The organism is Polyangium jinanense (assembly GCF_028435265.1).
GTDB classification, from domain to species: Bacteria; Myxococcota_A; Polyangia; order Polyangiales; family Polyangiaceae; genus Polyangium; species Polyangium jinanense.
On record NZ_JAGTJK010000020.1, the window covers coordinates 173,014 to 214,800 of the forward strand.

The 41,787-nt window shown below is 68.6% G+C and carries 35 protein-coding genes (1 of these 35 only partly in view); 21 read left to right on the forward strand and 14 right to left on the reverse strand.

All coding sequences use genetic code 11. The annotated features are described in order from the left end of the window. The 5 genes from KEG38_RS30335 to KEG38_RS30355 form a co-directional block, all read left to right on the forward strand. On the forward strand, window positions 1-501 hold the 3' portion of the coding sequence (locus tag KEG38_RS30335) for an MEDS domain-containing protein (RefSeq protein WP_272423405.1). The gene continues 141 nt to the left of window position 1, outside the view; 501 of the gene's 642 nt are visible here — the last part of the coding sequence; its start codon lies beyond the left edge, outside the window; the stop codon is at window positions 499-501. 10 nt (window positions 502-511) lie between these two features. Next, entirely contained in the window at window positions 512-2,104 is a 1,593-nt protein-coding gene (locus KEG38_RS30340; protein WP_272423406.1) for a hybrid sensor histidine kinase/response regulator, read from the forward strand. A gap of 39 nt (window positions 2,105-2,143) precedes the next feature. Beyond that, complete coding sequence (sfnG, locus tag KEG38_RS30345; RefSeq protein ID WP_272423407.1) at window positions 2,144-3,265, forward strand: dimethylsulfone monooxygenase SfnG; 1,122 nt, start codon at window positions 2,144-2,146, stop codon at window positions 3,263-3,265. 100 nt (window positions 3,266-3,365) lie between these two features. After that, entirely contained in the window at window positions 3,366-4,010 is a 645-nt protein-coding gene (locus KEG38_RS30350; protein ID WP_272423408.1) for an MEDS domain-containing protein, read from the forward strand. Window positions 4,011-4,068: 58 nt separating this feature from the next. Next, the gene (locus tag KEG38_RS30355) at window positions 4,069-6,252 is read left to right on the forward strand and encodes an ATP-binding protein (RefSeq protein WP_272423409.1); all 2,184 of its coding nucleotides are present in this window, start codon (window positions 4,069-4,071) and stop codon (window positions 6,250-6,252) included. On the opposite strand, the gene ptsP is transcribed toward KEG38_RS30355, so the two are convergent. The 3 genes from ptsP to dhaK are packed head-to-tail and all read right to left on the reverse strand — an operon-like array spanning window position 6,197 to window position 10,240. After that, window positions 6,197-8,605 (reverse strand): phosphoenolpyruvate--protein phosphotransferase, encoded by a 2,409-nt coding sequence (gene ptsP / locus KEG38_RS30360; protein WP_272423410.1) that lies wholly within the window; start codon window positions 8,603-8,605, stop codon window positions 6,197-6,199. The genes KEG38_RS30355 and ptsP overlap by 56 nt on opposite strands. Then, window positions 8,602-9,237, reverse strand: a complete 636-nt coding sequence (gene dhaL, locus KEG38_RS30365) for a dihydroxyacetone kinase subunit DhaL (protein WP_272423411.1) — start codon at window positions 9,235-9,237, stop codon at window positions 8,602-8,604. The genes ptsP and dhaL overlap by 4 nt, the downstream gene beginning before the upstream one ends. A 1-nt stretch (window position 9,238) precedes the next feature. After that, window positions 9,239-10,240: a dihydroxyacetone kinase subunit DhaK gene (dhaK, locus tag KEG38_RS30370; RefSeq protein ID WP_272423412.1), complete on the reverse strand. Its 1,002-nt coding sequence runs from the start codon at window positions 10,238-10,240 to the stop codon at window positions 9,239-9,241. A gap of 168 nt (window positions 10,241-10,408) precedes the next feature. Between dhaK and KEG38_RS30375 the strand changes: the two genes are divergently transcribed. The 3 genes from KEG38_RS30375 to KEG38_RS30385 are packed head-to-tail and all read left to right on the forward strand — an operon-like array spanning window position 10,409 to window position 12,491. Continuing rightward, complete coding sequence (locus tag KEG38_RS30375) at window positions 10,409-10,918, forward strand: hypothetical protein (RefSeq protein WP_272423413.1); 510 nt, start codon at window positions 10,409-10,411, stop codon at window positions 10,916-10,918. Between the two features lie 60 nt (window positions 10,919-10,978). Beyond that, the gene (locus KEG38_RS30380; protein ID WP_272423414.1) at window positions 10,979-11,512 is read left to right on the forward strand and encodes a hypothetical protein; all 534 of its coding nucleotides are present in this window, start codon (window positions 10,979-10,981) and stop codon (window positions 11,510-11,512) included. Continuing rightward, window positions 11,490-12,491, forward strand: a complete 1,002-nt coding sequence (locus KEG38_RS30385) for an HTTM domain-containing protein (protein WP_272423415.1) — start codon at window positions 11,490-11,492, stop codon at window positions 12,489-12,491. The genes KEG38_RS30380 and KEG38_RS30385 overlap by 23 nt, the downstream gene beginning before the upstream one ends. Here KEG38_RS30385 and KEG38_RS30390 read toward each other — a convergent pair. Further along, window positions 12,407-13,636: a zinc-dependent alcohol dehydrogenase gene (locus KEG38_RS30390; RefSeq protein ID WP_272423416.1), complete on the reverse strand. Its 1,230-nt coding sequence runs from the start codon at window positions 13,634-13,636 to the stop codon at window positions 12,407-12,409. The genes KEG38_RS30385 and KEG38_RS30390 overlap by 85 nt on opposite strands. A gap of 118 nt (window positions 13,637-13,754) precedes the next feature. Between KEG38_RS30390 and KEG38_RS30395 the strand changes: the two genes are divergently transcribed. After that, window positions 13,755-14,624, forward strand: a complete 870-nt coding sequence (locus KEG38_RS30395) for a hypothetical protein (protein WP_272423417.1) — start codon at window positions 13,755-13,757, stop codon at window positions 14,622-14,624. A gap of 71 nt (window positions 14,625-14,695) precedes the next feature. Further along, on the forward strand, window positions 14,696-15,415 hold the full coding sequence (locus KEG38_RS30400; RefSeq protein ID WP_272423418.1) for a hypothetical protein: 720 nt from the start codon (window positions 14,696-14,698) through the stop codon (window positions 15,413-15,415). Window positions 15,416-15,430: 15 nt separating this feature from the next. On the opposite strand, the gene KEG38_RS30405 is transcribed toward KEG38_RS30400, so the two are convergent. Continuing rightward, complete coding sequence (locus KEG38_RS30405) at window positions 15,431-17,881, reverse strand: DsbA family protein (protein WP_272423419.1); 2,451 nt, start codon at window positions 17,879-17,881, stop codon at window positions 15,431-15,433. Between the two features lie 64 nt (window positions 17,882-17,945). Then, on the reverse strand, window positions 17,946-18,596 hold the full coding sequence (locus KEG38_RS30410; RefSeq protein WP_272423420.1) for a nuclear transport factor 2 family protein: 651 nt from the start codon (window positions 18,594-18,596) through the stop codon (window positions 17,946-17,948). A 59-nt stretch (window positions 18,597-18,655) separates the two neighbouring features. Here KEG38_RS30410 and KEG38_RS30415 point away from each other — a divergent pair, with 59 nt between their 5' ends. Genes KEG38_RS30415 through KEG38_RS30425 form a run of 3 tightly spaced genes read left to right on the forward strand, consistent with a single transcriptional unit; the run spans window position 18,656 to window position 20,933 of the window. After that, window positions 18,656-19,279 carry a hypothetical protein gene (locus KEG38_RS30415; RefSeq protein ID WP_272423421.1) on the forward strand — a complete coding sequence of 208 codons (624 nt, stop codon included), beginning with the start codon at window positions 18,656-18,658 and terminating at the stop codon, window positions 19,277-19,279. Between the two features lie 47 nt (window positions 19,280-19,326). Next, window positions 19,327-20,226 (forward strand): multinuclear nonheme iron-dependent oxidase, encoded by a 900-nt coding sequence (locus tag KEG38_RS30420; RefSeq protein ID WP_272423422.1) that lies wholly within the window; start codon window positions 19,327-19,329, stop codon window positions 20,224-20,226. Continuing rightward, window positions 20,223-20,933, forward strand: coding sequence for a hypothetical protein (locus KEG38_RS30425; protein WP_272423423.1), 711 nt, complete (start codon window positions 20,223-20,225; stop codon window positions 20,931-20,933). The genes KEG38_RS30420 and KEG38_RS30425 overlap by 4 nt, the downstream gene beginning before the upstream one ends. An 8-nt stretch (window positions 20,934-20,941) precedes the next feature. Here KEG38_RS30425 and KEG38_RS30430 read toward each other — a convergent pair whose 3' ends face one another. After that, window positions 20,942-23,683, reverse strand: coding sequence for a PAS domain-containing hybrid sensor histidine kinase/response regulator (locus KEG38_RS30430; protein ID WP_272423424.1), 2,742 nt, complete (start codon window positions 23,681-23,683; stop codon window positions 20,942-20,944). Window positions 23,684-23,839: 156 nt separating this feature from the next. On the opposite strand from KEG38_RS30430, the gene KEG38_RS30435 reads away from it, so the two are divergent. Then, window positions 23,840-25,132, forward strand: coding sequence for a hypothetical protein (locus tag KEG38_RS30435; protein WP_272423425.1), 1,293 nt, complete (start codon window positions 23,840-23,842; stop codon window positions 25,130-25,132). 119 nt (window positions 25,133-25,251) lie between these two features. Next, the gene (locus tag KEG38_RS30440) at window positions 25,252-28,167 is read left to right on the forward strand and encodes a DUF7003 family protein (protein WP_272423426.1); all 2,916 of its coding nucleotides are present in this window, start codon (window positions 25,252-25,254) and stop codon (window positions 28,165-28,167) included. Window positions 28,168-28,506: 339 nt separating this feature from the next. Here the strand turns inward: KEG38_RS30440 and KEG38_RS30445 are convergent, their stop codons facing one another. Then, on the reverse strand, window positions 28,507-29,064 hold the full coding sequence (locus tag KEG38_RS30445) for a GNAT family N-acetyltransferase (protein ID WP_272423427.1): 558 nt from the start codon (window positions 29,062-29,064) through the stop codon (window positions 28,507-28,509). A gap of 328 nt (window positions 29,065-29,392) precedes the next feature. Between KEG38_RS30445 and KEG38_RS30450 the strand changes: the two genes are divergently transcribed. After that, complete coding sequence (locus KEG38_RS30450) at window positions 29,393-30,385, forward strand: DUF4846 domain-containing protein (RefSeq protein ID WP_272423428.1); 993 nt, start codon at window positions 29,393-29,395, stop codon at window positions 30,383-30,385. Here KEG38_RS30450 and KEG38_RS30455 read toward each other — a convergent pair. Next, window positions 30,327-31,328, reverse strand: a complete 1,002-nt coding sequence (locus tag KEG38_RS30455) for an alpha/beta hydrolase family protein (protein ID WP_272423429.1) — start codon at window positions 31,326-31,328, stop codon at window positions 30,327-30,329. The two genes, KEG38_RS30450 and KEG38_RS30455, sit on opposite strands and share 59 nt — an antisense overlap. A 22-nt stretch (window positions 31,329-31,350) precedes the next feature. After that, window positions 31,351-31,746, reverse strand: a complete 396-nt coding sequence (locus KEG38_RS30460; RefSeq protein WP_272423430.1) for a c-type cytochrome — start codon at window positions 31,744-31,746, stop codon at window positions 31,351-31,353. 185 nt (window positions 31,747-31,931) lie between these two features. Between KEG38_RS30460 and KEG38_RS30465 the strand changes: the two genes are divergently transcribed. Continuing rightward, window positions 31,932-33,191: an MFS transporter gene (locus tag KEG38_RS30465; protein WP_272423431.1), complete on the forward strand. Its 1,260-nt coding sequence runs from the start codon at window positions 31,932-31,934 to the stop codon at window positions 33,189-33,191. On the opposite strand, the gene KEG38_RS30470 is transcribed toward KEG38_RS30465, so the two are convergent. After that, a complete protein-coding gene (locus KEG38_RS30470) occupies window positions 33,188-33,574 on the reverse strand; it encodes a hypothetical protein (RefSeq protein ID WP_272423432.1) in 387 nt (128 codons plus the stop codon). The two genes, KEG38_RS30465 and KEG38_RS30470, sit on opposite strands and share 4 nt — an antisense overlap. 461 nt (window positions 33,575-34,035) lie before the next feature. On the opposite strand from KEG38_RS30470, the gene KEG38_RS30475 reads away from it, so the two are divergent. Both KEG38_RS30475 and KEG38_RS30480 read left to right on the forward strand, forming a co-directional pair. Then, window positions 34,036-35,613, forward strand: coding sequence for a serine/threonine-protein kinase (locus tag KEG38_RS30475; protein ID WP_272423433.1), 1,578 nt, complete (start codon window positions 34,036-34,038; stop codon window positions 35,611-35,613). Next, the gene (locus KEG38_RS30480; protein WP_272423434.1) at window positions 35,565-35,906 is read left to right on the forward strand and encodes a DUF3634 family protein; all 342 of its coding nucleotides are present in this window, start codon (window positions 35,565-35,567) and stop codon (window positions 35,904-35,906) included. The genes KEG38_RS30475 and KEG38_RS30480 overlap by 49 nt, the downstream gene beginning before the upstream one ends. Window positions 35,907-36,214: 308 nt before the next feature. Here the strand turns inward: KEG38_RS30480 and KEG38_RS30485 are convergent, their stop codons facing one another. Continuing rightward, entirely contained in the window at window positions 36,215-36,481 is a 267-nt protein-coding gene (locus KEG38_RS30485) for a hypothetical protein (protein ID WP_272423435.1), read from the reverse strand. Between the two features lie 130 nt (window positions 36,482-36,611). Then, the gene (locus KEG38_RS30490; RefSeq protein ID WP_272423436.1) at window positions 36,612-37,742 is read right to left on the reverse strand and encodes a hypothetical protein; all 1,131 of its coding nucleotides are present in this window, start codon (window positions 37,740-37,742) and stop codon (window positions 36,612-36,614) included. Between the two features lie 165 nt (window positions 37,743-37,907). Between KEG38_RS30490 and adh the strand changes: the two genes are divergently transcribed. Continuing rightward, window positions 37,908-39,428 carry an aldehyde dehydrogenase gene (gene adh / locus KEG38_RS30495; protein WP_272423437.1) on the forward strand — a complete coding sequence of 507 codons (1,521 nt, stop codon included), beginning with the start codon at window positions 37,908-37,910 and terminating at the stop codon, window positions 39,426-39,428. After that, window positions 39,428-39,823, forward strand: a complete 396-nt coding sequence (locus KEG38_RS30500; protein ID WP_272423438.1) for a DUF779 domain-containing protein — start codon at window positions 39,428-39,430, stop codon at window positions 39,821-39,823. Before adh ends, KEG38_RS30500 begins: the two co-directional genes overlap by 1 nt. On the opposite strand, the gene KEG38_RS30505 is transcribed toward KEG38_RS30500, so the two are convergent. Continuing rightward, window positions 39,801-41,630 carry a DNA methyltransferase gene (locus KEG38_RS30505; RefSeq protein WP_272423439.1) on the reverse strand — a complete coding sequence of 610 codons (1,830 nt, stop codon included), beginning with the start codon at window positions 41,628-41,630 and terminating at the stop codon, window positions 39,801-39,803. The two genes, KEG38_RS30500 and KEG38_RS30505, sit on opposite strands and share 23 nt — an antisense overlap. Window positions 41,631-41,787 lie beyond the last annotated feature (157 nt).

Consider the following 41,787-nt stretch of genomic DNA (forward strand, 5'->3'; position numbering starts at 1 on the left):
TTGTGTGACGCGGCGTTCCGCCACGAGCACCTCGCTCGGCTCGCCCAGCTCGGTATCGACGTCGAGGGGTGCCACGACCGCGGGCAGCTCCTGGTGCAGAGCTGGGATGACTGCTATCTGGCGCACGGCCGCTTCGATCCGGACCGTATGCTCCAGTTCTTCGATGACGCGAGCAGCGCGGCGTCGGCCGAGGGGTATTCGCGCCTGCGCGGCATGGGCAACATGGACTGGGCGCTCTCCAATCCTCCGGGGGCCGACCAGCTTATCGAGTACGAGATCCGCCTCAACGAGGTCGTCGGGCGCCACAAGTGCCTGGTGATCTGCGTCTACGATCTCACCCGCCTGCCCGGCGCGACGGTGATGGATATCCTGCGGTGCCACCCGCTCGTACTGATCGACCGGACGGTCAACGAAAACCCGTTCTACACGCCGCCCGGTGCGTTCCTCGAGGAAATACGAGCTCGTAGATATCGCGACCCGGACCCGGCGCACGGCCGCTGACGGCTGACGCATGTCCGAGCCAGATTCACCCCGATCACTTCACAGCACACTACGGGACCTGCTCGGCCTCCTCGCGCTGCCGCCTCTGTGGAGCGGGCAGGACGCCGCCGGCATCCTCGCGACGACGTGCGAGGTCCTCGAGGCGCTGCTCCCGATCGACGTCGCCTACGCGATCACCCGCTGGACCGTGGGCGAATCGGCGGTCGAGGTATTACGGGTCGGGCAGCAGGATGCGACTGCACGGCTCGAGGAGCTGCGGCCGGTGCTCGCCGCCTCCTGCGGCAGGGGGATCGGCGCCGTTGGGGTCGCCATTTGTCCGCCGTTTGGCACGGTACGGACCCTCCACATGCCAGTGGGGCTCTACGCCGAGCGTGGCAACCTGCTCGTCGGCTCCTGCGACCCCATGTTCCCGGACGTGACCGCGAACGTGCTCCTGCGCGTGGCGACGAGCCTCGTGGCCACCGGCCTCGAGACCGCGCGCGCCATTCAGGAGCGCGAGCAGGCCAACCGCGCGAAGGACGAATTCCTCGCAATGCTCAGTCACGAGCTGCGCAACCCGCTGGCCCCGATCGTGACCGCGCTCCGGCTCATGCGCGTGCGCAGCGAGGGCCCGGTGAGCCGCGAGCACGCCGTCATCGAGCGGCAGGTCGAGCACGTACGCCGGCTCGTCGACGACCTCCTCGACGTCTCGCGGGTCACACGGGGGAAAGTGGAGCTGCGCCTCGAAGCGGTCGAGATCCCGCACGTGATCAGCCAGGCCGTCGAGATGGCGACCCCGATGTTCGAGCAGCGGCGCCACGACCTGCACATGGAGGTCCCGGTGGGCGGCCTCGTGGTGCAAGGGGACCGATCGCGGCTCGCCCAGGTGGTCACGAATCTCCTGACCAACGCCGCTCGGTATACACCGCCCGCCGGCCGCATCGTCGTCCGGGCCGCCCGCGTCGACCACGAGGTCGTGATCATCGTCGTCGACAACGGGGTCGGTATCTCAGAGGAGCTCTTGCCCCGGATTTTCGACCCGTTCGTCCAGGGGAAGACGTCGATCCACCGCACCGAGAATGGTCTCGGCATCGGGCTCGCGCTGGTCAAGAACCTGGTTACCCTCCACGGCGGCACGGTCGAGGTGGCCAGCGAAGGGATGGGCAAAGGGAGCGCGTTCACCGTGCGATTGCCAGCGACCACCGCCGTCGCCGAGGCGGAGGAGGCTCTCGCTCCGTCATGCCTCTCGGAGGTGCGCGAGCGTGTCCTGCTCGTCGACGACAACATCGACGCCGGTGAGCTCCTGGCGGAGCTGCTGCGCGCCTCGGGGCACGAGGTCGCGCTCGCGCACGACGGCGCCGGGGCGCTCGAGATGCTGGACAGCTTCCGCCCAACCGTAGCGTTGCTCGACCTCGGGCTGCCGGACATGGACGGCTATGAGCTGGCCGCGGAGATGGGTCGCCGGCTGGGCACCGCAGGTCCTCGGCTGATCGCGCTGACCGGCCGCGGTCAGGCGCAGGATCGCGCTCGCAGCGCGGCGGCCGGCTTCGTCGAGCACCTCGTCAAGCCGATCAGCGTCGAGCGGCTCCTCGACGCGATCGCGGGCCGCACACCTGGTCGGTAGCTTTGGAGCCTCCAAGCATCGAAACCTCAGGATTCATCCATGACGACCTATCACGACAAGACCGAGGCCACGAGCGACGACGCAATCAAGTTCGCCTATTGGGTCCCCAACGTCTCCGGCGGCCTCGTCATCAGCAACATCGAGCAGCGCACAGGCTGGGACATCGACTACAACCGCAAGCTCGCGCAGATCGCCGAGGCGAGCGGCTTCGATTATGCATTGACCCAGGTCCGCTTCACGGCCGGCTACGGCGCGGAGTTCCAGCACGAATCGGTCTCGTTCAGCCACGCACTTCTGGCCGCCACCGAGAAGCTCGAGGTGATCGCGGCGATCCTGCCCGGCCCGTGGAACCCGGCGCTCGCCGCCAAGCAGATCGCCACGATCCATCACCTCACCCATGGTCGCATCGCCGTGAACATCGTCAGCGGCTGGTTCCGCGGCGAATTCGCCGCCATCGGAGAGTCGTGGCTCGACCACGACGAGCGTTATCGCCGGTCGGAGGAATTCATCCGCGCGCTCAAGGGTATCTGGACCGAGGACCGCTTCACCTTCCGGGGCGATTTCTATCAATTCGATAACTACTCGCTGAAGCCGAAGCCGCTCGATCCGCATCCCGAGATCTTCCAGGGCGGCTCCTCGCGCGCGGCCCGCGACATGGCCTCCCGCGTCTCCGATTGGTACCTCACCAACGGCAATACGCCGGAAGAGATCGCGAAGCAGGTCGACGACATCCGCGCCAAGGCGGCCCGGAACGACCACGAGGTGAAGATCGGCGTGAACGCTTTTGCGATCGCCCGCGAGACGGAACACGAGGCCAGGGCGGTGCTCGCCGAGATCATCGCGAAGGCGAATCCCGAGGCCGTCAACGCCTTCGGCCATGAGGTGAAGAATGCAGGCAAGGCCTCACCTGAAGGCCAGGGCAACTGGGCCAAGTCCACCTTCGAGGATCTCGTCCAATACAATGACGGCTTCCGCTCGAACCTGATCGGTACGCCACACCAGATCGCCGAACGCATCCTTGATCTCAAGCGCGCGGGCGCCGACCTCATCCTCCTCGGCTTCCTGCACTTCCAGGAGGAGGTCGAATACTTCGGCAAACACGTGATACCGCTCGTCCGCGAGCTGGAAGCGGCCGAGCCCCTGCCGATCGCGGCGGAATAGCGCCGGGCGGAGGCGGAGGGCGTGGTTGACGACAATGGTGAGGTGGTTCATAGTGATGGCCGCGATGGCCGTAGGAGACGGCCACGACGGGGGGATAGCAATGAGGAATGCCACGCTGGCAGGCAGGAAGCTCGATCGGCACTATCACGTTTGCGCATTCTTTCGCTCGCGCGACGAGGAGTATCGGGTGCTCGGCTCCTTTTATAAAGAGGGGCTGGAGTGGGGCGAGAAGGTCGTCCACGTCTGCAACCCTGCGCTGCGCCACGAGCACCTTGCTCGGTACGCACGGCTCGGGGTCGACGTCGAGGGGTGCCAGGCGCGTGGGCAGTTCCAGGTACTGAGCTGGGAAGAGGCCTACCTGAAACACGGCTGCTTCGATCAGGACCGTATGCTCCAATCGTGGGCTGACTTTGAAAGCACGGCGCGCGCCGAGGGGTATCCGCGTATGCGCGGCATGGACAACATGGGCTGGATGCTGGACAATGCTCCGGATTTCGACGAGCTCATCGAGCTCGAGATACGCTTCAGCAAGCTCACCTCCCCCCAATGCATCGCGGTCTGCGTCTACGACGCCAACAGCATGCCCGGCGCGACGATGATGGATCTCCTGCGCTGCCACCCGCTCGTGCTGATCAACGGGACGATGTGCGAAAACCAGTTCTACACGCCGCCGGCCGAGTTCCTCGAGGAAATACGCGCTCGTAAGTATCGCGCCGAGGGCCGACGCGCGGCCGCGCACGGCTGACCCGTAGGATCGCGCTCGCACTCGATGGCGGTTCAGCCGGAAACACGAGGTGCAGGCGATGGGCACGACAGGGGTCGAGATCCCTCGGGAAATCACCGACAAGTGGCAAGAAATCGTCGATCTCCTCGCCGAGATCCTGCAGATCCCCGCGGCGTTGATCGTGAAGATCGAGCCGCCCGAGATGGTCGTCGTCGCCTCCAGCGAATCGAGGGGCAACCCTTACCCGGTCGACGAACGGGCGTGCACCAACGCCGGGTACTATTGCGAGGCGGTGATGAGCACCCGGCGGCCGCTGCTGATCGCCGATGCGTTGTCCGACGAAAAATGGCGATCGAGTCCGGACGCCAGTCTGGGGCTGATCTCCTATCTAGGCTTTCCGATCCTCTGGCCCGGCGGAGACGTCTTCGGGACCATCTGCGTGCTGGACTGTAAAAAGAACGCGTACAGCGACGTATCGCAGAGGTTGCTCGTGCAGTTCCGCCAGGTCATCGAAGCCGACCTGCGATCGCTTCTAGCCATCGATGCTCGCCTGAGGGAAGAGGCCCAGGCCAAGGAGCGCCTGGAAGCGCAGGTGGCAGAGCGCACGGCCGAGCTCACCAGAATCAATGCACAGCTCGCGCGCGACATCGCCGAGCGAAGGCGTGCTGAAAAGGCGTTGCGCGCGAACCAGCAGCTTTTGCAGGCCATCATCGATAACTCGACCGCGGTGATCTACGTGAAGGATCGGGAAGGGCGTTATCTGTTCGTCAATCGCCACTTCGAGGAGCTGTTCCGGGTCACTCGGGAGGGCATCATCGGCATGGTTGACTATGATGTGTTCCCTGCCGAATGCGCAGATGCCTTTCGCGCGATCGACGAGCGGGTGTTCGCCACCGGAAGTGCGGTGGAAACGGAGGCCGTGGCGCCGCACGACGACGGCCTCCACACGTACATCACCCTCAAGTTTCCCCTCCGCGACAACGCCGGCGCCCCGTACGCGGTCTGCGGCATCTCGACCGACATTACGGAGCGGAAGAGGATCGAGGAGGAGCGTATCCGGCTCCTCGCGCAAGAGCAGCAGGCCCGCGCAGCCGCCGAGGAGGCGGAGCGTCGCGCGGCCTTCCTGGCCGAGGCTGGGGCGCTCCTCGCAGAGTCGCTCGATTACAATGAGACGCTCGCGCGCCTCGGGAAACTGTGCGTGCAATCGCTCTCCGATTGGTGCGTGATTGACGTCGTGGAAGGCAGAGAGATCCGACGCATCTCCGGCGCACACAAGGACCCCGCGAAGGAGCCGTTGCTCGACGAGCTACGACGCCGGTATCCTCCTCGCTGGGATTCCCCCCACCCGGCGGCCAGGGTCTTGCGGACAGGTCAGCCAATTCTGCTCTTGCCCGCAGATCTCACCGACGAAGCCGTGCGGCAATTCGCCGTGGATGACGGGCACGTGAGGCTCAGCCGCGCGCTCGGGACAGGGAGCTCCATGATCGTGCCGCTCGTGGCGCGCGGGCAAACGCTCGGGGTGCTGAGCATCGTCTCGTCCGCGCCGGGTCGCAGCTATGATGGCGCCGACCTCGAGCTGGTCACGGATGTGACGCGCCGGGCCGCGATCGCCATCGACAATGCGCGCCTCTACCGCGAGGCGCAGGAGACGGCCCGCATCCGCGAGGACCTCGTCTCCATCGCGTCGCCTGAGGTCTGCACGCCGCTCACGCCGCTCAAGCTGCAGCTCCAGCTCGTCGACAGCGTGCTCGACGTGTCGCGTATCGCCCAGGGACAGTTCGCTCTGGAGCTCGAGGAGGTCGACCTGCCCGCGCTGGTGCGTGGCACGGTGGACCGGTTCCAGGAGCTTTTGGCCAAGGCGGGCTCGCGGAGCGAGCTCCGGGCGGAGCTGGGCGTGACCGGCCGGTGGGATCGCCTGCGCATCGAGCAGGTCGTCGTCAACCTGCTCAGCAATGCAATCAAGTTCGGCCTCGGTCGACCGATCGAAATCCGCGTCATGGCGTACGGGGGGTTGGCGATCCTCTCCGTGCAAGATCACGGGCTCGGCATCGTGCCGGAGGACCACGAGCGCATTTTCGGGCGCTTCGAGCGGTGCTCAGGGAAGTCGCTCGGGGGGCTCGGGCTGGGATTGTACGTCGCGCGGGAAATCGTTGCAGCGCACGGGGGCGCGATACGGCTGACGAGCGAGCCAGGCGTGGGCTCGTGCTTCAGCGTCGAGCTGCCGCGGGACCCGTCTCTTTCGGGGTTTCGGGCGGCCGGGTAGCCTCTTCCGCGAGCGCGGCGCGCACGCGTGCAATCGCCGCCGGCCCCATGCTGAGACGCGTGATCCCGAGCCCGACGAACGTCGCCGCGAGTTTCGGATCTGCCGCAGCCTCGCCGCATACGGACACGGCGCGCCCCGCCGCCTGGCCCGCTTTCACCACCCGACCCACGAGATCCAATACCGCCGGATGCCCCGCATCCGCGAGCGCGGCGAGCCTCGGATGGCCGCGCTCCGCCGCGAGCGTGTATTGCGTGAGATCGTTCGTCCCGATGCTGAAGAAATCGACATGCGGCGTGAGCCGTTCCGCGAGGAGCGCCGCCGCCGGCACCTCGACCATGATGCCGAGCGGGACGGGCCAAAGATGGGGTTTTCCCGCGGCGTCGAGCGCGTTCGCGGCGCGCGCGAGGATGGCCTTCGTGGCCTCGATCTCGGATGCCGTCGAGACCATCGGGATCATGATCCGCACGTCCCGGCCTCGCCCGGCGCGGAGAATCGCGCGGAGCTGCGTCTCCAGCAGATCGGGCCGATCGAGGGAGAGGCGAATGCCACGCAGGCCGAGGTAGGGGTTTTCCTCGGGAGGAACGTGCAGCCACGGTAAGCGCTTGTCGCCGCCCGCGTCGAGGGTGCGAATCACGATGGGCGCGCCGGGGAAGGCGGCGAGGACCTCGGCGTACAGGTCCGCTTGTTCGTCCTCGCCGGGCGCGTCGCTGCGGTCGAGGAAAAACATTTCCGTACGCAAAAGGCCGATCCCGAAGGCCCCCGCTTCCTTGGCGGCGCGTGCTTCGAGCGGGCTCGCCGCATTGGCCCAGAGCTCGACCGTGGGGCCGGAGGGAATGGTGACCTTGCCGTGAAACGTCGCCGCGGAAAGCCGCGCCGCCCGTTCTTCGGCGCGACGGCGTTCGAGTGCGGCCGTGATCGCCGGGGCCGGATCGATCCACACCTCGCCGGTCCCGCCGTCGAGGCCAAGACGGGCAGGGGATTCGGGCAGATCCTGCAAGAGAGCCGCGGCGCCGAAGACGGCGGGAATCCCCGCGCCTCGCAGGAGGATCGCGGCGTGGGAGGTCGGGCCGCCGCGCAGGTCGACGACGCCGAGCACGCGGGCCGGATCGAGGCGCGCGGCTTCGCTCGGCAAGAGCTCGTCAGCGAGGAGAATGGCCGGCGGGCCTTCGGGCAAGGCCACCGCGGGCGCGGCGCCGAGCGCGCGCAGGACGGCGAGCTCGATGTCGCGCAAATCGGCGACGCGGGCGCGCATGTACGGGTCGTCCGCGCTCGCGAGGGCCTCGGCCGCACGATTGACGCCGGAATGATAAGCGATGGCGGCATTGTGGCGAGATTCCGTGACGAGCTCGCGAGCGGTCCGCAGGATGACGGGATCTCGGAGCAGCGCGCCGTGCATGGTCGCCATGTCGTCGCGACCAAAGGCGGAGCGGATTTCCCGCTCGACCCGGTCGAGCGCGGCCGTGAGCTTTTCGAGCTCGGCGGCCGGATCGTCGACGGAATGGTCAGACAAACGGAGGGTGGCCCTTTGCAGGCGAACACAAGGACCCACGGCGACCCCGGCTGCAATGGGAATCCCGCGGCCCTTTGTGGCCTCCGCCGTCGCCTGCGGCGGGGGAGCATCCTTCGTCCCGGCCTCGCGCACGAGGGCCGCGAGGGCGCGGACGGCGGCCTCCGCCTCGCGCCCCGTCGCGGCGATTCGCAAGACGTGGCCGCACCGCGCACCGAGCCCCGCGAGGGCAATCACGCTGTCCGTCGTCCGCGGCCCCTTGCCGTTCGTTCGATTTTCGACCGTGATCTTCGCGTCGAACTGGGACGCACGCGAAACGATCCGCGCCGCGGGCCGCGCATGCAGGCCGTGCGGGTCCACGATTTCGGCATCCTCCCAGGTCTCGTTTTCAGCGGTCTTTTCGACCGGCACTGGTGCGGGCGCGGCTTCCCCGAGCTGCTCCTCCTTGGCCACGAGCCCCCGCCGCGCCTCGGCCGCGACCTCGTCGAGGCTCCCGCCGCCCGCCGCGCGCACCGCCGCGGCGACCGCGCCCTCGACGAACGGCCCCGACGAGAGCCGCGTCTTCGCAGCGATCGACGCATCCACGAGTTCGAGCGCGGTCTCGGCGCTCAAGAGCGCGCTGCCGAGATCCATCAAGACGACCGCGCCTTGCGCACCGGCCGCGCGTTCGAGTGCCGCGACGATGGCCATGGCATCGGTGCCGAGCTCCTCGCCCGCCTCCCCGACGCCCGCCGCGCATTCGATGATCACCGCGTCGCCCGTCATTTGCGTCGCGAGCTTGCGCGTCGCCTCCGCGAGGGCGCGGCTATGGGAGACGAGGACGAGCCCGACCGTCGTTTTGCTCATTCCGCTGCTGCCTCGGCGAGGCTCCGGACGAGAAGCCACATCGACGTGGCGCCCGGATCCTGATGGCCCGCGCTCCGCTCCCCGAGATAACTCGCCCGTCCTTTGCGCGCCACGAGCGGAATCGTGGCCTCCGCGCCCTGCCGCGCCGCCTCGGCCGCCCGCGCGAGCGCCTCGGCGAGCGTTACCCCCGCGGCGCCCTCGAATGCCTGGATCGCCGGTCCCAGCGCGTCGACCATCGTCTTGTCGAGCGGCTCGGCCTTGCCCCGCTTCTGGATGCCCGCGAGCCCGGCCGCAAGCGATTGCTGGATCGCCGTCCGATCAAGCTCGGCTTTTCCAGCCGCGATCTTCGCCGCTTCCAGGAACAAGGTCCCATAAAGCGGACCGCTCGCGCCCCCGACGGTCGAGAGCAACGTCATGCCCACGGTCTTCAGGATCGCGCCGACATCCTCCCGCGGTTGCCCCGCGAGCTTGCCGCGCACGGCCGAAAAACCGCGCGCCATGTTCGCCCCGTGATCACTGTCGCCGATGGCCGCATCGAGCTCGGTCAGGTATTTTTCATTTTCCACGATCACCGCGGCCGCACGCTCGATCCAGACGACCACGGCATCTCCGTTCAACACCTCGCGTCCCACGTCAAACCCCCCAGCGCAGCGCCGCCGTGTGCACGGGCGCATCCCAGTACCGGACCATCTCCTCGTCGACCTCGAGCAGCGTGATGGACACGCCCGCCATTTCAAGGGACGTGATGTAAGGACCGACGAGGCTCCGCACGACCCGAAGGCCCCGCGCCGCCGCGAGCTCGTGCGCCTTGCGGAACACCACGTAAAGCTCGAGCAGCGGCGTGCCGCCGAGGCCATTGACGAAAAGGAGCACGTCCTTCCCGGCCCGGAACGGGAGATCGTCGAGGATCGGATCCATCAACATTTCCGTGAGCCGATCGGCCGGTTCGAGCTTCGCGCGCCGCCGCCCGGGCTCGCCGTGAATGCCGATGCCGACCTCGATTTCGTCCGGCCCGAGCTCGAACGAGGGTTTTCCCGCGTGCGGTACGGTGCACGGCGTGAGCGCGAGCCCCATGCTGCGCCCGTGATCGTTCACGCGCCGGCCTAGCGCCGCGACGTCCGCGAGACCGCGCCCCGCCTCGGCCGCGGCGCCGCAGATCTTCTCGACGAGCACCGTGGTGCCGACGCCGCGACGTCCCGCCGTGTAAAGGCTGTTCTCCACGGCCACGTCGTCATTCACGAGCACGGTCTCCGTGGCGATTCCCATGTCGCGCGCGAGCTCGGCGGCCATCTCGAAATTCATGACGTCGCCCGTGTAGTTCTTGACGACGTGGACGACGCCCGCGCCGCCGTCGACGGCGCGCGTGGCTTCGAGGATCTGATCGGGCGTGGGGCTCGTGAACACCGCGCCGGGACACGCGGCATCGAGCATCCCGCGCCCGACGAACCCGCCATGCAACGGCTCGTGCCCGCTGCCGCCGCCGGAGAGGACGGCGACCTTGCCACGCACGGGCGCATCGGCGCGCACGAGGAACGCCGGGTCGAGCTGGACGCGGAGGAGATCCGGGTGAGCGACGGCCATGCCCGCGAGGGCCTCCTTCACGAGATCGGAAGGCGCGTTGAGGAGCTTCTTCATCGGGGCGGAGGATACCGAAAGACGGGAGCGGCCCGCGAGAGGAATCGGCAGGAGGCGGGAGCGGAGGGGGCGGAGAATGGAGAGGGAAAAGCTTCCAGGCGAGCGATCCGCCTGGGGCGACTTGCCGTTCTGCGCTGCGACTGCAGGTTGCGGAGAGGAGGGGGATTGATGGTCAAAAATCGCATTCAATGTTTGTTCGTGGTAGGCATCCTCGGTGCGGGGCTCGCCGTGGTCGCGGCGCCGCTCGCGGCGCGGGCCGATATCCCGGCACCGGCACCGGAGCTCGTCGAGGAAACCGTGGACGCGCTCGTCGACGGGTCCGTGGACGAGGACGTCGACGAGAACGTGGACGAAGGGAGCTCCGCGCTGGAGACGCAGCGGCGTCGCGGGGGCTGGGACGGCGGCCATCGTCGCGGGGGCTGGGACGGCGGCCATCGTCGCGGGGGCTGGGACGGCGGCCATCGTCGCGGGGGCTGGGACGGCGGCCATCGTCGCGGGGGCTGGGACGGCGGCCATCGTCGCGGGGGCTGGGACGGCGGCCATCGTCGCGGGGGCTGGGACGGCGGCCATCGTCGCGGGGGCTGGGACGGCGGCCATCGTCGCGGGGGCTGGGACGGCGGCCATCGTCGCGGGGGCTGGGATCACGGCGGCTGGGATCACGGCGGCTGGGACCACTGAGGTATTCCGAGGAGCGTCGCCCGCAGGGAGGGCCTGCGGGCGGCGCTGGGAGGAACCACCATGCGATCGACACCGCGCCGATGGTTGCTCGTCCTGGCCGCCGCCCATTTGCTCCTCGTGACGCTCGGGGCGGCCGGCGTGGAGCTCCGCGAGGTCGGGCCCATCGGGCGGCTCCTCGACCATTACGGACTCGCCTCCGGCGCCGGATGTGAATACGACTTTTTCACGTCCAGGGATCATGGCCAGTTCGTGCTCCACGTGGACGTGATCGACGCCGAGGGCCGGCGGACCACGCACTCCCTCGGCACGGGCGCGAGCCACGAGGCCGAGCTCCGCGTCGCGCACATCGCGGGCGAGTTCGAGACCGCCGAACCCGCGCTCCGGCGCGAGCTGGCCAAGTCACTCGCCGCGAAGATGTTCGAAAGGCACCCCGAGGCGCGCGAGGTCGTCGTGCGCGTCGAGTATTTCGTGGTGGTCTTGATGGACGAGCACCGGAGCGGCCGCGAGCCACGAGTCAGCCGATTCTACGATGCGAGGTTCCGAAAGCCGCGCCCGCGGCTCGAGGCACGTCATGGAAGCGCCCATTCTGGATGATTCATCCCCGAGGGCCGGCGCGTGCCGGGCCCTCGACGTGTTCCTGTTCGCGCCGGCCACGGCAAGGCCCCTCGCGGCCTTGCGGATCGGCCTCGCCTCGGTGCTCCTCGTGCAGGCGGCCGTCGTCCACGCGGAGTTTTTCGATTGGTTCTCGCGCGACGGCCTCTTCCAGGGGGATCTGAACCGCGCTTTCGGCCCCACGTTCGGGCCGCGGACGGGTGATCTGCTCGCCTGGTTGTCCCCGCTCGGCGTCGGAGAGGCGGCGGCCCTTCGTGCGATCGGCGCCGCCTACGTCGTGGCCCTCGTCATGCTCGGCCTCGGCCTCTTCACGCGCGCGGCCGCCGCGCTCGCGTGGTTTCTCCACTGGACGCTGATGAACAGCGCAGCCCCGCTGATGTACGGGGTGGATCAGTATGCGCACATCTTTCTATTTTACGCGATCTGGGTCCCGGTCGGTCGCGCGGCTTCGCTCGACGCCTTGATCTCGGGCGCCTCGCGCGCGCCCACGGCGGGGGCGCGGGTCGGGCTACGGATCATGCAAATACACCTGTGCATCTCGTATTTCGCGAGCGGCGTGGAGAAGGCGACGCTCCTCGACTGGTGGAACGGCGAACTCATCTTCCGGGCCCTCTCGCTCCCGGATTATCGCAGGTTCGACATGTCCTGGCTCGCCCAGTACCCCGCGCTCGCACAGCTCGCTTGCCTTGCCACGCTCGTCGTCGAGATCGGCTATTGCGTCTTCATCTGGCCGCGTCGCACGCGGAGGCTCTGGCTCACGGCGGTCCTGGGTCTCCACCTCGGAATCGCCGTCTTCCTCGGCCTCCACTTCTTCGGCATCATCATGTGCGTGCTGAACTTCGCGCTCTTCGGGATCTCTCCCGAGCCGCGCCCCGATCAGGCCGCCTTTTTTGCCGGGACGGCACCCGGCGAGAGCTCGACCTTGACCCAGCCGGGCATGCGCCGATCGAAAGCTTTGTAGGCGTCGATCACGGAGACGAGCGGCTCCCGGTTCGTCAGGATCTTCGTGGGATCCACGACGCCGCTCGCGACGTGCTCGAGCAGCTTCGGGATGTACCGGCGGTGCGGGCAATTGCCCATGTTCACCGTGAGGTTGCGCATCATGGCCATCCCGATCGGGAACCATTTCATCTGCGGCGGGTAGACGCCGACGATGGACAACGTCCCAGCCTTCGCGAGCGCCTCCACGGCCCAGGTGAGGGCCTGTGACGGGGCATCTCCCGGGTGCCAGTTGTCGCCGACCTCGTGCGTCTTCGGCGCCACCTGCTCGACCATTCGCTCGGCTTCCTTTTTTTCCTCGCGGCTGACCTTCGCCGGCCCTGCGTGCGGCCGGTTCGCGTCGACGCCCACGGCGTCGATGGCACGGTCCACGCCGATCCCGTCCGTGAGGCGCAGGATCGTCTCGATCGGATCCTCCTCGTTGTAATCGATCACCTCCGCGCCGAGCGCGCGCGCCATTTCGAGGCGCGAGAGGACCGTGTCGACCGCGAGGATCCGATCCGCGCCGAGCATCTGCGCGCTCACGATGGCGAAGAGCCCGACGGGGCCGCAGCCGAACACGGCCACGGTGTCGCCCGGCGTGATCTCGGCGAGCTCGGCGCCGAAATACCCCGTGGGGAAGATGTCCGAGAGCAGGATCGCCTGATCGTCGCTCACGCCGTCGGGCAGCTTGACGAGGCCCACGTTCGCGAAGGGGACGCGGGCAAACTCGGCCTGGAGGCCGTCGAACGGGCCGCTCTGGATGGGCCCGCCGAAAAAGGCCGTCCCCGCCTGCTTGCCATTCGGATTCTTGTCGCACTGCGATTGATATCCGGCCCGGCAGTACGAGCAGGTGCCGCAGGCAATGGTCGAGGCGATGACGACGCGGTCGCCCTTTCGCAGGTTTCGCACGTCCTTGCCGAGCTCCTCGACGATCCCGACCCCCTCGTGCCCGAGGATCGTGCCCGGCTTCATCCCGGACATCGTCCCGCGGACGAAGTGCAGATCCGTCCCGCAGATGGCGCTCGCCGTCAGGCGCACGATGGCGTCTGTCGGCTCTTTGATCTTCGGCTCCCGCACGTCATCGAGCCGGATGTCCCCGACCCCGTGAAACACGACGGCTTTCATGCGACCTCCCCCTTGCCAGGGCCCTAACGCCAAGGGCCCGCCTTGCCCAGGGAGGAATATGCCTCGGAGCGCTCGGTGGGCTCTTCACGCACGCGCTCGTTTGCTCTATGACGTATGCATGAGCTTCGTTGCACGGTGCGTGGGCGTGGTGGCGCTCGTGGGGTGCTCGTTCGCGGGTGTGGCGCGGGCGGACGAGGGCGCGGCCGAGGTCAAGACCGAGGCTGCCGAGATTCAGCTCAAGAATGGCGGCACGATGCGCGGCACGATCGTGACCGTCGAGCCGGGGCAACGCGTCATCGTCATCATCGCGGGCGAGCAGAGCGTCATCCCGTGGGCCGAGATCGCGAAGATCGTCGGCGGCACGCAGGGCTCCGCCGCGCCCGCGCCGACGCCCGCGCCTGCGCCGCTCGCGCCGGCGGAGGGCGTGCCGCTTGTCCACATCGAATCGAACTGGCCCGACCTGGAGCTCGCGCGGATCGACGGCGACGTGGGGGGCGGGCACCACCAGCCAGAGTACGTTGGACCCAATACGATCACGAAATTCATGTGTCGCGCGCCGTGCGACAAGCTCGTGGACGGACGGGACGGCCATCGATTTTTCATCAGCGGCCCCGGCATGGTGCCAACCGAGTCTTTCCGTCTCGAGGGCCTGGAGGGCCACGTGACCGCGCGCGTCAAAGGCGTCAGCATGGCCCGGTTCACGGGGGGCTTCCTGGGGACCGTGCTGGGAGGCTTTTTCGTGCTCAGCGGCGTCGCGATCGCCGGTATGAGTTACACGATCGACACGACCCCGACGCCCGAAGTCCCGGATCCGGCGAGGCAGATCAACACGGTCCGCACGATCGGCCTCGTCACGCTCGGCATCGGCGCAGCGGGGTTCATCGGGGGGATCATGCTGCTGTCGGAGGGCCGCACGCGGGTCGAGCTCGTCAAGGCGCAAAAGGGGAACACGGGCGTCGTCGTGGAGAACGGGATTTTGCGATTTTGACGGAGACAGCCTCGAGAGCAGGCGCTTGCCACCCAGGCGGACCGGTTTAGGTACGCCTGGAGGGCATAACCATGAAGAAGAACCTGTTTCCGATTCTCGCGCTTGGTCTCGGTCTCGTGACGGGGTACGCGGCGGAGGCCTCGGCCCGGGAGCCGATCATCATCCAGCATCCTCCGCCCCGCGTGCCCGCGGTCAACGTGGCGCCGTTCCTCGACGCCGGCTGCGTCCGCAGTGACGACACGCTGGATTGCTCGGCATCCTCGACGATTCAGCCATTCGGGTGTTTCGGAAATACCCTCCGTATCGACGAGGCGCTCGGCGGCCTCGCGTCGCGCGTGGCCATCGCGGAGTGCAACGCGGACGCGCGCGAGGGGTCGCCGGTGGGGATCGTCAACCTCGGCTGCATGCTGCCGCAGAAGCGGCGATACCTCCTTGCGACGGGCGGCGGGAACTTCGAGCTCATCGACACGGCGGCGAAGTTCATCGATCGCTTTGCCCCGGTGACCTCGAAGGCGGAGGCGCTCGGTTTCGCGGTCGCGCTGACGACGGCCGATCCGGAGTACTCGATCGACATCGACGACGGGCGTGATTTCCTCGTGGATCGAATCGAGACGACGAACATCCGGCGCGTCCGCGGAGGATTCCGGGTGCGGCTGTTCGACATGGAGCTCTGCGGATGCGGGCTGCACCCGACGTCGGCGGTGGATTACTTCGTGCCGAACAGCGGGCGGGTGAGGGTCGCGGACCGGGAGCAGGTCTACCGGTTCACGGGGGTCGTCTGCATCGATTGACGGCCGAAGGCGCTGCTACTGCGTCCGCAGGATAAGGTGGAATCCGAACGGCGTCTCCACGACGCCGCTCGTTTGTCCCACCGACAGTTTTTCCACGGCCTCTTCGAATTCGCGGATCATCGCGCCCCGCGGGAACGTGCCGAGGTCGCCCCCGCGTTGCGCGGCGCCCGGCTCGTCGCTGTACTGCGCGACGATGTCCTCGAAGCTCGCCCCTGCGGCCAATCGCTTGCGCGCCTCCTCCGTGCGCGCGAGTGCTTCGGCCCGCGTGCGCGTGACGTGCGCGGGGGCGCGCTTCGCGCCCGCATACATGACGATGAGGTGCTTCGCTCCCATGCGCCCCGCGGCGGTCGCCACCGAGGCCGTGGACGCGGGCGCAGGCGGCGTCGGGGACGGCGGCGGGCTCAGGGGCGGCGGGGTTGTCGCCACGAGCGGCGCGGGCTTGCGGGCGTCGGCCTTCAAGGTGTCGGGGGCGATGGGCTCGCGCTTCAGAGCTTTGGTGACGTACCGCTTTTGGGTGCGGAGGGGCTGCGCGCCGCTCATGAAGTAATCGTTGATCACGAAGGCCGGCGTGCCAAAGATCTTCAGGCGCTCGGCGAGCTCCCGATCGGCCTGGACCACCTTCCAATGCGTGCGCGCGTCGAGCGCCGCCGAGAGCTTCGCCACGTCGAGCCCCGCCTCGGCGGCTTTGCGCTCGATCGAGGGGCGGCTCAAGCCCTGCTCGGATTGATCCTCCCAGAGGCGCGCTGCGAACGCCCAGAAGCCGGCCTCGCCTTTTTGCCGGAAGGCCTCGACGGAGGCTTCGGCGGCGAGCTGCGCCTGCCTGTGGAAGGGGAGCGGCAAATGCCGCCATACGACACGGACCTTGCCCGGATAGGCGGCGAGGAGCTGCTCGACATCCGCCTGCACGCGTTTGCTGAAGGGGCACTGGAAATCGGCGAACATTTGAATGGTCACCGCTGCGCCCGCCGGCGCGCCTTTGCCCGGATTGTCCTTCGTGGGCGCGGGGGCGAGGAGCCTCTCCATGGGGGCGGGGGCCTTCGCGTCCTTCTGGAGGGCATCGTAGATCTGCGCGGCCGGCGTCCCGCCGGCGACGAGTTTTCCCGCCTTCGTGATCTCTTCGTCGATGATGGCCTCGAACTGCTCGCGGGGCTGGGCTCCGATGAGCCGCCGGCCATTGACGAAGAAATGAGGCGTGCCCGACGCCTTGAGGTCCTCGGCCAGATCTTGATCTCCCTCGATACGCGTGGCATGCGCGTGTGATGCGATCGCCTTCTTCACGCGCTTGACGTCGAGGCCGAGCGCGATCGCGAGGTTTTCGAGATCGGCATCCGCGAGGCGCTCCTGGGTATCGAAGAGCGCCTGGAACGCCTTCCAGAACGCAGCCTCTCCTTTTTGCGCGCCGGCCTCGATCGCGAACTCCGCGGCCGGCTCGGCGCGCGTATGGAAGGGCAGGGGGTTGTGCTTGAAGACCAGGCGCAGTTTGTCGCCGTATTTGGCCTCGAGCTCGGCGATCGTCGTGAGGGAGCGCTTGGTGAAGGGGCACTGAAAATCGCCGAACATCACGATCGTCACGAGCGCGGATGATTTGCCGCGCGCCGGGGAGCCGGCGAGGGGCACCTTCCAGACCGTGGTCGTGTCCGGCGGCGGGGAGGATGGCGGGGGCGACGGCGTTTTCTCACGGTTCCGCTCCGAGAGCTCGGCATATACGTGCTCGGGGTCGATGCCCGAGCGCCGGAGCGCGGCGGCCTCTTTGAGCTCGGCGTCGATGAGCTCCTGGAACCTCGTGATGGGCTGGGCGCCGGAGAGGAAAATGCCATTGACGAACGTAGCCGGGGTCCCGGTGACGCCGACCTTCTTGCCGAAGGCCATGTCGGCGTCCACGTTCGCGGCAAAACGTTGTTGATCGAAGGCGGCCTGGAAGGCCGAAGGATCCACGCCGCTCTCCGCAGCCCACGCGGTGAACGACTGCGGTTCGAGGTAGCGTTGGTTTTGGAAGGCGAGAGTGTGAAACTTCCAGAATGCGCCCGCGCCCCCGAGCCGCAGCACGGTCTCGGCCGCGAGGTGCGCGGGGCGGGCATTTTTATGGAAGGGGAGCGGGTTGTGTCGCCAGACGACGCGCAGCTTGTCCGGCCCGTATTGCTCCTGCAGGAGGGCGAGCGTGGCCATGAGCCGGGACGTGAAGGGGCATTCGAAGTCGCCCCAGATGACCATCGTGACCGGGGCGAGCGCGTTTCCCCAGATGGGATCCTTGGGCCCGACGGGGATGAAGGTCCCGGGGTCGGGGAACGCCGCCGCACCTTCGGCCGCGCCCTCGCCCTCGTCGGCCATCTCGGGGGCGGGCACGGTGACGGGTTTGTCCTGGTTCGCCGTCGTAGGCTGCACGGAAGGCGGTGGCGCGCAAGCGGCGAGCAAAACCAGGACGGTCGAGACGAGCGCCGCGCGGCGCCGTCCACGTGCGTGGCTCATCGGAAATCCTCCATCGGGGTGCGGGAGACTACCCGATGACAGTCGGGCGGGGAAGGCCATGGGATCACATCCCGCTCTGAATCAGGAAGCCGTCTCCGGCGAGGACCAGCACCATCCGGTTGTCGTCGGAGAGGGTCTTCGGCTGGGCCCCGGCGAAGCGATACGTCGCGGTATAGAAGTAATCGACGAGGATGACGTCGTTCTCGCGCACGATGCGGCGGTAGTGAATCTCGTACCGGATCTCCTGGGCATTTCCGAACGATGTTCGCAAATAACTTTCGAGCGCCTGGGCGTCGACGTCGTCTGCCGGGTCGACGTTCCCGCCATCCTCGTAGTAATCGGGCGCGGCCATGGAGACGAGGAGATCGACGTTTTTCTCCTCGACGGCCGTGCGGTAGCGCTCGCAAAAGGCGATCACGGCGGCGTTCTCCGGCGTGTTGGGCACGTCGGACTTCAGGATGTAACGCGCGGAGGAGGGCGGCGCCGGCTGTCGCGGCGAATCCTCGACCTCCGGGGCGGCTTGCGCGGGCCGCGAGGCCAGGACAACCACGTCGACGGGAGCGCGCGTCGGCGGAGGCGCGGCGCAACTCGACAGCAGCAGCGCAAAAAGCGAGAGCAGGCGGAGCGTGGAGCGGCGCATGTCTATGGGCCAAGGATAGCGGATGTGGAGCGGAAACGGCAGGCGGATGTGCGCGAGCAACGTGACTTCGACCACGAGCCCCTCTATGCTGAGATTTCAGGACGGCGCGTCGCGCCCCTTCGCAAGGAGCTTCCGTGGAGTTGAGAGTTGCCCTCGTCGCCGGAGCGGTCGGCGCGCTGGCCGGTTGTGCCGGTGCCGCGGCCGGGTCGCCTCCCAGCCAGGCGGACACCGAAGCAGAGCCCGACCCGGAGGCGGCCAAAGCCGCCTTCCTGGCCTCGAATGAGAACTTCGCCCGGCTGCCTCCCAGCCAGGCGGACACCGAAGCAGAGCCCGACTTGGAGGCGGCCAAAGCCGCCTTCCTGGCCTCGAATGAGAACTTCGCCCGGCTGCGCGCGCTCGAGGTGGTCGACGTGCGTTCCCTCGCCCAGGATATGCCTGGGCATACGCCCAGTTGTTATTCGAGCTGCAAGCACGAACGGATCGCCATGATACGCCTGGGCAAACTGGTCGACGTCGCCGAAGCCGCGGTGAAGTCTCCCGTACCGAACGCCTGCGACGACGCGACCATCGACAAGAACGTCGCCGCGCTGAATGCGCTCCATATCGTGCAAGTCGGGGGGCTGATCAAGGAAGAGCCCAAGAACAACGCGAGCTGTTACAATCGGCCCTGCGAGGCCGATCTCCAGGCCGCCAAGGCCGTCACGTGCGAGCGCGCCGGGAAGCTCGCGAGCATCGTGAACGCGACCAAGGACCTGTGAGGGCCCGTTTTCCCGAGGTGAAAGGACGCCTCGGGCTGGGGGTCGGAATGGATCTCCCCTGGGGCGCCCCCGTCGGGTTCGCCCATGAGCCCGGGCGTGGGGATCACGCGACGGATCCGGTCGTGCGATTTCTATCGTCCCACGCTGGGGCCTTTCGGTACCTGTTCACGTCGTTCCAGCCCCGGAGCAGAAATCGCCTCGATCCACGCGATTACTTCGACGCCTACGACGATCTGTTCGCCCGCATTCCGGCGTTTTCCGTGCGCGCCCTCCACCAGACGACCTTCAACCTGGGCGCGCTCGAAGCCTACGATCGAAGCCGGATCCTCGATTTCACGAACGCGCTCGTCGACCGGTACCAGTTTGCGTGGGTGAACGAGGATCTCGGGCTCTGGTCGATCCATGGCAGGCCCTTGCCCTATCCACTCCCGCCGTACCTCACGCCCGCGGGTCTCGACGCCGCCATCCGGAACACGGCCGAGGTGCAAGAGAAGCTATCCGCGCCGCTTTTCGTGGAGTTTCCCGGATTCTCCGACGGAACGAGTTTTTGCATCGGCCAGATGCACGCCTATGACTTTTTCCGGGCCGTCGTGGAGGAGACGAGGTCGCCGGCCACGCTCGACGTGGGGCATCTCCTTTCGTATCAATGGCTGCTCGGCAAGCGGGGCGAAGCGCTGTTTGGCGATCTGGAACGGCTCCCGCTCGATCATTGCTTCGAGATTCACCTCTCGGGATGCGAGATCGAAGAGGATTCGTTCATGGATTGCCATCACGGCGTGCTGCTCGACGAGCAACTGGAGCTCCTCCGCCGTCTCCTTCCCCTTTGTCCGCACCTGTCCGCCATCACCTACGAAGATCCGAGGCTCGACGCGGAAGGGCAGCTCGCCCCCGAGACCGTCGCGAGCTTCGAGCGGCTCCGGGACGCCGTGCGCCCCTGGTCGTCATGATCTCGCTCGATCGCGCGCTCGACCGGCTCTTGCATCATCGCTCGTACCTCGCGGCCTTCCTCGCGGGGCGCGTGGACGAGCTCGACGTGTCGGCTGACGATTTGCAGTCGCTTCTTTCGATCGATCCGGCGCAGCTCCAAAAGGCAGCCGAGCGGGTGCGCGCGGAGCTCGTTCAGCGCACGTACCGGGGGAGCGGCGGGCTTCTGTCGACGTATGCGCGCACCGTGGACGCGTGGAGGGAAAGCCATCCCGAGGATCACGAGCTCGGGGAATTGCTGTCGTCGTTCCTGGAGTCGCCGGCGTTCGATACGTATCGCGAGCATTCCCACGCAGGTCCCGGGGTTTGCCTCGAAGAGGCCTTCTTTCGGTTCTGTGAGGCGCGCGGGATCGGCGACGGCGCGATTCTGGAGGCAGAGTTTCTGACGGCGATGATGAAGGCGCTCGTCATGAGCCCGCACCCGGATTTCACCGTGCCGGCGGAGATCCGTACCATTCCGGAAGGGTTCGTCGCGGTGAGCCGGCGGGCCGGGCCCACGCTGTACGCCGCGGCGCGCGGAAGGCTCATCCACGGGCCCATCACGCCCTTTCTCGCGGATCTGCTCGTCTCGGCCGAGAGCCCGGTCGAGATCGCGCGCAAGCATCATATCGCCGCTGTCGTGCTGCAAGCGTCGCTCGAGCACCTCGCGGGGCTCGGGCTCGGCCGCTGACGGAGCGCCTATCCCGTCCCCGCCGCCTCCTCGAGTTTCGCGCGCCCGACCTCGGAGAGCATCTTCTCCAGCGCCGTCAAGCTCGGCGGCTTCGCCATGTGCCGGTCGAAGCCCGCTTGCCTCGATCGCTCCACGTCCTCCTGCAACGCATAACCGCTGAGCGCCACCAGGTAGACCGACCGCAATTTTGGATCGGCGCGCATCGTCCGCGCCACGCCATATCCGTCCATGCCCGGCAAGCCGATGTCGCAGAGCACCACGTCCGGCTCGAAGCGCCGCGCCTTCTCGATTCCCTCGGGCCCCGCGAACGCCACCTCCACCACGTGGTCGCCCATCCCGAGCGCATCGCGGAGCGTCTCCGCCGCGTCCACGTTGTCCTCGATGACGAGCACCCGCTGCGCCGGCTCCCGCGGCGCCGCCGTCGGCACCGCCGCGAGGCTCCGCGCGATCGTCGGCACGAGCGGCAGCCGCACCGTGAACACCGCGCCTCGCCCGAGCCCCGCGCTCTCGGCCGTCACCGTCCCGCCGTGCATCTCGCAGAGCCCCTTCACCAAAGACAGCCCGAGCCCGAGCCCCCCGCGGCTCCGATCGAGCGTGCGATCTGCCTGTACGAAGGGCTCGAACACGTGCCGCAGCGTCTCCGGCGCGATGCCCGCGCCGTCGTCCCGCACGCGCACGACGGCCTGGTTGCCCTCGCGCCTCACCGACAGGAACGCGTGCCCCCCGCGCTGCGTGAACTTCACCGCGTTCGTCAGCAGGTTGCCCACGACCTGCGCAAGCCGCGTGGGATCGCCGTCGACGTAGAGGGAGGCCGGCTCCACCTCGACCGCGAGCTCCACGCCCGCTTGCTCGAACGTCGGCCCGAGATCCTCGGCGATGCGATGCACGAGTTCGCCGAGCTCGACCCGCTCGCGCTGGAGCTGGATCTTGCCGCGCGAGATCCGCGTCACGTCGAGCAGGTCGTCGATGAGCCGCGTCATGTGCGTGACCTGCCGCTCGATCGCCGCGTGCGCCCGAAGCGCCTGCGGCCCTCCCGGCGCGGCGTGCTCCAGGATGTAGAGGCCGTTGCGGATCGGCGCGAGCGGGTTCCTGAGCTCGTGCGAGAGCATCGCCAAAAACTCGTCCTTGTGCCGATCCGCGGAGCGCAGCGCGGCCTCGCTCTCGCGCAGCGCTTGCTCGGCCTCCTTTCGTTGCGTGATGTCCTCCAGGATGCCCACGCTCCGGATCGGCTTGCCCGCGGCGTCGCGGATCATCCGCGCCGCGACGTGCACCCAGATGATCCGGCCATCCTTGCGGATGTACCGCTTCTCCGCGCAGTACTCGTCGACCTCGCCGCGGACCATGCGGCTGTACCTCTCCCAGTCGTCGTGGCGATCGTCGGGGTGCGTCAAGTCGCGCACCGAGCCCGAGAGCAGCTCCTCGCGGCTGTAGCCGGTGATGTCGCAGTACCGATCGTTCACGCACAGGATCCGGCCCGTCGCGGGATCCAGCTGGCCCATGCCGACGATCGCCATCTCGAAGAACGCGCGGTACTGCGCCTCGCTCTGCCGGAGCGCCTCCTCGGCGCGCTTGAACTCGGTGACGTCACGCGTGACCACGAGCCCGAGGATCTGCTTGCCCTCCTCGTCCCGCACGGGCTCGCCGCTGAAGCTGAGGAACCACTCCCGCCCCATGTCGAGACGCCGCGCGTGGAGCTGCCAGCCTGCGAAGGACTCGCCGCGCAGCACGCGCGAGACCGGCCATGCGTCGACGGGGAGCACGCGGCCGTCGAGATCGGTGAGCTGGAAGTGCGCGGCGAAGTACTCGAGGCGCGGCTGCTCGGCGCGCGTGAGGTCGTGCAGCGCCGCCTCCGCGCTGTTCACGAGGATCACCTGGCCCTTCATGTCGAAGACGACGATGCCGTCCGGGATCGCCTCGAAGGCGGCTTCGAGCTGCGCGCGGCTGTGGTTGGCGCGGGCCGCGGTCTCGCGCAGCGCTACGACGAGCCGCCCGCGCTCTTCCTCGGCGCGCTTGCGCGCCGTGACGTCGTGGAAGAAGACGGCGATGCCGCCCTCCTTCGTCGGGTACACGTTCACGTGCGTCCAGAGATCGAGCGGCGCGTAGTACGCGTCGAACTCGACGGGCACGCGCTCGCGCATGACCCGGTGGTACTCGCGAAAATAGCGTGAATGCGGGCCCGCGACCGAAGGAAAGGCCTCCCAGACGGTCCGCCCGAGCGTCTCGCTCCGCCTCGTCTGGCTTAGGCGCTCCTGGCTCGGGTTCACGAAGACGTAGCGGAACTCGTGATCGAGGACGAAGCAGGGCTCGCCACGATCGAGCACGTCGAAGGCGCGCGCGAGATCCGCGGCGTCGTGGCGCGCGTGCTCGTGCTGCTCGTGGACGTCGACGGCGATGCCGGACCACGCGAGGACGGCGCCGTGATCGTCGCGGCTCGGCGCGCTGCGGAGCGAAAACCAGCGGTAGACGCCGTCGTGCCGGCGGAGGCGGGCCTCGATCTCGAAGCATCCGGCCGAGGCGAGCGCCGAGGCCCACGCCCGAGCGGCGCGCGCCTGGTCGTCGGGGTGCAGCACGCGTTGCCAGCCGAGGCCGTGGTGCTCCGGCGCGGGGAGGCCCGTGTACGCGACCCACGAGGCGTTGGCGAAGTCGCACGCGCCGTCCGCCCGGCACGCCCAGACGAGCCCGGGCAGGCTGTCGAGGATGCGTCGACATCGGTCCTCCGCGGGGGCAGCACCTGCACGAGGCTCGGCCATGGATCCATCGACACGTGGGGCGCCGTGCCCATGATCGCAAGCAGGCGCGGCGACGGGCCGCGCGCCCGCGAAGACGTAAGGCTTGCCCCTTCACGTTCGCCCCGCGCCGGGGCAAACTGCGCGGCCGCTGTGGAGCCGAGGAAGGATCGGTTGGTCGTGAGCGAGGCACCCGGGATCTGGTTCGTGTATCGATCGCACTACGAAGGGCCGCTTTCGCGTCGGGTGCGGCGCCTCGACGCGCCGTCGATCCTCGCGTGGTTTTCCGGGAAGATGATCGAGGCCAAGAAGGCCGAGGAGCCGAGCTGCCTCTACGAGGACGAGCTCGGCGGCTACGTGTACGGGTTCGGGACGGTGTTCGAGGCGGTGAACGAGCACGGGCTCATGGCGCCGAAGTCGACGGCCGAGCTCGAGAAGATCCTGCGCAAGCACCTCTACGTCGAGGGAGGTCCGGGCAATGTGCGCATCGACGAGCACTCGCTCCGCGTGCTGACGGACGACGACGAGGTCATGCTTGCGTACTTCTTCTTCGACGACGAGGTCGCGCGCAAGCAGCCGGAGCGGGTGTCATGGCTGCTGCACGAGGAGCCGAAGCTGCCGGAGGGCGACGCGGACGGCCCGTTCACGCCGCCCTTCGAACCGGAGCTGGTCCTGCCGCGCGGCGAAGGCGAGGGGACGACGTACGCCTGTCTGCTCACGTCCTACGATGGCGAATCGATCCCGGGCCAAGCCGTGGCGATCCCCGGCGTGCGGTTGCCCGATCTCGCGTCGCACCTGCGCACTGTGGTGCCGACGAAGAAGCCGGAGTCGTGGTCGAAGGAGTGGCTCGACACGTGGCCGGTGGAGCTCCGGCTCCTGCGAGCGATGATCGAGCCGGGCCAGATCTCGATCGCACCGGCGCTCGCGAAATGCGCGGCGTATCCGCTGCGTGAGGTCGTCGTCCAGACGAACCACACCCTGCTCGGCGTGGGCGCGCATCAGCACGCGGAGGGTGAGTTTTACAAGGTGGGTACGGCGTTCAAGCTGGACGGCGATCCCACGAAGGCGATCGTGCAGGTGGGCAAGCACGCGGCACTGTTTTGCCCGCACACGTCGAGCGCGTTCGGCCACGAGCAGTGGATCCTGTTCGACGATCGCTGGGCGGCGGCGCATCCGGCGCTCGCCGCGTCGATGTTGCGGTACGCGCACGGCTGGGATCCGCTCCGCGACCCCGCGCCGCCGAAGCCCGTGGAGAGCGAGGCCGAGCGGAACGAGCGCGCCTGGAAAGAGGCGCTCGCCGGGCGCATGGAGGAGGCGGCGACGCCGTATCGTACGACCGCGAGGTTTGCCCCGGGCGACCTCGTGGAGCACATGAAGTTCGGACGTGGCCTCGTGCGCCGTGTGGATGGCGGAAAGATCGAGGTCCTTTTCAAGGACGGCGCCAGGCTCTTGGCGCACGCAATGCCAGGGTGAGGCGTAGCGCCGAGACCACCGGCGCTCCCGCTTCTGTTACCGCTCTCGCCTCCGCTCGTTTGGCGAGGGTAGCCAGACGCTTGGGCGCTCGCTAGCATCGGCCCGCGCAGAGCAAGTTGATGAAGAAGGAACACGTCACGAAGACCGCGCCCCGGTGGTTCGATCCATCCTCGCCGGTGAGCATCGCCATGCGGGACGCGCGTGTGTCCCGCCGCGACGGGCGTGGGCTCATGTCGCTCAGCGAGGCGCGCCGCCTCGTCGAGCCGGCCGAGGTCTTCCGCAAGGGTGAAGGCCGTTCGGCCGGAGGAACGATGGTGTTCGAGAGCGACCGCGTGTGGGCGGCGCTCTTGTCGCTCGAGGACGCGGCCGAGTTCGTGAAGCACGGGCGGCGCATCCGCTGGGAGTTCCAGGTGCGCGGCCGCGACAACACCGCGCTGCACGATCGGTACGGAGACGGGATCCTGCCCTGGATCGAGAGCCGCATCGAAGGCGACGGCGCGCTCGTGAACGTGCCGTGGTGCGTGGTGCCGTGCCTGCTCGCGATCGGGACGCGCGAGGCGCTCGAGGTCGCGCTGCGCGTGCAATCGATCGTGGAGCTCGCGAGCACGGGGAGCGAGATCGAGGCGGAAGAGAGCGATCTCGCGGAGGACGCGTCCACGTCGGACGACGACGGAGACGAGAGCGACGACGAGGACGAGGACGAGGACGACGAGGAAGACGCGGACGATCCGGGCGCGGACGAGGACGAGGACGACGAGCGCGCGCGCGCCGACGCAGCCACGAAGGACGACGGTCTCGACGTGGCGCGGCGCTGGATGACGCGTCACCCGAATGCATACGGTGCGCTCGCGACGCTCGCGGACGAGGGGAACCCGCGCGCGGCGGAGCTCTTGCGGGATCGCGCCGCGGCGCTCGGCGGCGTGGTGCGCGAGGCGATCGAGGCGTCGCTCGGCGAGGAGGCGGCCAAGCGGATCGCCGAGCAGTTCAACCTGCCGCGGACGCGTTTGCCCGAGGAGGTGGAGCGGCTGCTCGCCGAGTCCGAGGCGATCGACGAACCGCGCGGTCCGCTCTGGAGCATCGCGGAGCTCGACGAGGCGGCGCGCAAGTTCGATCTGCCCAGCTGGGACAACGCGAACTACACGACGGCCGCGATGCGGATCACGGGGTACGCGTCGCAGAAGGGCGACGTGCTCGTCATCGAGCAGATCCTGCATCACCCGGGATCGGGCGTGCTCGCGTGCTGGGAGCTCGCGGCGTATGGGCCCGGCGCGGGCAAACGTTCGGGGCGCGACGACGAGCTCATCGACACCGTCCGCGACGAGCTCCAGAGCGTGGAGATCGACGCGGACGACTACGTCGACGGCATCACGAACCAGATCGTCCTGCTCGGCGAGCGCGACGAGAGGGGCCGGCCCACGGCGGGCTCCGACGGTCCGCGCATCGTGCCGCTGCCGCTCCCGTCGGACGACATGATCGTGCACGTCAAGCGCGCGGCCGTGCGGCAAAACGGCGATCCGCTGCGCGCGAGTTACCGCCTGCCGCGCGCGTTCGCGGCGCTGCCCGAGGCCTCGCGCGGAACCCTCAGGCTCGTGACGCCGGCCGAGGCACTCGTCGTGGATCTGTGCCGCCGGCATCGCGACATGATCTTCGCGGCCGATCGTGATCTGCGCGTGGCCGCGGCAATCCCGCAGGGCGCGACGCGGCTCTTCTCGTTCGACGACTTCGAGTACGTCGCCGCGGGCGAGCCGGCCTCGCGATCGATGGACCTCGTGGCGATGGTCGAGGCGCTGCGCGCGCGTCGGAAGATCACGCGTCTCCCGGGCCGGGCGAACGCGCGTCCCGAGTGCTGGATCCCTGGTGCGGCGGAGCTGCGCAGCTACGCGGGCGGCGACGCCTGGGCCGAGGGCGACGATCCGATCGAGCCGGAGACGCCGGCCGCGGGGGTCGGCGTGACGCCGTACTGGAGCCTCACGATCGCGCGCGGTTTTCCGCACGGGGTGTGGCTCCTGCATGGCGCGGCGCAGAACAAGAAGGGGCAGGCGGAGCAGGCGATCCTGCACCTCACGAACGCGTCGTCGCCCGTCGTGCGCCAGTTCTGGCCGCGCAGGACGGCATGCATGTGGGCGCGCGTCGCGGGCCTGGCCGAGCGCAAGTGGGTGACCGGGGATCGCGGCGTGCTCGCGGCCTCGAAGAACGATCGCATGCTGTACGCGGCCGAGGCGCGCAAGCTCGTGGAGAACTTCGTCCTCCGGCCGTGGACCGTGCCTGCACACGTGGGCACGGAGTTCGTGCTCTTGCTGGAGGCGCTCGTCGGCGGGCGCGAGACGATCGAGGCGTTCGTCGCGGCCCTTGGAAAACTCTCGCCGGAGGCGTGGGCGTCGGACAGGGCGGCGCTCGCGAGCGCGATCTTCGAGCTCGGCTTCGTCCTGCGTCGCGTGGAGGGAACGCGGGGCCCGCTGCGCGAGCGGCTCGCGGCGTCATGGCGGCCCGGACAAACGGGCGAGGCGCCGCGCATGCTCGACCTCGTGCTGCACGGCCGCGCCGGGGCCGAGCGGAGCGCGCGGTGCGAGCTCGATCTCGCCCACGTCGGGAATGATCCGACGTGGGTCCGCGACAAACTGCTCGATCGCAGGACGCCTCCGTCCGCGCCCGACGTGCTGCTCGTGTCGCTCGCGGGCGAGGAGATGCTCGGCAAGTACGAGGCGCGGATCCCGAAGGTCGCGGACGCGGCGTGGGTGGGCAGCCAGCTCGCGCGGCTCGCCTCGGCGCGGGTGGTCGGGATGGCGCTCGCGCTCTACGCCGATCGCCCCGAGGCGCGCGCGGCGATCTCGCAGGCCCTCTTCGAGCGGCCGGAGATCCGCGCCGAGATCGAGGCGAACCAGCGTGGCCCCCAAGCCAAGATCGCGCGGGCGCTGCTCACCGCGCTCGACGAGCGGGACGAGCGCGCCTACGCGCGGCGGCAAGGCGCCCAGGACGATGAGCTCGACGACGAGGATGAAGACGAGGACGACGAGGAGGACGAGGACGAGGCGTAGGACTCCCTTACTCGGCCGCCGCGCCGGGGCGCCGCCCCGGACCCTGCGGGGGCTGTTCGCCCCTCGACCCGAACCAGGGCAAGCCCTGGACCTCAGGGGGAAGAACTGCGCGATGCGCAGTTCTTCCCACAGGCCGGTGGCAAGACCAGAGACGGCGTTGCCCATCGAAATGGCAGCGCGGCGGTCTTGATGGGCAGGGTCGCTCGCCAGTCTTGAATCGGCCTGTTCGATGAACTGCGCGATGCGCAGTTCATCGACCCCGAGTCCAGCGCTTGCGCTGGTCCGGGTCCCGGGGCGGATAGCCCCGGGTGGGGCCTGGGGCAACGCCCCAGCGAAGCGTCACTCGACGAGGAACTCCTGCTCCAGCAGGCCGTAGATGGCCGAGTCCGTGAACTTGCCGTTGTGGAACCAGTTCTCGCGCATGAGCGCGTCGCGCTTGAAGCCGAGTTTTTCCAGGACGCGCTGCGAGGCGTGGTTGTCCGGGTCGATGGTCGCCTCGACCCGGTGCAGATCCATCTGCGTGAAGCCGTAGCGGAGGATGGGCCGGAGCGCCTCGACCATGAGGCCCTTGCCCCAGAACGCGGCTGCGAGCTCGTAGCCGATCTCCGCGTGGCGGTGGTTCTTGTCCCAGCGCCAGAACCCGCACGTCCCGGCGAGCTCGCCGCTGTCCTTGAGCGACAGGCCCCAGCGGATGCCCGTGACGTCGCGTTGCGCGTCGAACACGATCCCGAACAGTTTCTCGGTCTCGGCGAGGCTCGCGTGCGCGGGACGGCCGAAGTACTTGACCACCTCGGGGTCGGACTGCATGCGGAAGATCGTCTCCACGTCGGCTGGGACGAGCTCACGCAGGACGAGGCGGGGCGTTTCGAGGGTAGGGAACGGGGTGAAGGAAACCATGAGGGTCGCGGAGCCTCTCACCGTTTCGTGACATCAGCAACGATGCCTCGACGCGTTGCACGATCGCGACGCGCAGTGTTGCACGATTGAAAGTCGGCCCGGAAGAACCCTTCGCCAAATATCCGGATCCACGCTGGAAACGTGTTGGCCCGGTGCGTGCAATATCTACGGGCAGAGCGCCTGCTCCGGCCGCCCCCCCCGCCGTAGAGTAGGCGCTCGTTTTTTTGTTGCCTCGCCACCGGGCGCGCGAGCCCTGCGAAGCGAGATCGGGTCACACTTTCGGGCGCCCCTTCGATCACGTGGAGGATCGGATCGGAAGGAGATGACCATGCGGTGGACCCTCGCGCTTCTCGGCTCGCTTTCGGCATGCACGGCGCTCGGGCCGACGGAAGCGGATCCCCGGCGCGATGCAGGCGAGACCACCGTGCACCCCGAGCCGGTTCGCCCGCTTCCCTCGACGAGCGCTCAGGCTCAGGACAGCGGGCCGGCGAGCCCGTCCCCCGCGCGCCCCCCCGCCGCGGACGCCTTTGCGCAGTACCCCTGGCTCGAAGGGGGAGCCGCGGGCACGCCGGCGCCGGTCGACACGCTCGAGCGGCGGTTCTCACCTCCACCCGGCTTCACCCGCGTGCCCCTCGCCCCGGACGGCTTCGGCGCGTTTCTGCGCACCTTGCCGCTCGCCGCGAAGGGCACGCCGGTGAAGTCCTACCGTGGCGACGAGATTCGCGCGGACGGCCACCCGAATGTCGCCGCGGTCGTGGCCATCGACATCGGCAAGGCGGACCTGCAGCAATGCGCCGACGCGATCATCCGGCTGCATGCGGAGTGGCGCTGGTCGCATGGACACCGCGACCAGGCCTACCGCACGGCGAGCGGCACGAAGCTCGAATTCCAGCGGTACGCCTCGGGCCAGCGGGTGCGCGTGGACGGCAATCGGATCGAGCTCGTCCCGTCGGCGAAGCGCGCCGAGCCGACACACGCGCTCTTCCGGACCTGGCTCGACGACGTGTTTGGCTGGACCAACACCGGCGCCCTCGCGCGGGACGGCGAGCGTGTGGCCCTCGGCGCCTTGCGACCCGGGGATTTTTTCGTGCTGACCGGCGTGCCGTTCGGCCACACGGTCCTGGTCCTCGACATGGCCAAGGACGCGGCCGGGCGCCGCGCGGTCCTGCTCGGCCAGAGCTTCGTCCCGGCGCAGAACGTCCATGTGATTCGCCCCGAGCCTGCCCGTGCGTGGTTCGTGATCGACGAGGCGTCGGGCGCGCTCACGACTCCGTTCTGGGACCCATTCCCGTTCGATTCGATCCGCCGTTTGCCCGAGTAGAACGGCGCCTCCGTCGATCGAGCAGGAGCGCCACGGCCGACGAAAAAGCGAACCATTCATAGGCCGCGCTCGGCTTGCCCATTCGGCATCCGCAAAGCGCAGCCGGCGGCGGCGTCATTGGCGGCGGAGGCGGTGGAGGCGGAGGCGGAGGCGGAGGCGGGGGATCCGGCGGCGGATCCGGCGCGACGGGCTCGGTTTTGCAGGACCGCGGTCGTGCGGCGAGCCAATCGAGCAGGCTGTCGGCTTTCCCTTTCGCGCCGAGCGCCCGCCACTCGCCCGCGTGATCCTTGCCGGGCAAGAGGTCCCACGTCACGTCGCGCGTGCAGGCGGCCACGCGCTCGTGCAGCCCCCGGGCGAGGTGGTGCAGTGGGTTCCGGTCGCCGACCAGGAAATAGGCCGGCGGCGCGCACGTCGGATTCGGCTCCGGCGCGCAAGCGCTGTCTCGCGGCGGAATGCCCCCGCCGACGAACACCACCGCCGCATACCGCGCCCCGAGCCGCGCCCAGTTCCACCCGAGGAACGACGCGCCCCCCGACCAACCCGCGATCCACACCCGATCCGCGTCGATCCCGTAGTCCCGGCCAATCGCGTCGATCTGTGCCTCGATCCATTCTGTCGGATTGCCTTGCGACCATTGCCAGAAGCTTCCGACCCGGCACCCCTCCGCTTTGGGGCACATCGGCGCGAACATCGCCACGCCCCGCGCCGCGGCGGCCGCGACGAACGGCGAGGAATCCCGCTCCACGAGCGGCGTCTTGCCGCCGGGCGCGTCTCCATGAAGCACCACGAGCAGCGGCGCCTTCGTCGCTCCCTCGGGCGGCGGATCAAAGATGCACCCGGCGCAGGGATATCCCACGCGGCGGCGCGGGTTTGCCTCGGCCGCACCCCCAGAGACGGCGACGAACGCGAGCGTGGCGGCGGCGAGGGCGCGGGCCTTCCTCATGCGGTCGGCCGAGGATACCCGATCACTCGCCGTTCAGCTTGTAGAGGTACGCCGCGATGTCCTTCGCTTCCTGTTCGCTCACGCCGAGGGTCGGCATCTTCGTACGGGGATCGAGATCGGTCGGGCGGCGGATCCACTTGATGAGGTTGTCCGGCGTGTTCGGCGCGACGTGCGCGATGTCGCCCCGGTTCGCGAATCCCCACAGCGGATGCGACTCCTTGCCGATCGCCCCCTCGACGCCCGGGATGAGGTGGCAGGCGCCGCACGCGTACTTCTTGATCGCCTCGCGTCCTCGCTCCGCGTCCCCGCCGGCCACCTCGCGCGGTGGAGCCTGCTTCGACTTGCATGCGGCGAACGCCCCAGGGGCGGCGAGCGCGAAGAGGAGCAGGAAAAGCCGATACCGTCGTGACAAAACCACCAGATCTCCCGTGCTCGCCCGGGGCATCCGCAGCGAGGCTCGCCCTCGGTAGGGGCCGCGAGGACGGCCGGCAAGCTAGCACGAAGGGGAAGGGACGGAAGGTGGGCCGTGCTGGTCGATTGAGCATCTGCCAATCCGATGTCCCCTTCGCGCGCGGATGCGGAGAAAGCTGCCATGATTGCCGCATGCTCGACCTCCTCCGCCGCCGCCCTGCGTTCCGGCGCCTCTGGGCGGCTGGTACCATCTCGCTCGTCGGCGACTGGCTCGCGTTCGTCGCCGTGAGCCGGCTGGCGCTCGACCATGGCGGGGGCGCGCTCGCGCTCGTCGGCGTCTTCGCGGCGCACTCCCTCCCGCACGCGTGCCTGTCGCCCATCGCGGGGTTCGTTGCCGACCGGTTCGACAGGCGGCGCCTGCTCGTCGGCATCCCGCTCGTCCAGGCTGCCTTCACGCTCGCCATGGCGCTCGCGGCCGCGCGGGGCGAGCTCGTGGCGCTGCAGTCGCTCGTGCTCGTGCGCTCCGCGTTCACGGCCTTCATGGTCCCGGCAGAAACAGCGGCGCTCCGCCACACGGTCGAGCCGCCGGAGCTCCTCCGGGCGAACGCCATCGTCTCCGGGACCTGGAGCGTCACGTTCGTCGCGGGCATGGCGCTCGGCGGATTGCTCGCCGCGCTGGGTCCCGTGCCCGCGATCCTCGTGGACTCCGTCTCCTTCTTCCTCGCCGCCTCGCTTGCGGCGGGGCTGCCCTCCATGAAGCCCGAGGGCGCCGGACAGCCGCAGTCCGCCGGCGTCTGGGGCCTCGTGCGGGCCGTACCGCGGGATCTCTGGGCGGCGTTCGAGCATGCGCGCGCGCAGCCGGCGCTTTTCCGGGCCGTTTTCTCGAAGGTGCCCGCGGCGCTCGCGGGCGGCATGGGCTGGGTCACGCTGAACCTCGTCGCGGATCAGGTGGCGCCGTTCGGCGCGGCGGCCATTTCGCTCGGCATCTTGCAATCCGTGCGCGGGGCGGGGACGGGGCTCGGCCCGCTCGGTATCTCGCTCTTCACGCGGGGCAACGATCCGGGGCGAGGACTCGAACACGCGGCGGCGCTCACCACGTTCGTGGGCATCGTTACCTTCTCCCTGGTGCAGCCTTGGCCTGCGCTCCTGCTCGTCACCGTGCTCGTCTGGGGGATGGGCGGCGGGAGCAACTGGGTGCTCACGAGCGCGTCCCTCCAGCGCCTTGCGCCGGATGCGATGATCGGCCGCCTGTCGAGCATCGACGACCTCACGACCACCACGACGATGGTGGTGGGCGCGCTCCTCGCGGCGTTCCTGTACCAGGCCTCCTTCTCGCTCCAGGCGATCGGGGCCATGGCGGCGGGGGCGGGGCTCGTCGCCTGGATCGCGCTCTCGCTCCGGCGGGCGGAGGCCCCGCTTTCCCTGGGAAAAACCGCCCTCGAGCGAGGCTAGTTCGGCGGACGTGCGGGCCGCTCCGTCGCCAGGAACTTGAACCGGCCATAAAGCGTCGGCCCGCGCAGGTCCGACTCGCTCATGGCGAGGATGCCCATGCCGATGTCCTCGAAAAGGAGGACGACGCCGAGCCAGCCCGAGAAGTAGAGCATTCCGTGCGACAGGCGGTGCTCGCGCAGCCGGACCAGCTTCATCTCCAGGACGCGGAGCGGCCTGCGCGCCATCTGCTCGGCCATGGGCACGAGCGCGCCGAGGAGCGGCTGCTCGTCGATGCGGACGCCCTTCGTGAGGAAGCGGAGTTTCGTGCCGAGCTGCAGGAAAAACGCGTCCATCACGTGACCGAAGTCGTCCGTGCGGACCAGTTTGTCCTTCACCTCCGACACGAGGGCGCGGAGCTCCTCGGCATCGGGGTCCGGAGGGGGGGCCGGGCGTCCGGACGAACCCCGAGGGGAGGGGATTTGCGACGGGGGACGACGGGGGGGACGGGGAGGTTTCATGGTGCTCGTCTACAGGATCGGGTTTTACTGGAACGGACCTCGTCCAGCGCCACGCGCGGCGACATCGAGGCTCGTGCCCGTCCATCGACCGGAGCTTTACCCCAGTTGCGAACTTTCGTGATTTTTTTTCGAACGGGTTCGCTCGATTTCGAAGTTCCGCGGAAAAACCTGGCGCATGTGCCACATGTTTGGCACGAAGAACAGCGCCGCTCCCCGGAGGGGAACGGGCGGCAGGCGGCGCCGGGGTTCTTCCGGACCGCTCGTGATGCGCGCCCTCGGCCGGCGACCGGGCTCGCTGCGGAGGACGTTCCCCCAAGAGCCGGACTTCTGGTACCCTGCGCGCCCACATGGACAGCGCCCCCCCGAGCCTCGCGACCCAGATCGCGCGACAGCGCGTGGGGCGCGTGCTCCGCGACAAGTGGCGCCTCGAGGGCGTGCTCGGCACGGGCGGGTTCGGCGCGGTCTACGCCGCGACCCATCGCACCGGCAAGCGCGTCGCCATCAAGATCATCCATCCCGAGCTCAACGCGATCGCCGACGCCCGCGACCGCTTCCTGCGCGAGGCCTACGCCGTCAACGCCGTGAGCCACCCGGGCATGGTCTCCATCCTCGACGACGATGTCGACGAGGACGGCTGCGTGTTCCTCGTGATGGAGCTGCTCGACGGCGAGACCCTCGAAGCGCGGAGGCTCCGCAGCGGCGGCAGCCTCGACTTCGACGACGTGCTCTCCATGGCCGACCCGATCCTCGACGTGCTCGCCGCGGCCCACGAGAAGGGCGTCGTGCACCGCGATCTCAAGCCCGAGAACGTCTTCCTCCTCCGCACGGGCCAGATCAAGCTGCTCGATTTCGGCGTGGCCAAGCTCCGCGAGGCGCCCCGCGGCAAGGCGCTCACCGTGAACGGCATCGTGATCGGCACGCCCGCGTTCATGCCGCCCGAGCAGGCCCGCGGGCAGTGGCAGAACGTCGACGAGCGCTCCGATCTCTACTCGGTCGGCGCAACTCTGTTCACCTTGCTCACGGGCCAGTTCGTTCACGGCAACCTCACGCCGCAGGAGTCGCTCGTCGCCGCCGTGACGACGCCGGCGCCCTCCCTCGCGACGATCTCACCCGGCGCACCTCGCGCCCTCGTCGAGCTCCTCGCCCGCGCGCTCGCCTTCGAACGAAAGGATCGTTTCCAGACCGCGCGCGAGATGCAGGCCGCCGTGCGCGAGGTCTACCACGAGCTCTCCGGCGGGCTCGCCACCACGGCGCCCCGCGAGGCCGCCCGCGTGCCTTCGCACGAAGACGAGGAGACGACACAGACCGGGAGCGACGACGAGCCCACAGCAGTCCTCTCGAGAATGCCGCACCTCGCACTCGCGCGGCGTCTCCCCTCGACGACGGCGCTGAGCCCGAAGCTCGTCTCGCCGGACGGCGAGCCAACGATCGTCGAAGCGTCGCCGTCCGTGACGCTGAAGCGCAGCGTGAGCGGGCTCGTCGGGCCCGAGTCGCGGGGGCAACGTCTGGCGTCGATCTTCGACTCGGCCGATTTCGGAGATCAATCCGAGCTCGCAGCAGACATCGCCAAGGCGACGGCCGAGCTCAATACCTCGGCGGAGGCCGCAGCGGCGCAGAAGGCAGTCGCGGGTCCCGATCCCGAGGAGGCCACGATCCCCAACCTGAAGGAAGAGCCGGGGAAGCCGGCCGCTCGGAAGAAAACGCCCGAAAAGGCGCTGGCCCGAGGTCCTTCCCGGACGTGGATCTACGTGGTGCTCGTGGTCCTCGTCGTGGGCGCCATCGTGGCGTTTGCCCTGCTGCGCGCGAAGCCGCGGCGGGCCACGGCACCCCCCGGGCCGGGAGCGGCGACGCGCATCGAAGCTTGCTATGCTGCGGCGTGGGTTGGCTCGTCGCCTTCGGGCTCGTCGCGTTCGTCGTGGTCGTGATCGTTTCGGTGGAGAGGACGCGCCGGCTGCTCGTCGTCGAAGCAGAAGGTGGAAGGGTCGCGCGGCTCTCGGGCCGAGCGCCGGCCGAGCTCGCCGCCGACATCGAAGACGTCCTCGGTCGATCCCGCGCAACGGGGACGATCGTGCTCCGGCTCCAGGGCGGACGTGTCGTGGTCCGCACCGAAAAAGGGATCGACGAGACCACGGCGCAAAGGCTCCGCAACGTGGTCGGACGGTTCCCCGTCGCCCGCCTGCGCACGGCCCGGCGCGTGAAGCGCAGCGGGGCTCGCTAGGGGCCGTAGCGCCGGGGTTTCACCCCGGACCCGAGCAGGGGCTATCCGCCCCTGCACCCGGACCAGGCACGGCCTGGACCGAAAACGGAGAAACCGCGCAGTGCGCGGTTTCTCCGACGGGCCCGTGGCAAGACCACGAACCACGTTGCCAGCCGAGACGGCGGCGCTGTCGTATCTGGTAGCGACGTTTTCCCTGTCGACAGCGCGCATCGCGCGCTGTCGCCCCGGGTCCAGCGCTTGCGCTGGTCCGGGTCCAGGGGTGGACAACCCCTGGTCTGGGTCCGGGGTGAAACCCCGGCGCTACGCTTTCAGGCCTTCGCGAGGAACGACTTGACCTGCTCCTCGATCACCTTGCCGGGCACCACGAAGGGCTTATCCGTGATGTCCACGGCGAACGACTGGCCCGTGATCGTGTAGACGCCTGTCACCTTGCCGGCCGGCGTCGGGACCGAGAAGTCACCCTTCTTCTCGTCGCCGCCGAACTTGCCGCCGGCCTTCTCGATCGCGCCCTTCGCCTTCGCGATGATGTCGACTGCGGCGCCGGGGAAATTGACCGAAAAACTGTGCTTTGCCATGTCGTATACCCCTCTGGTTGTGCGCCGCGTGGAGCGTTCTCTCCCTCACGGCTTTAGGCGACCCTAATCCGTTCCCGTGACGAAATCCAGCCCGAACTCCCCGGCTTATTGAAGTGCATCGATAAGATGCCTAGGCCTGCGGGCGCGGCTGGCTTCGCTTTTTCTCGGCCTCGAACGTCTCTTCGAGCTTCCCACTGCCGCTATCCACGACCTCGCGCTCGTACCAGGGCCGCGTTGCCCGCTCTCGGAACCTGTAGATGAGCCACGCTCCGATGAGCAGCGGTACCACGCTCCAGGCGAGGTCGTGGACCGTCAGGTGACCACCGATCGTCGTGGTCGAAGCGAAAGGCCCCTCGACGAGCCGCACCGGCACGATCTGTCCCTCGTGCATCCAGGCGAAATCCTCCGGCTCCACCTCGTCGTCGACCGAGACCCCGTCCCGCGGCGTGAGCCATACCCTGTAATGGTGCGTCACGGTGTCATCGCCCTTCGTGACGTAATGGTCGAGCTTGCTGATGGTGGCCGTCGTGTCCGTGCCCGCCCAGCGTCGCACGTGATAGCCGAGGAAGATGACGTGGAACGAGATCGCGGCGAGCAGGATCCACCCCGCCCAGCGCTCGTGGAAGCGTGCACGATCGTGGAAACGCTCACCGAGCGGCTGCGACGAGAGCAGCATACGTCCGCTGCGCGGCGGCCGGAGCACGAATCCCTCGCGCCCCGATCGATATCCCGCCCCCGGCTGTGACTCCGGATCCGGGGCGCGCGAGAGCACGCCCGAAGCGTACACGCGTTCGCCGGGCGTGAGCTCGGCGTAACGCATGCGTGACTTCAGGTCGACGCGGACGAGCCCGTCCATCTCGTCCACGAGGAACACGTCGTCCCGCGGCTCGACCCGCACGCGCTCGCCTGACGCGAGGCGCAGATAGAATGGCGCGACCATGACGCGCCGACTCTTTTCCGTCCACTTGTGCGACCACACGCCGGAGCTCTCGGACTCCTCGCCGTGTTGATCCACCTCGACGCGGACCGTGGTCTCCGACCCCTCGGCTCGCTCGACCTTGCCGAAGACCATCGCCTCGCCCACGACGAGCTGCTTCTCGCCGTCGAACGAGGCCTCGGCGGCCCGCGCCTCCGCGCGCTTGCGGGCCCGCGCGAGCAGCGCGGCGCCGAAAAGCGCGAGGAAGCCCAGCGTACCCACCCCGTCGACGAGAAACGACGAGAACAGGGGGCCGAGGTGGTTCTCCGACATGAGATCCGACATGGCAGCGACTCTACCACACGCGCGGGCTGTACCGGTGCGTTCAGAGCCTCGCTGCGCCCCAAACCCCTTGACACCGGCCACCTCGGGGAGTTTGCTCCTCGCTCGCCTCCGAGGCGGCCCGCGGGGGGCACGTCGGGGGGCGAGACATTCGCGGAGGAAATCGCAATGGTCTACGTGCCGCCCAACCAAGAAGGCTCCAAGGTCTCGTTCAAGTCCCGCTATGGGAATTACATCGGCGGCGAGTGGGTCGCCCCGGTGAAGGGGGAGCATTTCGAGGACATCTCCCCGGTGACCGGCCGTCCGTTCTGCGAGATTCCGCGTTCCTCCGCGGAGGACATCGACAAGGCGCTCGACGCCGCGCACGCCGCGCGCGCCGCCTGGGGTCGCACCTCGCCGACCGAGCGCGCGAACATCCTGAACAAGATCGCCGACCGCATGGAGCAGAACCTCGAGAAGCTCGCGGTCGCCGAGACGTGGGACAACGGCAAGCCCGTGCGCGAGACGCTCGCGGCCGACCTGCCGCTCGCCATCGACCATTTCCGTTATTTCGCGGGCTGTATTCGGGGCTCGGAGGGCACGATCGGCCAGATCGATGATACCACCGTCGCGTACCATTTCCCCGAGCCGCTCGGCGTCGTCGGTCAGATCATCCCCTGGAACTTCCCGCTGCTCATGGCTGCGTGGAAGCTCGCGCCCGCGCTTGCCGCCGGCAATTGCGTCGTCTTGAAGCCTGCCGAGCAAACGCCGGCCACGATCCTGCTGTGGGCCGAAATCGTTGGTGATCTCCTGCCGCCGGGCGTCGTGAACATCGTGAACGGCTTCGGCTTCGAGGCCGGCAAGCCGCTCGCGTCGAGCCCGCGCATCGCGAAGATCGCGTTCACCGGCGAGACCACGACGGGCCGGCTCATCATGCAATATGCCTCGGAGAACCTGATCCCGGTCACGCTGGAGCTCGGCGGCAAGTCGCCGAACATCTTCTTCGAGGATGTTTTCGCGCAGAACGACGATTTCGCCGACAAGGTGCTCGAGGGTTTTGCCATGTTCGCCCTGAACCAGGGCGAGGTCTGCACCTGCCCCTCGCGCGCGCTCGTGGGCGAGAAGATCTACCGCCAGTTCATCGAGCGGGCCGTCGAGCGGACGAAGAAGATCAAGCAGGGCAATCCCCTCGATCCGACGACGATGATCGGCGCGCAGGCGTCGAGTGATCAGCTCGAAAAGATCCTCTCCTACATCGACATCGGCAAGAAGGAGGGCGCGAAGCTCCTCCTCGGCGGCGAGCGCGTGCGCCTCGGCGGCGATCTCGACAATGGGTACTACGTCTCGCCGACGATCTTCGAGGGAACGAACCGTATGCGTATCTTCCAGGAGGAGATCTTCGGGCCGGTCGTGAGCGTCACGTCGTTCAAGGACGAGGCCGAGGCGCTCTCGGTCGCGAACGACACGCTTTATGGTCTCGGTGCCGGCGTGTGGACGCGCGACATCAACACGGCGTATCGCATGGGCCGCGCGATTCAGGCGGGCCGCGTGTGGACGAACTGCTACCACCTCTATCCGGCGCACGCGGCGTTCGGCGGGTACAAGCAATCGGGCATCGGGCGCGAGACGCACAAGATGATGCTCTCGCATTACCAGCAGACGAAGAACCTGCTCGTCAGCTATAGCCCGAAGGCGCTGGGGTTCTTCTGATGGAACCCACGGTCCCGCCGCGCGTCACGGCCACGGAGGCGGCGATCGCCCTCATCCGTCGGCTCGTGGCGCGCCACGGCCCGCTCATGTTCCACCAATCGGGGGGCTGCTGCGACGGCAGCGCCCCGATGTGTTACCCGCGTGGTGAGTTCAAGGTGGGCGAGCGGGACGTCTTGCTCGGCGAGATCGAGGGCTGCCCCGTGTACATCGGCGGCGCGCAGTTCGAGCTGTGGAAACACACGCAGCTCGTGATTGACGCCGTCCCGGGCCGCGGGGCCGGTTTTTCGATCGAGTCCCCCGAGGGCATGCGATTCCTCACGCGATCGAATGTCTTCGGCGGGGACGAGCTCTGCGCGCTCGACGCCGCCGGCGTCAAGCGCGGCCCGCAAGGCTGAGCGTGGCATAACGCTCGAAGAGCGCCCGCAGCCGGTCCGCCTCCGTGCGGAACGGTTTTCCCCCCTCGAAAAGCCCCTCCACAGCCCTGTCGAGCCCATCGTGGGCCCGCGCGAGCTCCTCCGGCATCCTCCGCGGATCGTAAAGCTCGCCGAGGCTCTTGCCCGGGAACGTCTCTCGTACCGCGAGCACCTCGCGCGCGGCCTCCTCCACGCGACGACGCCCCTTGGCGTCCGGTGTGGGGAAGGGGAACGTGCAATATGTCAGGTGCGGCGCGATGCTGATGTCGCTCTTCATGCGCCCGGCCACGGCCCGCACCCAGGCCATGAACATGCTCGATTGCAGCATCCCGAAGACCCAGTCGTCCGCGCCCGGAAACGTGATCAACTTGTTGCCGGCGATGACGTCCGGATCGACGAACGCCGCGGGGATCACGCGGCGGTTCTCGGACGAGACCTCGGGGAGCGCGAGGTAGCGGAAAGAGGGCTGCCGGATCTGCGTGAAGAGCCACGGTTTGTCCGCGAGATCCCGTACCGACGGCGTGCGCGAGGCGAGGCGCACGCGACGCACGGCCTCGATACGCTTTTGCAGCACGGGTGACGCCGCAATTTCCTCGGGGCGTACGCCTTCGAGCCATAGGCAATGGCGCGGCTCGTCCCAGAGAAACTCGGATGCCTGCAGATACCGGCGCACGTACCGCCGGGCCACGGGATCGGCCATCACGGCGGCGTGATCCGCGGGCTCGACGACGAGGTGCCCTCCATCGGTCGGCTGGCTGCCCTTCGTGCCCGCGGGATAGCCGGATCCGAGCGGGGTTTTTCGTTTCCGCGGCACGACGTCCGGCCCGTCGGCGAGAAAGACGTTGATGTTCTTCGCCGCCCGCTCCACGGGCTCGCCTCGCGGATCGGGATAATCGAAGATCCGGCGCGGTGACGATTTTCCGCGAGAGAACCCGATCACGACCACGTGGACGTTTGCTTTCCCTTTCGCGTCGCTCGCCCAGTGGAACGTCCGGTGCGCGAAATCGATCCGATACCCGTACCGGCGGAGCAAGGGGCCGAGGCTTCGCGCCTGTTCGCCCTGGGTGAGCGAGTTCGTGGCGACGAACGCGAACCGGACGGGGTGGCGTTCGCGGTACGTCATCGCGCGGGCGATGAACGCCGCCGCATAATCGAGCCTGCCGGCGTGGAGCCCGCGCGTGTCGAGTTGTTCGAATGCGAGGCGGCGATCCTCCTGCTGCTCGGCGCTCATCCAGGCCATGCCCACGAATGGCGGGTTTCCGAAGACGAACGACGCTCGCCCGGCTGGTAAAACATCATTCCAGTCGATCCGCAGCGCATTGCCGACCGTGATGCGCGGCGCGACGCCGCTCGGCCCCACGAATTCGAGCTCGCCGGCCTCGGCCTCACGCTCCAGCGCGATCTTCGCGGCATTCGCGGCGCGCTCGTCGATCTCGATCCCGCAGAACTGGTCGAGCCGCACGCGGCGCGGCAGGACCGTGCCCCGGGCGCGCAGGCGAACGAGGGCCTCGATCTCGAGCCTGCGTATTTCCCGGTAAGCCACCACGAGAAAATTCCCCGCGCCGCACGAGGGATCGAGGAAGCGCAGGCCGAGGAGCCGCTCGACGAAGGCGCGGAGCGCGACGGCCGTGCTCGCCGCGGCGAGCGACGCTTCGAGCACGTCGAGGAAAAGCGGCCGGATCGTGCGGAGGATGAACGCCTCGTTCGTGTAATGCACGCCGAGCTGCCGGCGCTCGGCGGCGCTGATCGTCTCCTCCACGCGCTCGGGCGCTCCGGTCACGGGCCCCATGATGTTCGTGTCCTCCCGTGCGTCAAGGCACCTGAGATACCGGGACCCCCACGCAAGAAAAATCGTCAGTCCGTAACCGACGCAGCGGCGAGCTGCGGCGTGAAGGGTCGACGGTTTTTCGCGACGCTGTAGACCGCACCGAGCAGCTTGCGCATGG

Excerpts from the sequence above, each read along its gene's own strand:
- KEG38_RS30340 (WP_272423406.1), top strand. The coding sequence starts at position 512 with ATGTCCGAGCCAGATTCACCCCGATCACTTCACAGCACACTACGGGAC.
- sfnG (WP_272423407.1), top strand. The coding sequence starts at position 2,144 with ATGACGACCTATCACGACAAGACCGAGGCCACGAGCGACGACGCAATC.
- KEG38_RS30350 (WP_272423408.1), top strand. The coding sequence starts at position 3,366 with ATGAGGAATGCCACGCTGGCAGGCAGGAAGCTCGATCGGCACTATCAC.
- KEG38_RS30355 (WP_272423409.1), top strand. The coding sequence starts at position 4,069 with ATGGGCACGACAGGGGTCGAGATCCCTCGGGAAATCACCGACAAGTGG.
- ptsP (WP_272423410.1), bottom strand. The coding sequence starts at position 8,605 with ATGAGCAAAACGACGGTCGGGCTCGTCCTCGTCTCCCATAGCCGCGCC.
- dhaK (WP_272423412.1), bottom strand. The coding sequence starts at position 10,240 with ATGAAGAAGCTCCTCAACGCGCCTTCCGATCTCGTGAAGGAGGCCCTC.
- KEG38_RS30375 (WP_272423413.1), top strand. The coding sequence starts at position 10,409 with ATGGTCAAAAATCGCATTCAATGTTTGTTCGTGGTAGGCATCCTCGGT.
- KEG38_RS30380 (WP_272423414.1), top strand. The coding sequence starts at position 10,979 with ATGCGATCGACACCGCGCCGATGGTTGCTCGTCCTGGCCGCCGCCCAT.
- KEG38_RS30385 (WP_272423415.1), top strand. The coding sequence starts at position 11,490 with ATGGAAGCGCCCATTCTGGATGATTCATCCCCGAGGGCCGGCGCGTGC.
- KEG38_RS30390 (WP_272423416.1), bottom strand. The coding sequence starts at position 13,636 with ATGAAAGCCGTCGTGTTTCACGGGGTCGGGGACATCCGGCTCGATGAC.
- KEG38_RS30395 (WP_272423417.1), top strand. The coding sequence starts at position 13,755 with ATGAGCTTCGTTGCACGGTGCGTGGGCGTGGTGGCGCTCGTGGGGTGC.
- KEG38_RS30400 (WP_272423418.1), top strand. The coding sequence starts at position 14,696 with ATGAAGAAGAACCTGTTTCCGATTCTCGCGCTTGGTCTCGGTCTCGTG.
- KEG38_RS30405 (WP_272423419.1), bottom strand. The coding sequence starts at position 17,881 with ATGAGCCACGCACGTGGACGGCGCCGCGCGGCGCTCGTCTCGACCGTC.
- KEG38_RS30420 (WP_272423422.1), top strand. The coding sequence starts at position 19,327 with ATGGATCTCCCCTGGGGCGCCCCCGTCGGGTTCGCCCATGAGCCCGGG.
- KEG38_RS30425 (WP_272423423.1), top strand. The coding sequence starts at position 20,223 with ATGATCTCGCTCGATCGCGCGCTCGACCGGCTCTTGCATCATCGCTCG.
- KEG38_RS30430 (WP_272423424.1), bottom strand. The coding sequence starts at position 23,683 with ATGGCCGAGCCTCGTGCAGGTGCTGCCCCCGCGGAGGACCGATGTCGA.
- KEG38_RS30440 (WP_272423426.1), top strand. The coding sequence starts at position 25,252 with ATGAAGAAGGAACACGTCACGAAGACCGCGCCCCGGTGGTTCGATCCA.
- KEG38_RS30445 (WP_272423427.1), bottom strand. The coding sequence starts at position 29,064 with ATGGTTTCCTTCACCCCGTTCCCTACCCTCGAAACGCCCCGCCTCGTC.
- KEG38_RS30450 (WP_272423428.1), top strand. The coding sequence starts at position 29,393 with ATGCGGTGGACCCTCGCGCTTCTCGGCTCGCTTTCGGCATGCACGGCG.
- KEG38_RS30455 (WP_272423429.1), bottom strand. The coding sequence starts at position 31,328 with ATGAGGAAGGCCCGCGCCCTCGCCGCCGCCACGCTCGCGTTCGTCGCC.
- KEG38_RS30465 (WP_272423431.1), top strand. The coding sequence starts at position 31,932 with ATGCTCGACCTCCTCCGCCGCCGCCCTGCGTTCCGGCGCCTCTGGGCG.
- KEG38_RS30475 (WP_272423433.1), top strand. The coding sequence starts at position 34,036 with ATGGACAGCGCCCCCCCGAGCCTCGCGACCCAGATCGCGCGACAGCGC.
- KEG38_RS30485 (WP_272423435.1), bottom strand. The coding sequence starts at position 36,481 with ATGGCAAAGCACAGTTTTTCGGTCAATTTCCCCGGCGCCGCAGTCGAC.
- KEG38_RS30490 (WP_272423436.1), bottom strand. The coding sequence starts at position 37,742 with ATGTCGGATCTCATGTCGGAGAACCACCTCGGCCCCCTGTTCTCGTCG.
- adh (WP_272423437.1), top strand. The coding sequence starts at position 37,908 with ATGGTCTACGTGCCGCCCAACCAAGAAGGCTCCAAGGTCTCGTTCAAG.
- KEG38_RS30500 (WP_272423438.1), top strand. The coding sequence starts at position 39,428 with ATGGAACCCACGGTCCCGCCGCGCGTCACGGCCACGGAGGCGGCGATC.
- KEG38_RS30505 (WP_272423439.1), bottom strand. The coding sequence starts at position 41,630 with ATGGGGCCCGTGACCGGAGCGCCCGAGCGCGTGGAGGAGACGATCAGC.